46 protein-coding genes (2 of these 46 running past the window's edge) are annotated in these 57,671 nt (G+C 68.1%); 28 read left to right on the forward strand and 18 right to left on the reverse strand.

Features of this window, described 5'->3' with window-relative positions:
* The 4 genes from ACV22W_RS01915 to ilvD all read left to right on the forward strand — a co-directional run.
* A protein-coding gene (locus ACV22W_RS01915; protein WP_059525015.1) for an APC family permease crosses the window boundary here: on the forward strand, positions 1-1,291 show its 3' portion. 335 nt of this gene lie to the left of the window's left edge; the window shows 1,291 of its 1,626 coding nt (coding positions 336-1,626); its start codon lies beyond the left edge, outside the window; it ends in the stop codon at positions 1,289-1,291.
* A 70-nt stretch (positions 1,292-1,361) separates the two neighbouring features.
* Positions 1,362-2,954, forward strand: a complete 1,593-nt coding sequence (locus ACV22W_RS01920; protein ID WP_448017486.1) for an aldehyde dehydrogenase (NADP(+)) — start codon at positions 1,362-1,364, stop codon at positions 2,952-2,954.
* The gene (locus ACV22W_RS01925; RefSeq protein ID WP_448017487.1) at positions 2,947-3,969 is read left to right on the forward strand and encodes an Ldh family oxidoreductase; all 1,023 of its coding nucleotides are present in this window, start codon (positions 2,947-2,949) and stop codon (positions 3,967-3,969) included. The genes ACV22W_RS01920 and ACV22W_RS01925 overlap by 8 nt, the downstream gene beginning before the upstream one ends.
* A 252-nt stretch (positions 3,970-4,221) precedes the next feature.
* Complete coding sequence (gene ilvD / locus ACV22W_RS01930; protein WP_448017488.1) at positions 4,222-6,081, forward strand: dihydroxy-acid dehydratase; 1,860 nt, start codon at positions 4,222-4,224, stop codon at positions 6,079-6,081.
* 116 nt (positions 6,082-6,197) lie between these two features.
* On the opposite strand, the gene ACV22W_RS01935 is transcribed toward ilvD, so the two are convergent.
* Positions 6,198-7,010 carry an SH3 domain-containing protein gene (locus ACV22W_RS01935; RefSeq protein ID WP_448017489.1) on the reverse strand — a complete coding sequence of 271 codons (813 nt, stop codon included), beginning with the start codon at positions 7,008-7,010 and terminating at the stop codon, positions 6,198-6,200.
* A gap of 33 nt (positions 7,011-7,043) precedes the next feature.
* The gene (locus tag ACV22W_RS01940) at positions 7,044-7,466 is read right to left on the reverse strand and encodes a hypothetical protein (protein ID WP_448017490.1); all 423 of its coding nucleotides are present in this window, start codon (positions 7,464-7,466) and stop codon (positions 7,044-7,046) included.
* Between the two features lie 309 nt (positions 7,467-7,775).
* Between ACV22W_RS01940 and ACV22W_RS01945 the strand changes: the two genes are divergently transcribed.
* Together ACV22W_RS01945 and ACV22W_RS01950 are read left to right on the forward strand one after the other, a co-directional pair.
* Positions 7,776-9,338, forward strand: coding sequence for a sigma-70 family RNA polymerase sigma factor (locus tag ACV22W_RS01945; RefSeq protein WP_448017491.1), 1,563 nt, complete (start codon positions 7,776-7,778; stop codon positions 9,336-9,338).
* A 186-nt stretch (positions 9,339-9,524) separates the two neighbouring features.
* Positions 9,525-10,403 carry a helix-hairpin-helix domain-containing protein gene (locus ACV22W_RS01950; protein ID WP_448017492.1) on the forward strand — a complete coding sequence of 293 codons (879 nt, stop codon included), beginning with the start codon at positions 9,525-9,527 and terminating at the stop codon, positions 10,401-10,403.
* 87 nt (positions 10,404-10,490) lie between these two features.
* On the opposite strand, the gene ACV22W_RS01955 is transcribed toward ACV22W_RS01950, so the two are convergent.
* Complete coding sequence (locus ACV22W_RS01955; RefSeq protein ID WP_175914826.1) at positions 10,491-10,916, reverse strand: helix-turn-helix domain-containing protein; 426 nt, start codon at positions 10,914-10,916, stop codon at positions 10,491-10,493.
* 112 nt (positions 10,917-11,028) lie between these two features.
* Positions 11,029-11,469 carry a MarR family winged helix-turn-helix transcriptional regulator gene (locus ACV22W_RS01960; RefSeq protein WP_448017493.1) on the reverse strand — a complete coding sequence of 147 codons (441 nt, stop codon included), beginning with the start codon at positions 11,467-11,469 and terminating at the stop codon, positions 11,029-11,031.
* Positions 11,470-11,603: 134 nt separating this feature from the next.
* On the opposite strand from ACV22W_RS01960, the gene ACV22W_RS01965 reads away from it, so the two are divergent.
* On the forward strand, positions 11,604-13,139 hold the full coding sequence (locus ACV22W_RS01965) for a DHA2 family efflux MFS transporter permease subunit (RefSeq protein ID WP_448017494.1): 1,536 nt from the start codon (positions 11,604-11,606) through the stop codon (positions 13,137-13,139).
* A 37-nt stretch (positions 13,140-13,176) separates the two neighbouring features.
* Here ACV22W_RS01965 and ACV22W_RS01970 read toward each other — a convergent pair whose 3' ends face one another.
* Positions 13,177-14,691: an acetyl-CoA hydrolase/transferase family protein gene (locus ACV22W_RS01970; RefSeq protein ID WP_448017495.1), complete on the reverse strand. Its 1,515-nt coding sequence runs from the start codon at positions 14,689-14,691 to the stop codon at positions 13,177-13,179.
* A gap of 162 nt (positions 14,692-14,853) precedes the next feature.
* Between ACV22W_RS01970 and ACV22W_RS01975 the strand changes: the two genes are divergently transcribed.
* From ACV22W_RS01975 to ACV22W_RS02010, 8 genes are all read left to right on the forward strand, one after another.
* A complete protein-coding gene (locus ACV22W_RS01975; protein WP_448017496.1) occupies positions 14,854-15,162 on the forward strand; it encodes a hypothetical protein in 309 nt (102 codons plus the stop codon).
* Between the two features lie 172 nt (positions 15,163-15,334).
* Positions 15,335-16,015, forward strand: coding sequence for a CDP-alcohol phosphatidyltransferase family protein (locus ACV22W_RS01980; RefSeq protein WP_448017497.1), 681 nt, complete (start codon positions 15,335-15,337; stop codon positions 16,013-16,015).
* Entirely contained in the window at positions 16,012-16,821 is an 810-nt protein-coding gene (locus tag ACV22W_RS01985) for a HalD/BesD family halogenase (protein WP_448017498.1), read from the forward strand. Before ACV22W_RS01980 ends, ACV22W_RS01985 begins: the two co-directional genes overlap by 4 nt.
* Positions 16,818-17,819 (forward strand): HpnL family protein, encoded by a 1,002-nt coding sequence (locus ACV22W_RS01990; RefSeq protein WP_059524993.1) that lies wholly within the window; start codon positions 16,818-16,820, stop codon positions 17,817-17,819. The genes ACV22W_RS01985 and ACV22W_RS01990 overlap by 4 nt, the downstream gene beginning before the upstream one ends.
* 36 nt (positions 17,820-17,855) lie before the next feature.
* Entirely contained in the window at positions 17,856-18,623 is a 768-nt protein-coding gene (locus ACV22W_RS01995; protein WP_124628750.1) for a phosphocholine cytidylyltransferase family protein, read from the forward strand.
* Positions 18,620-20,308 carry a phosphoenolpyruvate mutase gene (gene aepX / locus ACV22W_RS02000; RefSeq protein WP_448017499.1) on the forward strand — a complete coding sequence of 563 codons (1,689 nt, stop codon included), beginning with the start codon at positions 18,620-18,622 and terminating at the stop codon, positions 20,306-20,308. The genes ACV22W_RS01995 and aepX overlap by 4 nt, the downstream gene beginning before the upstream one ends.
* A complete protein-coding gene (gene aepY / locus ACV22W_RS02005; protein ID WP_448017500.1) occupies positions 20,305-21,486 on the forward strand; it encodes a phosphonopyruvate decarboxylase in 1,182 nt (393 codons plus the stop codon). The genes aepX and aepY overlap by 4 nt, the downstream gene beginning before the upstream one ends.
* Complete coding sequence (locus tag ACV22W_RS02010) at positions 21,486-22,550, forward strand: 2-aminoethylphosphonate aminotransferase (protein WP_448017501.1); 1,065 nt, start codon at positions 21,486-21,488, stop codon at positions 22,548-22,550. Before aepY ends, ACV22W_RS02010 begins: the two co-directional genes overlap by 1 nt.
* A gap of 157 nt (positions 22,551-22,707) precedes the next feature.
* On the opposite strand, the gene ACV22W_RS02015 is transcribed toward ACV22W_RS02010, so the two are convergent.
* Both ACV22W_RS02015 and ACV22W_RS02020 read right to left on the reverse strand, forming a co-directional pair.
* The gene (locus ACV22W_RS02015) at positions 22,708-24,300 is read right to left on the reverse strand and encodes an EAL domain-containing protein (RefSeq protein ID WP_448017502.1); all 1,593 of its coding nucleotides are present in this window, start codon (positions 24,298-24,300) and stop codon (positions 22,708-22,710) included.
* Positions 24,301-24,692: 392 nt separating this feature from the next.
* Positions 24,693-25,844 carry an acyltransferase family protein gene (locus tag ACV22W_RS02020; protein WP_448017503.1) on the reverse strand — a complete coding sequence of 384 codons (1,152 nt, stop codon included), beginning with the start codon at positions 25,842-25,844 and terminating at the stop codon, positions 24,693-24,695.
* A gap of 35 nt (positions 25,845-25,879) precedes the next feature.
* Between ACV22W_RS02020 and ACV22W_RS02025 the strand changes: the two genes are divergently transcribed.
* Entirely contained in the window at positions 25,880-26,056 is a 177-nt protein-coding gene (locus tag ACV22W_RS02025; protein WP_448017504.1) for a hypothetical protein, read from the forward strand.
* 152 nt (positions 26,057-26,208) lie between these two features.
* A complete protein-coding gene (pip, locus tag ACV22W_RS02030) occupies positions 26,209-27,141 on the forward strand; it encodes a prolyl aminopeptidase (RefSeq protein WP_448017505.1) in 933 nt (310 codons plus the stop codon).
* 58 nt (positions 27,142-27,199) lie between these two features.
* On the opposite strand, the gene ACV22W_RS02035 is transcribed toward pip, so the two are convergent.
* The 7 genes from ACV22W_RS02035 to ACV22W_RS02065 form a co-directional block, all read right to left on the reverse strand.
* Positions 27,200-27,472 carry a hypothetical protein gene (locus ACV22W_RS02035; protein ID WP_059525674.1) on the reverse strand — a complete coding sequence of 91 codons (273 nt, stop codon included), beginning with the start codon at positions 27,470-27,472 and terminating at the stop codon, positions 27,200-27,202.
* A 189-nt stretch (positions 27,473-27,661) separates the two neighbouring features.
* Positions 27,662-28,711: a transglutaminase family protein gene (locus tag ACV22W_RS02040; RefSeq protein WP_448017506.1), complete on the reverse strand. Its 1,050-nt coding sequence runs from the start codon at positions 28,709-28,711 to the stop codon at positions 27,662-27,664.
* A complete protein-coding gene (locus ACV22W_RS02045; protein WP_448018105.1) occupies positions 28,705-31,311 on the reverse strand; it encodes a circularly permuted type 2 ATP-grasp protein in 2,607 nt (868 codons plus the stop codon). Before ACV22W_RS02045 ends, ACV22W_RS02040 begins: the two co-directional genes overlap by 7 nt.
* Before the next feature lie 218 nt (positions 31,312-31,529).
* Complete coding sequence (locus tag ACV22W_RS02050) at positions 31,530-34,967, reverse strand: transglutaminase family protein (RefSeq protein ID WP_448017507.1); 3,438 nt, start codon at positions 34,965-34,967, stop codon at positions 31,530-31,532.
* Between the two features lie 93 nt (positions 34,968-35,060).
* Positions 35,061-36,035: a transglutaminase family protein gene (locus ACV22W_RS02055; RefSeq protein WP_448017508.1), complete on the reverse strand. Its 975-nt coding sequence runs from the start codon at positions 36,033-36,035 to the stop codon at positions 35,061-35,063.
* 8 nt (positions 36,036-36,043) lie between these two features.
* Positions 36,044-36,985, reverse strand: coding sequence for an alpha-E domain-containing protein (locus ACV22W_RS02060; RefSeq protein WP_059524971.1), 942 nt, complete (start codon positions 36,983-36,985; stop codon positions 36,044-36,046).
* A 64-nt stretch (positions 36,986-37,049) separates the two neighbouring features.
* Positions 37,050-38,465, reverse strand: coding sequence for a circularly permuted type 2 ATP-grasp protein (locus ACV22W_RS02065; protein WP_059450610.1), 1,416 nt, complete (start codon positions 38,463-38,465; stop codon positions 37,050-37,052).
* Between the two features lie 753 nt (positions 38,466-39,218).
* On the opposite strand from ACV22W_RS02065, the gene ACV22W_RS02070 reads away from it, so the two are divergent.
* From ACV22W_RS02070 to ACV22W_RS02115, 10 genes are all read left to right on the forward strand, one after another.
* Positions 39,219-40,214 carry a LysR substrate-binding domain-containing protein gene (locus ACV22W_RS02070; RefSeq protein WP_448017509.1) on the forward strand — a complete coding sequence of 332 codons (996 nt, stop codon included), beginning with the start codon at positions 39,219-39,221 and terminating at the stop codon, positions 40,212-40,214.
* 655 nt (positions 40,215-40,869) lie between these two features.
* On the forward strand, positions 40,870-41,298 hold the full coding sequence (locus ACV22W_RS02075; RefSeq protein ID WP_448018106.1) for a hypothetical protein: 429 nt from the start codon (positions 40,870-40,872) through the stop codon (positions 41,296-41,298).
* A gap of 75 nt (positions 41,299-41,373) precedes the next feature.
* On the forward strand, positions 41,374-42,132 hold the full coding sequence (locus tag ACV22W_RS02080; RefSeq protein ID WP_448017510.1) for a hypothetical protein: 759 nt from the start codon (positions 41,374-41,376) through the stop codon (positions 42,130-42,132).
* A 104-nt stretch (positions 42,133-42,236) separates the two neighbouring features.
* Positions 42,237-44,990, forward strand: a complete 2,754-nt coding sequence (gene pgaA / locus ACV22W_RS02085; RefSeq protein ID WP_448017511.1) for a poly-beta-1,6 N-acetyl-D-glucosamine export porin PgaA — start codon at positions 42,237-42,239, stop codon at positions 44,988-44,990.
* Between the two features lie 15 nt (positions 44,991-45,005).
* Positions 45,006-47,099 carry a poly-beta-1,6-N-acetyl-D-glucosamine N-deacetylase PgaB gene (gene pgaB, locus ACV22W_RS02090; RefSeq protein ID WP_448017512.1) on the forward strand — a complete coding sequence of 698 codons (2,094 nt, stop codon included), beginning with the start codon at positions 45,006-45,008 and terminating at the stop codon, positions 47,097-47,099.
* Positions 47,096-48,367 (forward strand): poly-beta-1,6-N-acetyl-D-glucosamine synthase, encoded by a 1,272-nt coding sequence (gene pgaC / locus ACV22W_RS02095; RefSeq protein ID WP_448017513.1) that lies wholly within the window; start codon positions 47,096-47,098, stop codon positions 48,365-48,367. The genes pgaB and pgaC overlap by 4 nt, the downstream gene beginning before the upstream one ends.
* Entirely contained in the window at positions 48,345-48,833 is a 489-nt protein-coding gene (locus ACV22W_RS02100; protein WP_448017514.1) for a Biofilm PGA synthesis auxiliary protein PgaD, read from the forward strand. The genes pgaC and ACV22W_RS02100 overlap by 23 nt, the downstream gene beginning before the upstream one ends.
* A 118-nt stretch (positions 48,834-48,951) precedes the next feature.
* Positions 48,952-50,775 (forward strand): glutamine--fructose-6-phosphate transaminase (isomerizing), encoded by a 1,824-nt coding sequence (gene glmS / locus ACV22W_RS02105; RefSeq protein WP_448017515.1) that lies wholly within the window; start codon positions 48,952-48,954, stop codon positions 50,773-50,775.
* Positions 50,775-52,073 carry a hypothetical protein gene (locus ACV22W_RS02110; protein ID WP_448018107.1) on the forward strand — a complete coding sequence of 433 codons (1,299 nt, stop codon included), beginning with the start codon at positions 50,775-50,777 and terminating at the stop codon, positions 52,071-52,073. Before glmS ends, ACV22W_RS02110 begins: the two co-directional genes overlap by 1 nt.
* Before the next feature lie 166 nt (positions 52,074-52,239).
* On the forward strand, positions 52,240-53,076 hold the full coding sequence (locus ACV22W_RS02115) for a c-type cytochrome (RefSeq protein WP_448017516.1): 837 nt from the start codon (positions 52,240-52,242) through the stop codon (positions 53,074-53,076).
* A 21-nt stretch (positions 53,077-53,097) separates the two neighbouring features.
* On the opposite strand, the gene ACV22W_RS02120 is transcribed toward ACV22W_RS02115, so the two are convergent.
* The 3 genes from ACV22W_RS02120 to ACV22W_RS02130 are packed head-to-tail and all read right to left on the reverse strand — an operon-like array spanning position 53,098 to position 56,070.
* The gene (locus ACV22W_RS02120; protein WP_448017517.1) at positions 53,098-54,354 is read right to left on the reverse strand and encodes a Zn-dependent hydrolase; all 1,257 of its coding nucleotides are present in this window, start codon (positions 54,352-54,354) and stop codon (positions 53,098-53,100) included.
* Positions 54,347-54,886, reverse strand: coding sequence for an L-2-amino-thiazoline-4-carboxylic acid hydrolase (locus ACV22W_RS02125; RefSeq protein ID WP_448017518.1), 540 nt, complete (start codon positions 54,884-54,886; stop codon positions 54,347-54,349). The genes ACV22W_RS02120 and ACV22W_RS02125 overlap by 8 nt, the downstream gene beginning before the upstream one ends.
* A 17-nt stretch (positions 54,887-54,903) precedes the next feature.
* Complete coding sequence (locus ACV22W_RS02130) at positions 54,904-56,070, reverse strand: branched-chain amino acid ABC transporter substrate-binding protein (protein ID WP_448017519.1); 1,167 nt, start codon at positions 56,068-56,070, stop codon at positions 54,904-54,906.
* A 177-nt stretch (positions 56,071-56,247) separates the two neighbouring features.
* Here ACV22W_RS02130 and ACV22W_RS02135 point away from each other — a divergent pair, with 177 nt between their 5' ends.
* Positions 56,248-57,141 carry a LysR substrate-binding domain-containing protein gene (locus ACV22W_RS02135; RefSeq protein ID WP_448017520.1) on the forward strand — a complete coding sequence of 298 codons (894 nt, stop codon included), beginning with the start codon at positions 56,248-56,250 and terminating at the stop codon, positions 57,139-57,141.
* A 37-nt stretch (positions 57,142-57,178) separates the two neighbouring features.
* Here ACV22W_RS02135 and ACV22W_RS02140 read toward each other — a convergent pair whose 3' ends face one another.
* Positions 57,179-57,671, reverse strand: the 3' portion of a protein-coding gene (locus ACV22W_RS02140; RefSeq protein WP_448017521.1) for an aspartate/glutamate racemase family protein. Its footprint extends 209 nt past the window's final position; the window shows 493 of its 702 coding nt (coding positions 210-702); the start codon falls outside the window, past its right edge; its stop codon occupies positions 57,179-57,181.

Here is a 57,671-nt window from a genome sequence, read left to right on the forward strand (position 1 = left end):
CATCACGCTGATCGCGTTCTCGAGCCTGATCGCGATCGAAGTGGTCGCCGCGCGCCAGTACGCGGCCGCATGGTTCCCGGGCCTCACCAAGGCCGGATCGAGCGACCCGACGACGATCGGCTGGCTCGTGCAGGCCGCGCTGCTGTGCTTCTTCTTTTACCTGAACTATTCGAGCGTGAAGACGTTCGCGAAGGCGAACAACATCATCAGCATCTTCAAGTTCATCGTGCCGCTGTCGGTGATCGCGGTGCTGTTCACGTTCTTCAAGCCCGCCAACCTCACCGCGCACGGTTTCGCGCCGTTCGGCATGCCTGGCATCGAGATGGCCGTGTCGGCCGGCGGCATCATCTTCGCGTATCTCGGCCTCACGCCGATCGTGTCGGTCGCGAGCGAAGTGCGCAATCCGCAGCGCACGATCCCGATCGCGCTGATCCTGTCGATCCTGCTGTCCACGCTGATCTACGTGCTGCTGCAGCTCGCGTTCATCGGCAGCATCCCGACCGACATGCTGGCCGCCGGCTGGCACGACGTGAGCAAGGCCTTCTCGCTGCCGTACCGCGACATCGCGCTCGCGCTCGGCGTGGGCTGGCTCGCGGTGATGGTGGTCGCCGACGCGATGATCTCGCCGAGCGGCTGCGGCAACATCTACATGAACGCGACGCCGCGCGTCGTCTACGGCTGGGCGAAGACGGGCACGTTCTTCAAGGTGTTCACGCGCGTCGACGAGGCATCGGGCATCCCGCGTGCGGGCCTGTGGCTCACGTTCGGCCTCGCGATCTTCTGGACCATGCCGTTCCCGTCGTGGGAGGCGCTGATCAACATCGTTTCGGCCGCGCTGGTGCTGAGCTATGCGGTCGCACCCGTGTCGGTCGCCGCGCTGCGCCGCACCGCGCCCGACCTGCCGCGGCCGTTCCGCGCGGTGGCGTTCGGCATCACCGGCCCCGCGTCGTTCGTGATCGCCGCGCTGATCGTCTACTGGTCGGGCTGGGGCACGGTGTCCTGGCTGCTCGGCCTGCAGATCGTCATGTTCGTGATCTATCTCGCGTGCCGCCGCTGGGTGCCGACCGCGCACCTGAGCCTCGCCGAGCAGGTGCGTTCGTCCGCGTGGCTGATCGCGTTCTACGCGGCCATGATCGTGCTGTCCTACTTCGGCGGCTTCGGCGGCACGGGCCAGCTCGCGCATCCGTACGACACGGTCGTCGTCGCGGCCGTCGCGCTCGTCATCTACTACTGGGGCGCCAATACCGGCATCCGTTCCGACAAGCTGCAACTCGACGACGACGAAGACTGACACACCCGCTTTCCCCTTTTCACTCCGGCCGGGCGCCCACGCCCGGCCCCGCATTTTCCGAGGAAAACCCATGCAACTCACAGGTCAGCTCCTGATCGGCCAGTCGGCCATCGCCGGACAGAACGGCACCCTTCACGCGATCGCCGCCGCGACCGGCGAACCGCTCGAACCCGCATTCGGCGGCGCGAGCCTGCACGACCTGGAGACGGCCTGCGCGCTCGCCGACGAAGCCTTCGACACGTATCGCGAGACGAGCCCCGAGCAACGTGCGGCGTTTCTCGATGCGATCGGCCGCAATATCCTGGCGCTCGGCGACGACCTGATCGAGCGCTGCGTCACCGAAACGGGCCTGCCGCGCGCACGCATCGAAGGCGAACGCGGCCGCACGGTCGGCCAGCTCGCGCTGTTCGCGTCGCTCGTGCGCGACGGCGGTTACGTCGATGCGCGCATCGATCCGGCCCGCCCGGACCGCAAGCCGCTGCCGCGCGTCGACCTGCGCCTGCGCAACGTCGCGATCGGGCCGGTCGCCGTATTCGGCGCGTCGAATTTCCCGCTCGCGTTCTCGGTCGCGGGCGGCGATACCGCGTCGGCACTCGCCGCCGGCTGCCCGGTGATCGTCAAGGCGCACTCCGCGCATCCGGGCACGTCCGAGCTCGTCGGCCGCGCGATCCAGCAGGCGGTGCGCGAATGCGGGCTGCCGGCCGGCGTGTTCTCGCTGCTGTTCGACGCGTCGCGCGAAATCGGCCAGGCGCTCGTCGCCGATCCGCGCATCAAGGCCGTCGGCTTCACCGGCTCGCGCCGTGGCGGCGTGGCGCTGATGAACATCGCGGCCGCGCGCCACGAGCCGATTCCGGTCTATGCGGAAATGAGCTCGATCAACCCGGTGCTGCTGTTCCCGGCCGCGCTCGACGCGCGCCACGACGCGATCGCGCCGCAGTTCGTCGCATCGCTCGCCCTCGGCGCCGGCCAGTTCTGCACCAACCCGGGCCTCGTGCTCGCCGTCGACGGCCCCGCGCTGCGCGCGTTCGAAGCCGCGGCGGCCACCGCCGTGCAGGCGACCGCCGCGCAGACGATGTTGACGCCGCACATCCACGCGAGCTATGCGCAAGGCGTGGCCACCCTGCGCGCGCACGACGCGGTCGAACTGCTGGCGCAAGGCGTGGAAGGCGGTCGCTTCCAGGCGCGCGCGGCGCTGTTCGCGACCTCGGCGGACGCATTCATCGCCCATCCCGAACTGCGTGACGAAGTGTTCGGTCCGGCATCGCTGATCGTGCGCTGCCCGGATGCCGATACGCTGCATCGCGTGCTGAAGTCGCTCGAAGGGCAACTGACGATCGCCGCGCATCTCGCCGACGGCGACGCCGCGCTGTTCGCCGCGCTGCGCCCGACGCTCGAGCGCAAGGCCGGCCGTATTCTCGTCAACGGCTTCGGCACGGGCGTCGAGGTCGGTCATGCGATGGTGCACGGCGGTCCGTTCCCGGCCACGTCCGACACGCGCACGACGTCGGTCGGCGCACGCGCGATCGAGCGTTTCCTGCGCCCCGTGTCGTACCAGGACGTGCCGGACGCGCTGCTGCCCGACGCCATCCGCAACGGCAACCTGCTGAACGTGCCGCAACGCATCGACGGCGTGCCGGCGCCCCGGGAAGCGCGCGATGTCTGAGCCGCTCGCCGAAGTCGTCCTGTCGCTCGACGAGGTCCATGCGCTCGCGCTGCGGGTGCTGACGCACCACGGGCTGTCCGATGCGCACGCGCGGGCGATCGCGGGCGTGATCACGCAGGGCCAGCGCGACGAGTGCCACTCGCACGGCGTGTATCGGCTGCTCGTGTGCGTGCGCTCGCTGAAGAAGGGCAAGGTCGACCCGCAAGCCGTGCCGACGCTGCGCCGGCTGTCGTCGTCGATCGTCGCGGTCGACGCCCATCGCGGCTTCTCGCTGCTGAGCTTCGAAACCGGCCTGCCGGTGCTCGTCGAGATGGCGAAGCAGCACGGGATCGCCGCGATGGCGATCAACCACTGCTACCACTTTTCGGCGCTGTGGCCCGAGGTCGAGGCGATCGCCGCCGAGGGGCTGGTCGGCATCGCGATGAACCCGAGCCACAGCTGGGTCGCGCCGGAAGGCGGCCGCGAGCCGGTGTTCGGCACGAACCCGATCGCGTTCGCGTGGCCGCGCCCGGACGGCGCGCCGTTCGTGTTCGACTTCGCGACGAGCGCGATCGCGCGCGGCGACATCGAGCTGCACGCGAAACAGGGCAAGGCGATCCCGCCGCACTGGGCGATCGACGCCGACGGCCAGCCGACCTCCGATCCGAAGGCCGCGCTGCACGGCGCAATGCGCACGTTCGGCGGGCACAAGGGCTCGGCGCTCGCGGCGATGGTCGAACTGCTCGGCGGCGCGCTGATCGGCGACATGACGAGCCAGGAGTCGATGGACTTCGACGAAGGCGTCGGCGCGACGCCGTGCCACGGCGAGCTCGTGATCGCATTCGACCCGAAAGTGTTCCTCGGCGACGATCTCGACGCGGGCCTCGCGCGCGGCGAGCGGATGTTCGCGTCGATCACCGGGCAAGGCGCGCGGCTGCCGTCGCAGCGGCGCTTCGACGCCCGTGCGCGCAGCATCGCGCACGGCGTGCGGATTCCGAAGGCGCTGTACGACGAAATCCTGACGCTGCTCGACTGACGCGCGATCGCCAGGCGCGGCTTCATCGCCGGCAGGACGGGCGATGAAGTCGCCGTCCGGTTCGACCGGCGTGTCCCGCGCCCGCGTCCAGGCGCCCAGCCCGGCGCCCGCGGGCGGCCGCATGCCCGGCGGCTGTGGGATAATCGACGGGTTTGCCCAGGGCGCAGCTCAAGAGGTTGTTCGCACGGGCGCGCGAGAGGCCTCCATTCCCGTGCCTCCACCCTTTTTCGCGATAATTCTTCAGCCATCACCATGCCCACATACCGTTCCAAAACCTCCACCGCCGGCCGCAACATGGCAGGTGCGCGCTCGCTGTGGCGCGCCACCGGCATGAAAGACGACGATTTCTCGAAGCCGATCATCGCGGTCGTCAACTCGTTCACGCAGTTCGTGCCCGGGCACGTGCACCTGAAGGATCTCGGCCAGCTCGTCGCGCGCGAGATCGAGGCCGCCGGCGGCGTCGCGAAGGAATTCAACACGATCGCGGTCGACGACGGCATCGCGATGGGCCATGACGGCATGCTCTATTCGCTGCCGAGCCGCGACATCATCGCCGACTCGGTGGAGTACATGGTGAACGCGCACTGCGCGGACGCGATGGTCTGCATCTCGAACTGCGACAAGATCACGCCGGGGATGCTGATGGCCGCGATGCGCCTCAACATCCCGGTGATCTTCGTGTCGGGCGGCCCGATGGAAGCCGGCAAGACGCGCCTCGCGAACCCGGTCACCAAGACCGTCGAATTGAAGAAACTCGACCTCGTCGACGCGATGGTGATCGCGGCCGACCAGTCGTATTCGGATGCCGACGTCGCCGAAGTCGAGCGCTCGGCCTGCCCGACCTGCGGTTCGTGCTCGGGCATGTTCACCGCGAACTCGATGAACTGCCTGACCGAGGCGCTCGGCCTGTCGCTGCCCGGCAACGGCACGGTCGTCGCGACGCACGCGGATCGCGAGCAGCTGTTCAAGCGCGCCGGCCGCCGCATCGTCGAACTGACCCGCCAGCACTACGAGCAGGACGACATGCGCGTGCTGCCGCGCTCGGTCGGCTTCAAGGCGTTCGAGAACGCGATGACGCTCGACATCGCGATGGGCGGTTCGACCAACACGATCCTGCACCTGCTGGCGATCGCGCAGGAAGCCGGCATCGACTTCACGATGAAGGACATCGATCGCCTGTCGCGCATCGTGCCGCAGCTGTGCAAGGTCGCGCCGAACACGAACAAGTACCACATCGAGGACGTGCACCGCGCGGGCGGCATCATGGCGATCCTCGGCGAGCTCGACCGCGCCGGCAAGCTGCACACCGACGTGCCGACCGTGCACGCGCCGACGCTGAAGGATGCGCTCGACCAGTGGGACATCGTCCGCACGGAAGACGAATCGGTCCGCACGTTCTACCTGGCCGGCCCGGCCGGGGTCCCGACGCAGGTCGCGTTCAGCCAGGATACGCGCTGGCCGAGCCTCGACCTCGACCGCGCCGAAGGCTGCATCCGCTCGTACGAGCATGCATTCTCGAAGGAAGGCGGCCTGGCCGTGCTGACCGGCAACATCGCGCTCGACGGCTGCGTGGTGAAGACGGCCGGCGTCGATGAAAGCATCCTGGTATTCGAGGGCTCGGCGCATGTGACCGAATCGCAGGACGAAGCGGTCGAGAACATCCTGAACGACAAGGTCAAGGCCGGCGACGTGGTGATCGTGCGCTACGAAGGCCCGAAGGGCGGCCCCGGCATGCAGGAAATGCTGTACCCGACGAGCTACATCAAGTCGAAGGGCCTCGGCAAGGCATGCGCGCTGCTGACGGACGGCCGCTTCTCGGGCGGCACGTCGGGCCTGTCGATCGGTCACTGCTCGCCGGAAGCGGCAGCGGGCGGCGCGATCGGCCTCGTGCGCGACGGCGACCGGATCCGCATCGACATCCCGAATCGCACGATCGACGTGCTGGTGTCGGACGAGGAACTCGCGCGTCGCCGCGAAGAGCAGAACGCGAAGGGCTGGAAGCCGGCGCAACCGCGCCCGCGCAAGGTGTCCGCGGCGCTGAAGGCCTATGCGAAGCTGGTGATGTCGGCCGACAAGGGTGCCGTGCGCGACCTGTCGCTGCTCGACGACTGACACCGGACGACGGGCCGCGCGAACGGCCCGCCTGCGCGATTCGGAAGCCGCTCCTCGGAGCGGCTTTTTTTCGTCCGGCGCCGGCCCGAAGCCGCGGCACCGGCGCCGTCAATCGATCAATGACGGAACTCGTCGGTGCCCCATCCGCCTCCACCGCCACCGTGGCTCCCACCGCCGCGGTTCCCGCCGCTGTTTCCACCGCCTTGCGGCCGTGCGCCGTAACCGCCGCCGCCCTGATACGTCGGCGGCGCCATCATCCGGGCCGCGCCACCGTTAGGTGCGGGCGGCTGCGCCGGCTGCTGCGGCTGCGGCTGCGGCTGACGGCCGGGCATCGGCGCAGGCGCGGGTGCGGCCTGCTGTGGCGCCGGCGCGCGGTTCGGGCCGTTCCAGCCACCGCGCGTCGCCGACGGCCGTGCATCATGCCGCTCGGGCGCCCCACCGCCCGGCGCGCGCTGGTTCGGCACGCCCGGCTGCGGGTGTCCGTAAGCGGGCGGCATCCCGCCGGGGCCGATGCGCGGCTCGGCACGACGCTCCCAGCGGTCGCGATCGTGAAACCACGGCCGATGGCGATAGTAGCGGTCCCAGTACGCGCCGATCGCGAAGCCGGTCACCGGCACGCCGATGATCGCGCCGTATTCGAGCAACGGCACGTAATTGCCTTGATACGGATAGTCGAGCTGCTCCGCGTCGATCCAGCCGCGCACGCCCGGCAGCGCGACGTCGCACCACGAGTAGTCGCTCAGGCAGCCGAACACGTCCAGCGCGGTGCCGGGCGGAACCTGCGCGACGACCGGATAATCGGGCGCCGGCCCCGCATAGATTTCGGCCGGCGAGTTCGTGTAGGCGCTGCTTTGCGCGTCGGCGATGCCCGGCACCGCGGCGATGCCGAACAGGACGGCGCACAAACTTCGGATGATCGTGTTGCTCATGATGCTCTCCCGCGCGGTGCCACCGCGCGTCGGTCAGTGTCGATGGCCCCCGCCCCCATGCCCGCCTCCCCAGTGACCGCCGCCCCATGGACGGTGCCAGTATCCGCCTCGGTAGCCACCGCCCCAGTGCCCCCAGAAACCGAGGCCGATCGTGACGGGCGGCCCATACCAGCCCGGGTAGTACGCGGGATAGTAGGCCGGGTAAGGTACGTAGGTCGGCGCGACATATACGGGGGCAGGTACGTAGACATATTCGTCTGCCGGGGGCGGCACCGCGGGCGTCGACGGCGCGGCCGGTCCGGCGGTTGCCGGCGCCACCGGGATCTCACGCTGCGACACCGTGGCAGGCACGGGTGCGTAATACGGCGCATAGCCGTAGGGGCCGGTGTAATAACCGTTCAGCGCTAGCATGGCCAGCGCCATGACGGCAGGCCGCGCGGCGGGAATCGGGTTCATTCGAGGCTCCGCAGGGAATCGGCGCGTCACCGCCTGGCGCGCCTGACTCTAGCTTACGTCCCCCGAATATTTCTGCGGGTTTGATCGGTTACTTTTTGTTTCGCGGCAACGAAGAACGGGGCGTGACCGCGCGGGCATGCCGCATGCGCGTGCGTCAGCCGCGCCGGCGTTGAAGTTGGCGCAAATGCCCTCAAGTTGAATATCGAGTCAGGCTGGCCGGCGCGAACGGGCGTTCGCGGCCCCCGGCAGCCTGAAACCCCGCGGACTTCGGCCCGCCCAGACAGGAACGCGGCTCGCGCCGCCATCGACATGACTACGCCACGCCCCACGCTTCGGGCGGACACGCCCCTCGATCCGATCATCCAGCTGCTGGCGCTTGCCGGCGAACAGGGTTATCTGACGCACGCCGACCTCGTCGACGCGCTGCCGCCGGAAAGCGACAGCCCCGACGCGCTGGACGTCGTGCGCGCCGCGCTCGCGGACATCGGCATCGCCGTGCTCGACGAGCCCGTCGCGCCGGCGCCGTTCACGGGCGCGGCACCGGTCGACGTCGATCGCGACGCCCTCGACGAGGGCCGCGCGCTGCTCGGCGATCTCGCCCGCGGCACCGCTGCATCGACCGACCCGCTCGCGCTCTACATGCGGCGCATCCATGCGGTGCCGCTGCTCAAGCGCGAGGACGAAATCGTGCTTGCCCGCGAGATCGAGACGGGCCGCCATCAGATCCTGCACGCGCTGGCCGGCTGTCCCACGGCCGTCGAGGCGCTGCTCGCGCGCCATGCCGCAACGCGTGCAGCCGGCTCGGCCGCCAACGAAGGCGACGTCGACGACGGCGGCGGCGGCGATGCGCCGGCACCTGCGCGCTACGACACGCTGCAGGACGCGGTTGCGACCGTGCGTGACGCATTGCACGCGCAGGGCTGCCGCTCGGCCGAGTATCGCGACGCGCGTAACCGCCTGGTCGCGCTGCTCGGTTCGCTCGCATGGGTTGCACCGGCCGTCGATGAAGCGAGCCGCGTCGTGCGCGCGCTCGCCGTCGCCCCGGTCGAAGCCGGAGCTGACACCACCGCGGGCGCCGACGCCGCGAGCTTCGACCCGGTCGCGCGGCGCGCGCTCGGCGCCGCGCTGAGCGACGGCCAGCAAAAAGTGCGCGACGGCACGCGCGCGATGCTCGAGGCGAACCTGCGCCTCGTGCTGTCGATCGCGCGCAAGTACATGAACCGCGGCGTCGACCTGCCCGATCTCGTGCAGGACGGCTGCCTCGGCCTGATGCGCGCGATCGAGAAGTTCGAATACCGCCGCGGCTTCAAGTTCTCGACCTACGCGACCTGGTGGATCCGGCAGGCGGTCGCGCGCGCGGTGGCCGACCGCTCGCGCACGATCCGCGTGCCCGTGCACGTCGGCGACCAGTACCAGCGCGTGCAACGCCATGCGCTGCGCTTTCGCCAGCGCACGGGCCGCCGCGCAACGCCGGCCGAACTCGCGGCCGAGACCGGGCTCGCAGAGGACAAGCTGCGCGCAGTGCTCGCGCTGCCGGCCGAGCCGCTGTCGCTCGACACGCCGCTGCCCGATGCGGATACCGGGCTCGTCGACCTGCTCGAGGACCAGGCATCGGCGAGCCCGTTCGAGCGTCTGGTGGACACGCGCATGCGCGAATGCGTGACGTCGCTGCTGCGCTCGGTCACGCCGGCCGAAGCCGACGTGCTGCGCCGGCGGTTCGGCCTCGGTGGCGCCGAGCCCGACACCTACGATGCGATCGCGCAGGACGCGGGGATGTCGCGCGAACGCGTGCGGCAGATCGAGAAGCGCGCGCTCGCCACGCTGCGCATGGCCGCGGAGGCGGAGGGCGCGCAGTCGTTCCTCGACGCGTAACGGTCCGCGCGTTCGTGCCGCACGCCGGCACGAGCGCGCGCGGACCGGTTCCGACCGTGCAACGCTTACCATTGATGCATATCAAGTTTTGCTCGTCGCTTGCCGTGACAATGTGCTGAAATAAGAGTTGGACACGGGGCGTTGTGCACCGTGTCCATTCCGTTTGCACACACCCGGGCTCCGCACATGCAAACGACCATCGGCCAAACACACGAGGAAAACCGGCAGATCGCGGCCTGCCTGCGCGAGGCCGCGCAGTTGCTTGCCGACCAGGGCGCGAATCCTTATCGGGTTGCCGCCTACCGCGCATCGGCCGATACGATCGAGTCGCTCCAAGACAGCATTCGCACGCGGTTCGACGCGGGCGGTGTCGACGCACTCGACGCACTGCCGGAAGTCGGCACGGGCGTCGCGGAGGCGATCGCCGAACTGCTGGTGACCGGACGCTGGCGGCTGCTCGACCGGCTGCGCGGCGACGCGGAGCGCGCGTCCGCATTCGAAGCCGTGCCGGGCATCGGCCACGCGCTCGCGCTGCGGATTCACGACCAATTGCACATCGATACGCTCGAGGATCTCGAACGCGCGGCACGCAGCGGCCAGCTCGAAGCGATTCCGGGCGTCGGCCCGCGGCGCGCGGCCGGCATCCGCGCGGCGCTCGACGACGTGCTGAGCCGGCGCCGGCGCTGGCAAGGCCATGCGCGCGACGCCAGCCTCGGCACCGAGCCGCCGGTCGAACTGCTGCTTTACATCGACCGCCTGTACCGCAACAAGGCCGCCGCCGGCATCCTGCCCACGCTCGTGTCGCGTCGGCTGAACGCGGACGTGAGCATTCAACCGCCCGTGATGCACATGACGAAAGGCGGCTGGCATTTCACCGCGCTGTGCCCGTATCCCGTGCGCCCGCAGGCGTCCGGTCGCACCGCGGACTGGGTCGCGCTCTACTTCTATGACGCGTTGCAATGCGAGAACCAGCGGACCGTCGTCACGGAAACGCTCGGCTCGCTCGTCGGCAAGCGCATCGTGCGCGGACGCGAGATGGAATGCCGCGTGTATTACGCGGGATGAGGCGCCCGGGACGCCAGCCGCGGCGATACGGCCGCCCCGTGGCGTGCTCGAGCGTCCACGCTTCGGCAAACCGGACCGCCTGACCGCTTACGCGCCTTCCGTCTTCGTGCGGCGCGCCGGATGACGATGCGCCACGATGCGCAATAGTTTGCGGAACGACGGACACTCGAGATGGCTCGGCGCAGGGCAGACGGCCGCGTGCCGCAATGCGTCGCGCACCGCGCCGAGACGGCGGATCGTACGGTCGAGCTCGTCGGCCTTGTCGTCGAGCTTCGCGCGATCGATCGCGGGCCGGCCGTCCGCGCCGAACATCGCGAGGATGTCGTCCAGCGAAAAGCCGGCCTCGCGGCCGAGCGCGATCAGCGCAAGACGCTCCAGCACCGACTCGTCGTACTGGCGCCGCAGCCCGTGACGGCCGTTCGGCACGATCAATCCCTTTTCCTCGTAGTAGCGCAGCGTCGACGCGGGCAAGCCCGAGCGGCGCGCGACTTCGGCGATGTCCAGACGACTCATGCTCGATCTCAAGTGAACTTGAAGTTGCAAGATAGCCGCTCGACTCCTTCGATACAAGCCTGGTCCGCCATGAACCGCCGGCGCCGAGTCGGCGAGCGCCGCGCACCGCGTTTCATTCGCCGCCGCTGTCGATCAGGTTGTGGCGCACGCGCCCGAGCAGTCGCACGAGCGTGTCGCGCTCGTCGCGCGTGAAGCCGCGCAACCCGTCGTCGGTGACGGTGTCGCCCACCTCCAGCATCTGCGGAAAGATGTCGCGTGACTTGTCGGTCAGCCGGATCACGAACGCGCGGCGATCGTCGTCGTTCGTGATGCGTTCGATCCATCCGCAAACTTCCATCCGGTCGAGCAGCCGCGTCAGCGAGATCGGCGTGATCTCGAGCCATTCCGCGAGCCGCGCCTGATTCATCTCGCCCTTCCACGTCAGGTACGCGAGCACGCGGCTTTGCGCACGCGTCAATCCGAGGCGCTTCGCGCGCCGGTCGAACAGGCGTCCTTGCAGGCGGGCCACGTCGGAAATCAGGTAGCCGATCCGGTTCTCGTAAGTCTTGTCCATGCGGGGATTATAGGGGCAGGCCGCGAATCATCCGGGGCTCGGGCCAGGCGATGAGCACGAACATAATAAGCATGCTTATAATTCGAGCCATACCGGATCGCCGCCCACGGCGACCGTCCCACGGAGACACTCGCTTGAACCCCGCCGCCACCGACGCCCCCACCCCACCGCCCGCCCTCAACCGCCCGATGCTGACCCTGTCGATCATGCTCGCGACGCTGATCCAGACGCTCGACAGCACGATCGCGAACGTCGCGCTGCCGCACATGCAGGGCACGCTGTCCGCGTCGCAGGACGAAATCACCTGGGTGCTGACCTCCTACATCGTCGCCGCGGCGATCGCGACGCCGCTGACCGGCTGGCTGTCCGACCGCCTCAGCATGAAGCGGCTGCTGACGCTCTCGATCGCGGGCTTCACGATCGCGTCCGCGCTGTGCGGACTGTCCGAGTCGCTCGTGCAGATCGTCGGCGCGCGGCTGCTGCAGGGCGTGTTCGGCGCCGCGCTGGTGCCGCTGTCGCAGTCGATCCTGCTCGACATCAATCCACGCGAGAAACAGGGCCAGGCGATGGCGATCTGGGGGATGGGCGTGATGGTCGGCCCGATCCTCGGCCCGACGCTCGGCGGCTGGCTCACCGACAGCTACAACTGGCGCTGGGTATTCTTCATCAACGTGCCGATCGGCGCGTTCGCGCTGGCCGGCGTGCTGACCTTCCTGCCCGCGCGCGCGCCGCGTCCCCACGTCAAATTCGACGCATTCGGCTTCGCGACGCTCGCGCTCGCGATCGGCGCGTTTCAGGCGATGCTCGACCGCGGAGAACAGCTCGACTGGTTCGGCTCGTACGAGATCCGCATCGAGGCGCTCGTCGCCGCACTGAGCTTCGCGTTCTTCCTCGTGCATACGGCGACCGTCGGCAAGGCTTCGTTCTTCAAGTCGGAATTGCTGCGCGACCCGAACTTCGCGACCGGCACGCTGTTCATCTTCGTCGTCGGCGCGGTGTTGTACGCGACGCGCGCGCTGTTGCCGCCGATGCTGCAGAACCTGATGGGCTATCCGGTCGCGACGACGGGCCTCGTCACCGCGCCGAGCGGTGCCGGCACGATGATCGCGATGCTGTTCGTCGGGCGCTTGTTGAAATACGTGGATGCGCGGGCGCTGCTGTTCGCCGGGCTGGCGATTTCCGCGCTCGCGCTGTGGCAGATGATGCAGTACACGATCGTGCTGTCCGAGGTGGACATCGTGTGGCCCGGGGTGGTCCAGGGCTTCGGGCTGGGGCTGGTGTTCGTGCCGCTGAGCGCACTGTCGTTCTCGACGCTGCAGCCGGAGCTGCGCGCGGACGGCACGGCCACCTACAGCCTGATGCGCAACATCGGCAGCAGTATCGGCATCTCGATCGTGCAGACGCTGATGACGCGTAACACGCAGGTCGCGCATGCCGACCTCGCGACCCACATCACGCCGTTCGACCCGGCCGTGCAGGCGATGGCCGGCAGCCACCTCGACATCGCGCTGCTCGACCGCACGATCAACCAGCAGGCCGCGATGATCGCCTACCTGAACGACTTCAAGCTGATGTTCGTCGCGACGCTGCTGATGATCCCGCTGTTGCTGCTCATCCGCCCGCCGCAGAAAACGGCGAGCGTCGACGTCGCGCACGCGGCGATGGATTGACGATGCGACGGGCGCATGCCCGCCGCGGGCCGCAATGTCAGGCCTTCATCGTCCCGGTGCGCACGTAGCGTTCGTGCCACGACAGCGCCTCGGCGAGCAGGTGCGGCGTGTGCTTGCCGAAGCTCTCGCGCGACGCGCGCTCGAAGTAGTCGTCGAGCATCGGCCGGTAGTCGGGATGCGCGCAGGTCGCGATGATCTTGCGCGCGCGCTGCTTCGGCGACAGGCCGCGCAGATCGGCGAGCCCCTGCTCCGTGACGACCACCGCGACGTCATGCTCGGTATGGTCGACGTGGCTCGCCATCGGCACGATCCGCGAGATCGCGCCGCCCTTCGCGGTGCTGGCCGACATGAAGCACGACAGGTAGCCGTTGCGCGCGAAGTCGCCCGAGCCGCCGATGCCGTTCTGGATCTTCGTGCCCATCACGTGCGTCGAGTTCACGTTGCCGTAGATGTCGGCCTCGATCATCCCGTTCATCGCAATGCAGCCGAGGCGGCGCACGAGTTCCGGATGGTTGCTGATCTCCTGCGGGCGCAGCAGGATCTTTTCGCGGAACGTCGCGATCTCGTCGGCGAAACGCTGCACGGCGGCCGGGCTCAGCGACAGCGCCGTGGCCGACGCGAAGCTCAGCGTGCCGTCGTCGAGCAGGTCGAGCATGCCGTCCTGGATCACTTCGGTATAAGCAGTCAGGTTCGAGAAGCCGGCCGAACTCAGTTCCGCGAGCACCGCGTTCGTGATGTTGCCGACGCCCGACTGCAGCGGCAGCAGGTTTTCCGGCAGGCGGCCGCGCTTCACTTCGTGGCGCAGGAAGTCGATCAGTTGCAGTGCGATCTGCTTCGACGTGGCGTCCGGCGCGGAGAACGCGTTGCTGCGATCCGGCGCGTCGGTCTCGACGATCGCGACGATCTTCTCTGCCGGGCAGCGCAGGTACGGCTCGCCGATCCGGTCGTCGCTTTTCGTCAGCGGAATCGGCTTGCGATGCGGCGGCAGCGCGGTGCCGTAATAGATGTCGTGCATCCCGTCGAGACCGAGCGGCTGGCGCGCGTTGACTTCGAGGATCACGTGCTTCGCCTGCTCGAGCCACGTCTTGTTGTTGCCGATCGACGCGGACGGAATCAGCAGCCCGTCCTCGCGGATGCCCGCGACTTCGACGATCGCGACGTCGAGCTCGCCGTACAGCCCGAACCATGCGTATTGCGCGACGTGGCTCAGGTGGACGTCCTGGTAGTCGACTTCACCGGCGTTGATCTTGTCGCGCAGCGTCGGGTCGGACTGGTACGGCAGGCGCATCGAGATGCCGTTGGTGCGGGCGAGCGCGCCGTCGAGTTCCGGTGCGGTCGATGCGCCCGTCAGCACGTTGATCCGGAAGTCCTCTCCGCGCGCGTGGGCCGCGTCGATGTGGGCGGCGAGCGCGGCGGGCACGGCCTTCGGATAGCCGGATCCGGTGAAGCCGCTCATGGCGACGGTCATGCCGGGACGGATCAGCGCGGCGGCTTCGTCGGCGGTGCGGACGAGCGAACGCAGGGCGGGAGCGAGGATGCGTGAAGAAGACATGGCTGTATATCTGACGCTTTTGGTCTGTCGTTGACGTCGCGGGGGGTGTCTCCTGAGCGACGCGAAGCCCTTGGGGCCGCGGGGGGCGGCCCGGCACCACGGGCACGGTCGGAGTATCGCAGAGGCCATCGCCGTGAAATGTCCGCTGGATGCAAAAGATACTTGCTGAATGCATCGGGTATCGAACGACAGCTCTGTGACAGCCGCGGCAGCCGCCAGCGCATGCACCCGAAAGGTTGGCGAAAGCTGCTCGCCAGTTTTCCGCGCGAAAATTACGAACGGCTGAACGTCAATCGACCGATTTCGTTGCGGATTGACCGCATCAACGCGAACAATCCGCACGCGATGGCCGATCGGCGATCGCCGCGGCCGATTGTCGCCCGACGCGGCCGTTGCGGGCCTGACGCACATCAACGCGTCGACGTGCGCGAATCGCCGCCAAGCCCGCGTGCAAGGCCCGTCCGCCCTTGACAGCCGCGTGATGCGAACCACACTGGATCAGACAGGGTCCGCCTGCGCGAACGCCGTTTCGCGCGTCCGGTTTGCAACCGGCCAATGCCCGGAATGCGCGGTAACACTCCCGCATGTCAGGACATTGGTCGAATAAAAAGCAACAAATTACAATTCCGTATATATTTCGCCGATGGACCAAAGAAAAACCGCTACACGTTCCGAACCGCCCCTGCCGCGCACCTGGGATGCGCGGCTCGCGCGCTCGCTCGTCCGACCGCTGATCGACACGCCCGTTACCCCGAATCACCTCACCACCCTTCGTCTGCTGATCGGCCTCGCCGGCGCCTGGTGCCTTGCGCACGGCGGCTTCGGCTGGAGCAACGCAGGCGCATTCCTGATCGTGCTGTCGAACTTCGTCGACCACACCGACGGCGAACTCGCGCGCATCAGCGGCAAGACCAGCAAGATCGGTCACTTTTACGACCTCGCGGCCGACGCGCTCGTGACGGTCGCGCTGTTCGTCAGCATGGGCGTCGGCATCGTCGCCCAGGGCGGCCAGATGGCCGCGTCGCCGGTGCTGCTCGGCGCGGTGGCCGGCGCGGCCGTTGCACTGATCTTCTTCCTGCGCATGCGGATCGAATCGATCGCCGGCAAGGCCGGCACCAAGCAGGCATTCGCCGGCGGCTTCGAGACGGAAGACGTGCTCTACCTGCTGCCGATCGTGACGCTCGTCGACGGCGTCCAGCCGTTCCTGCTCGCCGCATCGATCGGCGCACCGCTGTTCGCCGCGTGGGTCGTGATCGACTGGTGGCGCATCGTTCGGCGGAGCGGCGTCCCACAGAATTCAACCGAAATCCAGGCTTCCAAATGACTCCTAGCACGCGCGACGACACCGTGCTGAGCCCGGCACGCCCCGCGCCTGCGCGCGCGGCAGCGGCCGATCCCGATCGCACCGTGGCCGACTGCGTCGGCCGTCTCGACCTCGACCGCCTGCGCGGCGACTACACGCGCCAGGGGTCGTTCCTGTACCTCGACACCTTCCTGCCGGCCGACGCGCACGCGAAGCTCGCCGCCGCCGCCCGCGCGATGCAGGCCGGCCTGAACCGCAATTACCTGCCCGGCCACAAGCAGGGCGGCAGCGTGAGCCGGCACACGATCGACGAGCAGGCGCCGTACATCGCCGAACTGTACCGGTCGAAGGCGCTGATCGGCTTCCTCGAGAAGATCACCGGCGACAAGCTGATGCTGTCGCCGGACGACGATCCGCATGCGTACGCGCTGTACTACTACACGAAGCCGGGCGACCACATCGGCTGGCACTACGACACGTCGTACTACGACGGCCGCCGCTACACGCTGCTGATCGGCGTGATCGACGAGTCGTCATGCCGGCTCGACTACGAGCTGCATACGCGCAATCCGGACGTGCCCGACGCGCCGGGCTCCGTGCAGATCGCCGACGGCGGCATCGTGCTGTTCGACGGCGACAAGCTGCGCCATCGCGTCACGCCGCTCGGCCAGAACGAGACGCGCGTGTCGCTCACTTTCGAATACGTGACCAACCCCGGCATGCGGCCGTGGAAGCGCTTCATCTCGAACATGAAGGACGCGATCGCGTATTTCGGTTTCCGCCAGGTGTTCAAGCAGCTGGCCACGCGACGGTCGACCGGGTCATGACACGCGCCGGCCTGATCCTGCTGTCTCTCGGAACGGCACTGTTCGTCGCCCTGCTCGCGTGGCAGGGCGTCGGCGCGGTCGCGTCGACGTTTCTCGCGGCCGGCTGGGGCCTCGCGCTCGTCGCCGCATTCCACGTCGTACCGCTCGTGATCGACGCGCTGGCGATCTCGGCGATGTTCCGCCGCGGCCAGCCGGGCGCCGAGCTCGGCAACGCGCTGCGCGCGCGCTGGGTCGGCGAATCGGTGAACAGCCTGCTGCCCGCCGGGCAGATAGGCGGCCCGGTGCTGATGGTGCGCCACCTCGCGCAGCGCGGCACGCGGATGGCCGATGCAGCCGCCGCGGTCACCGTCAGCACGACGATGCAGGCGCTCGCGCAGATGGCCTTCGCGCTGATCGGCATCGCCACGTTCAGCCTGTATGCGACGCACGAATCCGTCGCTCACCTGCGCACGCCGGCGCTGATCGCCACCGGCGTGCTCGGCGCCCTCGCCGTCGCGTTCTACGTGGCGCAGCGGCGCGGGCTGTTCGGCCGCGGGCTGCGTCTCGCGTCGAAGCTGCTCGGCCCGCGCGACTGGTCGTCGCTGGCGACGCGCGCGGACGCGATCGACGACGCCGTCGGCGCGCTGTACCGCGATCGCGCGAAGGTCGCGAAGACTTTCGCGTTGAGCCTCGCCGGCTGGATCGTCGGCACGGCCGAAGTGTGGCTCGCGCTGCACTTCCTCGGGCACCCGGTCAGCTGGCTCGACGCGCTGCTGCTCGAGAGCGTCGGCCAGGCGATTCGCGGTGCGGCATTCGCGATCCCGGGTTCGCTCGGCGCACAGGAAGGCGGTTACCTGCTGCTCGCCCCGCTGGTCGGCCTGCCGCCCGACGCGGCGCTCGCGCTGTCGCTCGCGAAGCGTGCGCGCGAACTCGCGCTCGGCCTGCCCGGCCTGCTCTATCTGCATTTCAGTGAAAGAAACTGGCAGCGGCGCCGCGCGCCGCAGCCCATCGCCGACTGATCGTTCAGATCCGCCGGCTTTTTGGTTGGAGAACCCATGCGAGCCATCATTCTTGCGGCAGGCCTCGGCTTGCGCCTGCAACAACCGCCCGAGGCGCAATTCCCGAAGTGCCTGCTGCGCTTCGACGACGTGTCGCTGCTCGAGCGCCATCTGCGCGTGCTCGATGCCGCCGGCGTCGATGAAATCGTGCTCGGGCTCGGCTTCCAGTCCGGCAAGGTCGAGCAGGAACTCGAGCGCCTCGGCCGCAGCGCCGAGATCGTGCTGAACGAGCGCTACGACCTCGGCAGCGTGCTGACCGTGCACACCGTCGCCGATGCGATGACGCGCGGCGGTGACGTGCTGCTGATGGACGCGGACGTGCTGTACGACGAGAACATCCTGCACGCGCTGGTCGCCGATCCGGACAAGTCGGTGGACCGCCTGCTGATCGATCGCGACTTCGAGGCCGGCGACGAACCCGTCAAGCTGTGCCTGAAGAACGGCGTGCCGGTCGAGCTGCGCAAGCAGCTCGCGGTCGACCTCGAATACGACACGATCGGCGAGTCGGTCGGCTTCTTCCGCTTCACCGAAGGCACCGCGCGCCGCCTCGCGACGATCGTCGCGGGCTACGTCGACAGCGGCCGCGCGAACATGCCGCACGAGGAAGCCGTGCGCGACCTGCTGCTCGAAGGCGGCCATTCGTTCGACGTCGCCGACGTCACGGGCTCGCCGTGGATCGAGATCGACTTCCCGAACGACGTCGCACGCGCCACGCAAGAAATTCTTCCCCTGATTCAACGCACGACCGCAGGAGCCGCACGATGAACGCACGCGAACCCAACTTCTCCGAATCGCGCAGCGCACGCCTGCGCCGCATGCTCGTCAGCAGCGACCTCGAATTCCTGATGGAAGCGCACAACGGCCTGTCGGCACGGATCGTGCGCGAAGCCGGCTTCAAGGGCATCTGGGCATCGGGCCTCGCGATCTCCGCGCAGTTCGGCGTGCGCGACAACAACGAAGCGAGCTGGACGCAGGTCGTCGACGTGCTCGAATTCATGGCCGATGCGAGCGACCTGCCGATCCTGCTCGACGGCGACACCGGCTACGGCAACTTCAACAACGTGCGCCGCCTCGTGAAGAAGCTCGAGCAGCGAGGCATCGCCGGCGTGTGCATCGAGGACAAGCAGTTCCCGAAGACGAACAGCTTCATCGACGGCGAGCGTCAGCCGCTCGCCGAGATCGACGAGTTCTGCGGCAAGATCAAGGCCGGCAAGGATTCGCAGAGCGATCCCGACTTCTCGATCGTCGCGCGCGTCGAGGCGCTGATCGCGGGCTGGGGGATGGACGAGGCGCTGCGCCGCGCGAACGCGTATGCGGAAGCCGGCGCCGACGCGATCCTGATTCACAGCAAGCTGTCGCGCCCGGACGAGATCCTGCAGTTCGCGCGCGAATGGAGCGGTCGCGCGCCGCTCGTGATCGTGCCGACCAAGTACTACAGCACGCCGACCGACGTGTTCCGCCAGGCCGGCATCAGCACCGTGATCTGGGCGAACCACCTGATCCGTGCGTCGGCATCGGCGATGCAGTCCGTCGCACGCGAGATCCACGAAAACCAGACGCTGATCAACGTCGAGGACCGCGTCGCGTCGGTCAACGAAATCTTCCGCCTGCAGGACGCCGACGAATACTCGGCGGCCGAGCGCATCTACCTGTCGTCGTCGTCGCGCGCGTCGAACGCCGCGATCGTGCTCGCCGCGAGCCGCGGCAAGGGGCTCGAGGCCGTCACCGAAGACAAGCCCAAGGTCATGCTGCCTGTCGCCGGCAAGCCGCTCCTGCGCTGGCTCGTCGACGGCTTCAAGAAGCATGGCGTGAACGACATCACCGTGGTCGGCGGCTATCGCGCCGACGCGATCGACACGTCGGGCATCAAGCTCGTCGTCAACGAGCGCCATGCGCAGACGGGCGAACTCACGTCGCTCGCATGCGCGGCCGAACGCCTGACCGGCGACACCGTGATCTCGTACGGCGACCTGCTGTTCCGCAGCTACATCCTGCGCGACCTGGCGGAGAGCGAGGCCGAGTTCAGCGTCGTCGTCGATTCGTCGCTCACTGAGACCAACCAGAGCGTGCGCGACTTCGCGCTCTGCTCGGCGGCGGACGATCGCGGCCTGTTCGGCCAGAAGACGTATCTGCAACGTGTATCGAGCGACGTCGCCGCCGCCGGCACGCCGCACGGCCGCTGGATCGGCCTGCTGAACGTGCGCGGCGCAGGCGTCGATCGTCTGAAGGCGATGCTCGCGACGCTGCAGGCGCGCCCCGATTTCGACACGCTCGACATCCCGTCCCTGCTCAACGAACTGATCGCCGCCGGCGAGAAGATCGAGGTGCAGTACGTGCACGGCCACTGGCGCGGCGTCAACGATCTCGAAGACTTCCGCCGCGCGGGCGACTTCGCGCACGGCCAGACGCCGCTGTCGGAGCCGGGTGCCGGCAACGGGAGCGCGCAATGATCGAAGCGGCCCAGTTCGTCGAGGCCGCGCGGGAACGCGGCTTCGACTGGTACGCGGGCGTACCCTGCTCGTACCTGACGCCGTTCATCAACTACGTGCTGCAGGACCCGACGCTGCATTACCTGTCGGCCGCGAACGAAGGCGACGCGGTCGCGCTGATCGCCGGCGCCACGCTCGGCGGCAAGCGCGGGATCGCGATGATGCAGAACTCGGGGCTCGGCAACGCGGTGAGCCCGCTCACGTCGCTGACCTGGACGTTCCGGCTGCCGCAGTTGCTGATCGTCACGTGGCGCGGCCAGCCGGGCGTGGCCGACGAGCCGCAGCATGCGCTGATGGGGCCGATCACGCCGGCGATGCTCGACACGATGGAGATCCCGTGGGAGACGTTCCCGACCGACCCCGAACAGGTCGGCCCGGCACTCGACCGCGCGATCGCGCACATGGACGCGACGGGCCGCCCGTACGCGCTCGTGATGCAGAAAGGCAGCGTCGCGCCGTATGACCTGAAGGCGAACCCGGCGGCGGCGCCGCGCGCGCACGTCGCCGCGCAGTCGGCGGCACGCGCCGAAGCGCCCGCCGCGTGGCCGACCCGCCACGACGCGCTGCAGCGCGTGATCGCGCACACGCCGGTCGATTCGACCGTCGTGCTCGCGTCGACCGGCTTCTGCGGCCGCGAGCTCTATGCCATCGACGACCGCCCGAACCAGTTGTACATGGTCGGCTCGATGGGCTGCGTGACGCCGCTCGCGCTGGGTCTCGCGCTCGCGCGCCCCGACCTGCGCGTGGTGGCCGTCGACGGCGACGGCGCCGCGCTGATGCGCATGGGCGTGTTCGCGACACTCGGCACCTACGGTCCGTCCAACCTCACGCACGTGCTGCTCGACAACGGCGCGCACGAATCGACCGGCGGTCAGGCAACCGTGTCGCGGCATGTGTCGTTCGCGGGCATCGCGGCCGCGTGCGGCTACGCATCGGCCGTCGAAGGCGACACGCTCGACGTGCTCGATGCGACGCTCGCGACGCAAGCCGACGGTGCGCAGTTCGTGCGCGTGGCGATCCGCACGGGCGTGCCCGACGGCCTGCCCCGCCCGACCGTCACGCCGGTCGAGGTGAAGACCCGCCTGATGCGGCATATCGGCGCCGCGCAGGCTGAAGCCCATGCCGAAGGAGCTCATTGATGCTGCTGCTGAATCCCGGCCCGGTAACGCTGACCGAACGCGTGCGCCGCAGCCTGCTGCAACCCGATCTGTGCCATCGCGAAAGCGAATTCTTCGATTTGCAGGATGAAGCGCGTGCGCGCCTCGTCGCCGCGTACGAACTCGATCCGGCCGAATGGGCCGCCGTGCTGATGACAGGCTCGGGCACCGCCGCCGTCGAAAGCATGATCGCGGCGCTCGTGCCGCAGGACGGCAAGCTGCTCGTGATCGAAAACGGCGTGTACGGCGAGCGCATCACGCAGATCGCAACGCAGTACGGCATCGCGCACGACGTGCTGAAGCACGAATGGATGCAGGCGCCCGATCTCGCGCAGATCGCCGCGCGACTCGACGCGGGCGGTTATTCGCACGTCGCGGTGATTCATCACGAAACGACGACCGGCCGGCTGAACGACCTCGGCGCGATCGCCGACGTGTGCCGCGCGCGCGGCGTGAAAATGCTCGTCGACGGTGTCAGCAGCTTCGGCGCGGAAGCGATCGACTTCGCCGGCGGCGCGATCGACGCGGTCGCCGCGACCGCGAACAAGTGCCTGCACGGCGTGCCGGGTGCCGCGTTCGTGATCGTGCGCCGCAGCGCGCTCGCCAAGGCCGCGAGCCGCACGTATTACCTCGATCTCGGCCGTCTCGCGAAGCTTCAGGACCAGCGTAATACACCGTTCACGCCGTCCGTGCACGCGTATTACGCACTCGTCGAGGCGCTGCGCGAGTTCGACGAAGCCGGTGGCTGGCGTGCGCGCCATGCGCACTACAAGGCGCTCGCGGATCAGGCGCAAGCCGGGCTCGCCGCGCGCGGGATGCCGCTCGTGCTGCCCGAAGGCGCATCGTCGGTCGTGCTGCGCGCGTACCGGCTGCCGCAGGGCGTCACGTACGAGACGCTGCACGACGGCCTGAAGGCGCGCGGCTTCGTGATCTATGCGGGGCAAGGCGGGTTGTCGAAGGAACTGTTCCGCATCTCGACGATGGGCGCGATTGGTGCGGCCGACGTCGATCGACTGCTGGAGGAGTTCACGGCGCTGACGCGTTAAGCGTCGGCCTCGCTCTCCAACCCAAGGCCCGCGAGGGCCTTTTTTGTTCCTCGCGGATTTTCACGCGTATCGCTTATCGACGTCCGCGCGTGGCCGTTCCGCAGCCACCGGACGCGCCGCCGCGCGCAGCGAAACAAACGACGGATGCCATCGAATGCTACGCCGCCGTCAACCTGGCGGTCTCCTGCGACGTTTCGCGCGCCAGCAACCATGCCATCAGCTCTACGACAGGCATGGCCTTCGCGAAGTACCAGCCTTGTCCGTACTGCACGCCCTTGCCTCGAAGATATTCGACCTGTGTGTCCGATTCGACACCCTCGGCGACGACTTCCAGACCCAGCTCGTGAGCCATCGAGATGATGTGCGGTGCGACAATGCTCGATGCAGTGTCCCTTGCGACCGTGTCGATGAACGACTTGTCGATCTTGAGAATATCGACCTGGAAAGTCTGCAGGTAGGAAAGGCTCGAATAGCCCGTGCCGAAATCGTCGATATAGACGGGGTGTCCGGCCGCCCTGAATGCCGCGATGACGTCGCGGGTTTCATCCGCATTCATGAAGCTGCGCTCGGTGGCTTCGATCCGTATCTGGGACGGGTCAATGCCGGTGCCGTCGAGCATGCGCGCGAGAACCTTGAGGAACCGATCGCTTCGTAAATCGTCGCTGCTCACGTTGATCGACACATAAAATGCCGGGTGTGTGCGCAGCAGAGGCGCCATGTCGGCAATGATCTTGTCGAGCACGAGATCGGTCAACGGCTGGATCAGATGATTTTCCTCGGCAACCGCCACGAAGATCTCCGGCGACACGGGTCGCCCGTTCAATTCCCATCTGACGAGCGCCTCGACCCCGGCGCAACGGCCGTCTACAAGTTTGACGATCGGCTGGTAGACGACTTGTATCTTCTTGCGACTGATCGCCCATTCGAGGGTTGCCGGAAAGGAGAGCTGGCGCGACACGCGTTTGAACGCCAGCCATCCGATCGCAGCGCCCAGCGCAACGCCGATGGAAAGCCACGTCGCAAGCAGTTTCGGCCAGTCGCCGACAAGACTGCTCTTCGGCGATTTGACGACCATCGCGAGCGGGCCGGTCGCGGACTTCGCGACCGCGTAATACCATCGGTCGTTCTCGAGCTTGCCGCCGAGCTTCCATGCGTTGAGCATTTCATCCTTGTCGGCGCCATAGGAGAGCGCGAACAGCGTGCCGGTGTCGGTATTGACCGCCGCGATCGGGCGCCTCGCCGGATCGATCAGATCGACGTATGACTTTGGATCGATCAGGACGTAATGGCCGTTGCGAGCCAACTGGATGTCCTCGCGCACGTCGCTCAGCGGGCTCTTGCGCCTGAACCATACCGAATATCCGTCCGCACTGCGCCAATCGGCCGGCGGCAGCGTCAAATGCAGCGCGCGCACATCGCCCATCAAGGGCGAGCAGAGATATTGTCCGTCAGCGTGGGTGCCCGCATCCTGCACATAGCCGTAATTGAAAATCACGCGCGCCGCGTGCGACAGGTTGGCGGCGGAACAGGATGCCCCCGGAACACGCTCCAGGTCCGCAAGGGCAGTAACGGCCTGATACGTGACCAACTCAGCGCGCAAGAGCGCCTTGGCTGCGAAGTCGCGCAGATCGTTCTGATCCCGTCGCTCGACGTCCTCGTCGGCAACGTAAATGCTCGTCAGCACGGGGGCGATGGTCGCAACGCAGCCCAATACGATCGAGGCAGATACAAGCGTAAGCCGTTTGATCATCCATCAGCTCCGATCGATTGTCACCACGGTCGCAAAGCCGGTCAGGCAGAGGCTATATCGTCAGAGCGTTACCGCATATCAACCGAACAATAGAATCTTGTCCGATTTTATTCAAATGGATAAATGAGTCGCTAGCGTTCAGGCGACGCCGGAGTCCGGCAGATGCTTGCAAGCGGATGCCGGAACACGTCGAATGACCGCGGCGGACGTGAGGTCGAATGGCGGTTCGTAGCCGAACAGCGACGGTCTGCCTCGCGTTTCCGTGAAATTCGCAACGTCCCCATTTCGCGTCGCGACGGCAAGTCCGACGGAATCGGCCCGGCCCGTCCTGCATTTTCCCGAGACGCTGAAGCGTTTCAGCTTGGTAGGCAGGCGGGGCCCGTCACGCCCGCCTACTCCACCACCTTCGGCCCGATCGCATCGGTCGGCACCGGCATCCGCAGCGCATCGTCGCGCATGCGTCGCGCCTCGCGCGCGGCATAGCGATCCTTCAACCGCAGGAACGGCTTCTCGACGAGGAAATAGCTCGCCGTCGCGGCCAGCAGCGCCCAAACAATCCCGAGCGGGAACGCGTGCGGAACCGCCAGCTCAGGATTCGCGAACGGCTGCTGCCATAGATACAGGCTGAACGAGATCGTGCCGACGAACACGACCGGCGCGGCGCGCAGCCACCGAGCGCACCAGAACTCGCTGCGGAAATTCAGCACGACGATCACGATCGCGATCAGCGCGGCCTCGAGCGTCACGCCGTAGGTTGCATTCCAGAAGCCGCCGAGCCGATGCTCGGCAACGGGCATCCCGAACAGCACGATGACGACGAGCGCCGTCACGATGCGCGTCTCGCCGCGCCACGAGCGGATCCATGCTTCGAGCCGTTCGCGGTTGAGCGCCGCGTAACAGCCGATGAGGATCGGATCGACACCCGTATGCAGCATCATCCCGAGTTGCCCGCGCAGCGCGGGCGCGACGAAATACGTGAGCGCGCGCACCAGCGGCACGACCAGGATCAGCGCGGCCAGCCAGCGCGTGCCGCGACGGCGGGCACCGTACGCGAACAGCAGCGGCCAGAACCAATAGAACTGCTCCTCGAGCGCGAGCGACCAGAAATGGCCGAGATACCACGCGCCGGCCGGATGCAGCGTGTTGTCGCCGGTCAGCCCGAACCACGCCGAGTAATTCCACAGGTGCAGCGCCGCATACAGCCACTGACGGCGATCGACGTCGAGCCAGCCGACGAAGGCGAGCACGCCGACGGTCGCGAGATACACGTAGCAGGCCGGCCAGATCCGCAACGCGCGGCGTACGTAGAACGACGTCAGCGCGATTCCGCCCGTGCGCGCGAATTCCGCGCGCAGCACGTTGGTGATGAGGAAGCCGCTGAGGACGAAGAAGATCAGCACGCCGAGTCGGCCGTCGGCGATCAGCCGCAGCGGCGCGAACCAGCCCGTGTAGCCGCCCGGCAGCACGTGCTCCGCATGGCCGACGACGACCATCGTGACCGCGACGGCGCGCAACCCGGTCAGCTGCTTGACGCGATGGTTCATCGGCTCGTTTCCCGTTGGCACGGTGGAGGAACGGTATGAAGGCCGGCGCCCGCGACCGGCTCGCCGATATGTCGCCGGGATTTTGTCTGAAAAATATCGGAACGAAATTGCTTCAAAAAATTTCGGTGCGCCTGTCGGCCGGAATGCCGGGCCGCGCGCCCGGTGCCGCCCGGTGTCGGCCGGCGCACGGCGGGCGGAATGAATGGGCATAATGATGAGCCTCGTCCGGCGGCGGCCGGTCCGATGCCGACACAACGAATTTTGCGGCGCCGCAATATCCGCGATACCGGCGCCGCGGTATTCCGATCGCACACCGGCCGGTGCCTCGTCCGCCCTCCTGCCGACCCTCACCCGGAGCCTGCCTGTGTACCCACCGATCGAACCCTACGCCCACGGCCACCTCGACACCGGCGACGGCCACCGCATTTACTGGGAGCGCTGCGGCAATCCGTCCGGCAAGCCAGCGGTATTCCTGCACGGCGGCCCGGGCGCAGGCTGCAGCCCCGACCACCGCCGCCTGTTCGATCCCGAGCGCTACGACATCCTGCTGTTCGACCAGCGCGGCTGCGGGCGCTCGACGCCGCACGCGAGCCTCGACAACAACACGACCGGGGATTTGGTGGCCGACATCGAGCGGCTGCGCGAGATGGTGGGCGCGGAACAATGGCTGGTGTTCGGCGGCTCGTGGGGCAGCGCGCTCGGCCTCGCCTACGCGGAAACGCACCCGCGGCGCGTGAGCGCGCTCGTCGTGCGCGGCATCTTCACGATGCGCCGCGCGGAGTTGCTGTGGTACTACCAGGAAGGCGCGTCGTGGCTGTTCCCGGACCTGTGGGAGGAATTCCTCGCGCCGATCCCGGAAGCCGAGCGCGGCGACCTGATGGCCGCGTACCATCGCCGGCTGACGGGCGACGACGAAGCCGCGAAGCTCGAAGCCGCGCGCGCATGGAGCATCTGGGAAGGCCGCACGATCACGCTGCTGCCGGATCCGGCGCTGGCCGCGCACTTCGCGGACGGTCACTACGCGCTCGCGTTCGCGCGAATCGAAAACCACTACTTCGTGAACCGCGGTTTCGTCGACGAAGGCCAGTTGCTGCGCGACGCGCATCGCCTCGCCGGCATTCCGGGCGTGATCGTGCAAGGCCGCTACGACATCGCGACGCCCGCGCGCACCGCGTGGGACCTCGCGAAGGCATGGCCCGACGCGACGTTCGAGATCGTGCCGGATGCCGGACATGCGTACAACGAACCGGGCATCCTGAAGGCACTGCTCGCCGCGACGGACCGGTTCGCCGCGTAAGCTGCAACACCCGGCGGCGCGTTGCAGCCGACAATGCCGGCCTGCACGCGCCGCCCGCTCAAAGCGCGGCTTCGACGATCGTCCGGCCGCTGATGGCGCGCTCGACGAGCTGTTCGTCGCCGACCTTGCGGATCGCATCGTCCAGCAATCCTTCCGGCTGCTCGGTCGCGACCTTCAGCAGGCCCGACAGGCCGCGCGCATCGAGCACCACGAGCGTCTCCATCGAATCCGCGCGGCTTACGAGCACGCGACGGAATGCGGGGCCCGCGCCGAAGCTCGCGCAGAGCGCGATCGTCTCGTTGCCGAGCGGGTAGTCGAAGTTCTTGATCATGTCTGCCGCCGTTGCAATGAAATGGCCACGCGCGACGGCGCGGCGCCGTGACGTCGACGCACCCGTGCGTGCCGCCGGCGCCGGACCCGGGTCCGGTCCGTTCGTCGGCATCACCATGCTAGGCGGGCAGAATTAACGAAGACTTAAACGGCCGACGCGCGCAGCGCCGGCGCGATCACGCCGCGTGACTTACGGCGTATCGAGCGGCTCGACCGTCACGCCGACCTTCAGCTCCTGATCCGCGCCGCCGCCGCGGATCACGCCGCGCAGCGGCGTCACGTCCGCGTAGTCGCGGCCGATCGACAGCATCACGTAGTCGTCGCCCGGTGCGCGGTCGTTGGTCGGATCGAGCTGCAGCCAGCCGCCGTCTTCGGGCCACGCCGGGTCATAGACGTCGACCCATGCATGCGACGCGTCCGCGCCGATCAGCCGCGGCTGCCCGGGCGGCGGCTGCGTCAGCAGATAACCGCTCACGTAGCGCGCGGCGAGCCCGAGCGAGCGCAGCGCGCCGATCATCACGTGCGCGAAATCCTGGCAGACGCCCTTGCGCAATTGCAACGCATCGAGCGCCGTCGTCGTAATGTCGGTGCTGTTCGGCGTATACGCGAAGTCGGCGTGAATCCGCCGCATCAGATCCCACGCGGCCTGCACGAGCGGCCGCCGCGGCGTGAAGCTGGCGGCCGCATACGCGGCCAGTTCGGGATCGCACGCCACGTGCGGCGACGCGAACACGAACTCGCTCGCCGCGTCGTACGGCTGTCCGGCACGAAACCGCAAGCGGTCGCGCACGGCTTCCCATGCCGTCGCATGTTCGGCGTCGGGATGCGCGATCGCGGGCGGCGGCGCGCCGCGTGCACCCTGCGACCACACGGGCGGGCTCACGCGCACCATGCTGCGGCTGCGCACGAGCAGCGCATCGTGAGGCTGGTTCAGCGCGAACGATGCGCGCGCGTTGCCGAACGCGTCGATCTCGGTGCCGACCGCTTCCGGCGCGGGCTCGATGTCGAGCGCGAACGACAGCACCTGCTGGCGCGGCGTCGCGAGCGGTCGGAGCCGCGCCTGGTGCTGGGCGGATTCGACGCGGGCGGCGTAGCGATATTCGGTGTCGTGCGTGACGCGCAGCACGCGGCCGGCCGCGACGGCCGCCGGCGTTGCGGGTGCGGCTGGCGTGGCCGCCTCCTTCGCGCTGCCGGCACCGGCCGCGGGCGGCGTCTTCGCCGCGTGTTTCGTCGTCACCATAGCGTCCTGCCCGCCTCGCGCACGTGACTGAAATAGCGCTCGCCGATCCGGTTCGACAGCTCCCACACGGCCTTCACGGTCGTGTCGAGCGCATCGAGCAGCTTGTCGTGCCGGCCGTCGTCGCCCGTTTCGCACAGCTCGTGCAGCGACCACGCGGGCACGTCCGGAATCGTCTCGGCCAGTTCGGACAGCGCATAGCCCTCGCTGCGCTCGACCTTCGTCAGCCGGCCGCGCAACGCCTGCACGACCCAGCCGAGCGAGCGCGGGTTGTCGGTGTCGAGCACGACGAGCGACAGCAGCGGCGCGACGTCGAAACCGCGCTGGAACCGCGAGCGGAACGTGATCGTGCTGTCGAACAGTTCCAGCACGAGTTCGAAGCCGTCCTGCCGGTGCACGGCGCCATCGTCGAACGCGAACTTCAGCACGCTGCACAGGAAGTCCAGCCGGTCGATCTGCCGGCCGATCGACAGCAGTCGCCAGCCGTCGTCGCGCGTCATGTTGTCGGTCTGCGCGCCGGTGATCGCGCCGAGCAGCAGCCCCAGCCGCTCGAGCAGTTGCAGCGCCTCGTTGCCGATCTGCTCCTCGGCCTCCGGATGATCGGCGCTGTCGGCGAACAGCTGTGTCGCGTCGTCGATCAGCCGCCACTGATCGCTCGACAGCCGCTCGCGGATCGCGGCGGCGGCCGCGCGCATCCCGAACAGGCACGATGCGATGCCCGACGTACGGTCCGCGCCACGCGTCAGCGATGTCGCGAGCGCATGCTGGAACGCGCGCGGCGCGTCGACGGCGTTCGGCGCATCGGACGCGATCAGCCCGGTGTCGCGGCACAGCGTGTCGATCAATTCCAGATGCGCGGGACTGTCGACGTCGTCCTCGCCGCGCAGCCGCTCCAGCGCGGCGCGCGCGAGACGCATCAGGTTGGTCGCGCGCTCGGTGTAGCGGCCGAGCCAGAACAGGTTCTCGGCCGCGCGGCTCGCGATCGCGCGCGGGCGCTCGACCAGATCGTCGGGGCCGAGACGGGTCTGCAGCAGCGTCGTCGAATCGACGATGCCTTCGGTCATCACCCACGTATCGACGGTGCTGCCGCCGCGCGGCATCGGCGCGTTGAACAGCGTGTCGCGCGTGCCGACCCGCGACAGCCCGCCCGGCAGGAGCCGCCAGCGTTGCGCGCCATCGGCGAGCGCGAACACACGCAGCAGCAGCGGCTTCGGCACGATGCGCGCGCCGCCGGAGCCGTCGGGCGCGTCGGGCCCCGGCCAGGTCGGCGCCTGCGACAGCGGCAGGTCGGCCTGCACCGTGTAATGCTCGGGCCGGGCCAGGATTCGCGCACGCCATTCGGCCAGCTGCGCCGGCGTGAGCCGCGCGCCGACCACCGGATCGAACGCGCCGCCGGCCTGCGCGTCGGGCGGATACGCCGGCTTCACGATGCAGCGCGCGAGCTGCGGCAGCGCGTCGTCGCATGCCGCTGCCTCGCCGCACCACCACGAATGCACCGCCGGCAGCGTCAGCGTTTCGCCGAGCAGCGCTTCCGCGAGGCGCGGCATGAAACCGAGCACGCCCGGCGATTCGAGAAAACCGGAGCCCGGCGCATTCGCGAGCAGCACGTTGCCGGCGCGCACGGCTTGCAGCAGCCCCGGCACGCCGAGCAGCGAATCGGGCCGCAGTTCGAGCGGATCGAGCCACGCGTCGTCGACGCGCCGCAGGATGCCGTGCACGGGCTCGAGCCCGCGCAGCGTCTTCAGGAATACGTGGTTGTCGCGCGCGGTCAGGTCGCCGCCCTCGACGAGCGTGAGGCCGAGGTAGCGTGCGAGATACGCATGCTCGAAGTACGTCGCGCTGTGCGGCCCCGGCGTCAACAGCACGATCCGCGAATTCCTGGCGGCCGGGCTGAGCGCCTGCATGCTCTGCAGCAGCGACCGGTACGCGGACGCGAGCCGCTGCACGCGCAGCCCGCGGAAGCCGCGCGGAAAGAGCCGCGACACGATCAGCCGGTTCTCGAGCAGATAGCCGAGCCCGGACGGGCCCTGCGTGTGCTGCGCGACGATCCGCCATTGCCCGTCGGGGCCGCGCGCGAGGTCGAACGCGACGACGTGCAGCCACGTATCGCCCGGCACGCGTGCGCCGCGCATCGCGCGCAGGTAGCCCGGATGCCCGGTCACGAGCGCGGGCGGCAGCAACCCGCGCTGCAGGATCGTCTGCGGCCCGTACAGGTCGGCCATCGTCGCGTTGAGCAGCCGCACGCGTTGCAGCACGCCGCGCTCGATCGCGACCCAGTCCTCGGGCGTGACGATCAGCGGCAGCAGGTCGAGCGACCACGGGCCGGCCGCGCCGTCGCCCGCGCGTTGTTCGTGGAGCTGGTAGAACAGGCCGTTCTCGCGCATGCGGCGCTGCAGCGCGTCGGCGCGGCGGTCGAGGTCGGCCACGCCGTCGCTGCCGATCGACGTGAAGAAGCTGCGCCATGCGGGCGCGAGCAGCGGCGCGGTGAGGCCGGCGGCGCTGCCGCGCAGTTCGTCGTAGCGGCCGGCCGCGGCCGGCGCCGCGAGCGCGGCGGCCAGTTCCGCGGCATCCGGCTGCGCGCCGGTATCGAAGAGCGTGGGCATCGCGTCGGCGTCGGCGAGATCGTCGGGGTGAATGGGCGGCACGGTCGATATCGTTCCGTCGTCAGGGGGCGGACGCACCCGCGCGCCGCCGCACCGGCGGCCGGGCACGGCGGGCGGCCGCGTTCTGCCCGCATCCTAGCACTCCGGCGGGGCCGCCATCGGCCGGCGCGCCGGGAGGTCGCGAACCGCGCATCGTCGTCCGTGCTTTCATCCGGGAATCAGGGCCGTCGCAAATCGAGCGTGAACGGGAATTCGCGGCTCGGCGCGGCGGCCGACACGTCCATCCGCCCCGGCGTGTGCCCCATCGCGACGAAGCGCGCGAGCCGCCGGCTCTCGGCCTCGTACGCATTGACCGGGAACGTCGCGTAGTTGCGCCCGCCCGGATGCGCGACGTGATACCGGCAGCCGCCGAGCGAGCGTTGCAGCCACGTATCGACGATGTCGAACGTGAGCGGCGCATGCACGCCGATGGTCGGATGCAGCGCCGACGGCGGCGCCCATGCCTTGTAGCGCACGCCCGCGACGTATTCGCCGACGGTGCCGGTCGGCTGCAGCGGCAACGCGCGGCCGTTGACGGTCACGACGTGCCGGTTGTCGTTCAGCCCGGTCACGCGCACTTCGAGCCGTTCGACCGACGAATCGACGTAGCGCACCGTGCCGCCGGTCGCCCCCTCCTCGCCCATCACATGCCACGGCTCCAGCGCGCCGCGCAGCGACAGCTGCATCCCGTTCACCGCGATCTGGCCGAACAGCGGGAAGCGGAATTCGAAGTGCGGCGCGAACCACGCCGCGTCGAACGCGAAACCGGCGTCGCGCAGCTCGGCCAGCACGTCGTCGAAATCCATCTTCAGGAACGCCGGCAGCATGAAGCGATCGTGCAGCGCGGTGCCCCAGCGCGTGAGCGGCGTCGTGTACGGCGCGGCCCAGAAACGCGCGACCAGCGCGCGCAGCAGCAGTTGCTGCACGATGCTCATCCGCGCATGCGGCGGCATCTCGAACGCGCGCAGTTCGAGCAGGCCGAGCCGCCCGGTCGGCGAATCGGGCGAATACAGCTTGTCGATGCAGAATTCGCTGCGGTGCGTGTTGCCGGTCACGTCGATCAGCAGGTTGCGCAGCACGCGGTCGACGAGCCACGGCGGCATGTCCTGCCCGTACAGCAGCTTGTTGCGCTGGATTTCCGCGAATGCGATGTCGAGCTCGTAGACCTGGTCGTTGCGCGCCTCGTCGACGCGTGGCGCCTGGCTCGTCGGACCGATGAACAGCCCCGAGAACAGGTACGACAGCGACGGATGGTTGTGCCAGTAAGCGATCAGGCTCGCGAGCAGGTCCGGGCGGCGCAGGAACGGGCTGTCGGCCGGCGTCGCGCCGCCGAGCACGAAGTGGTTGCCGCCGCCCGTGCCGACGTGCCGGCCGTCGACCATGAACTTCTCGCTGGACAGGCGCGACTGCCAGGCAGCGTCGTACAGGAATTCGGTCTGGCCGACGAGTTCGTCGAAGCTCTTAGCCGGATGGACGTTCACCTCGATCACACCGGGATCGGGCGTGACCTGCAGCAGCTTGAGCCGTGCGTCGCGCGGCGGCGGATAGCCTTCGAGCACGAGCTTCACGTCGAGCGCGTGCGCGGTCAGCTCGATCGCGGCGAGCAGGTCGAGATAATCTTCGAGCGCGGCGAGCGGCGGCATGAACAGATACAGGATGCCGTTGCGCACTTCGGCGCACAGCGCGGTACGCGTGATCCACGCGGCCGATTCGAAGCGCTCGGGGCGGCGCTGCGCGTCCTGCGCGTCCCGCGTGCCATGCGCATGCCGCCCGCCGGCGGCCGTGCCGTCGCCGCGCCATTGCATGACCGTTTGCACGGGTGCTTCGCGATGCGCGCCGGCCAGGTAGCGCGGCGCGTCGGCCGTGCCGGCGTGACGCGCACGGAACGCGGCCGCGTCCGGCAGCGCGTCGCGCGGCGCGAACGGATCGCGTTCGACGAGGTACGGATAGTCGGCGCCGGCGACCCACGGCAGCGAATCGAGCGGCAGCCGATAGCCCATCGGCGAATCGCCGGGCACGAGGTACATCCGCTCGTCGCGGAAGAACCACGGGCCCGTCTGCCAGCGCGGGCCGTCGAGGCCGGGCCGGCCCGGCTCGTCGTCCGCGCGCTTGATCGGCAGCACGTAGCCGACCACGCTGTCGAGCTGCCGATCGAACACCTTGCGCAGCCGCGCGCGTTCGAGCTCGTCGTCGAGGCGCGAATCGAACGGATCGACGTTGACGGGCAGCCTGCGCTCGCGCCACAGGTAGTACCAGACGTCCTCGTAGCCGGGCCGCACGAATTCGTCGGTCAGGCCGAGGCGCGCGGCCAGCGCATCGATGAAGCGCTTCGCGTCGTCGGTCGTGCACGCGGACGGCTCGCGCTCGTCGGCGAACAGCGACGGATCGTGCCACACGGGCTGGCCGTCGGCGCGCCAGAAGATCGACAGCGCCCAGCGCGGCAACTGCTCACCCGGATACCACTTGCCCTGCCCGAAATGCAGGAAACCGCCTTCGCCGTATTCGGCGCGCAGCCGCCGCACGAGTTCGGTCGCATAGCCGCGCTTGGTCGGGCCGAGCGCATCGGTGTTCCACTCGGCACCGTCGCGATCGTCGATCGACACGAAGGTCGGCTCGCCGCCCTGGGTGAGCCGCACGTCGCCGGCCGTCAGCGCGCCGTCCACCTGCGCGCCGAGCGTGCGCACGGCGTCCCACTGCGACTCGGTATACGGCTTCGTCACGCGCGGCGATTCGTACACGCGCGTCACCGCCATCTCGTGCTCGAACGAGACTTCGCATTCGTCGATCAGCCCTTCGACCGGCGCGGCGCTGGTCGGCTGCGGCGTGCACGCGAGCGGAATGTGCCCTTCGCCCGCGAGCAGGCCCGAGGTCGGATCGAAGCCGATCCAGCCCGCGCCCGGCAGATAGACTTCGCACCACGCGTGCAGGTCGGTGAAATCGACCGACGTGCCGCTCGGGCCGTCGAGCGCCTTCATGTCCGGCGTGAGCTGGATCAGGTAGCCGGACACGAAGCGCGCGGCGATGCCGAGGTGCCGGCACAGCTGCACGAGCAGCCATGCGCTGTCGCGGCACGACCCGGACGCGAGCTCGAGCGTCTGCTCGGGCGTCTGCACGCCCGGCTCCATCCGCACGAGATACCCGATGTCGTGCTGCAGCTGCTGGTTCAGCGCGACGAGGAAGTTCACGGTGCCGGCCGGCGTGCGGTCGACGCCGTCGAGATACGCGCGGAACAGCGGCGCCGCGCTCGTCTGCGGATCGCACGCGAGGTACGGCGCGAGTTCGGTCTTCAGCGCATCGTCATAGTCGAACGGATATTGCTCCGCGCTCGCTTCCAGAAAGAAGTCGAACGGGTTGTACACCGACATCTCGGCAACCAGGTCGATCGTGATCTCGAAGTGTTCGGTGCGTTCCGGAAACACGAGCCGCGCGAGATAGTTCGAGAACGGGTCCTGCTGCCAGTTGATGAAGTGCTGCGCGGGCTCGACCGTCATCGAATACGCGACGATCGGCGTCCGGCAGTGCGGCGCGGGCCGCAGCCGCACGATCTGCGGGCCGAGGTTGACGGGCCGGTCGTAGCGGTAGCGGGTGGTGTGATGCAGCGCGACGTGGATGGGCATGGGAGAGCCGCTCGGTTCGGGTTGGGCCGGCCGCGCGCGCCGCGTCGCCGTCGCTGCGGCGGCACGGCACGGCGGATTCGGCGAAGGGGTGCGTCAGACCAGTTCCGGCGACTGCACGACGCTGATCTCGATGCCGACGATGCTCGCGCCGAGCCCCGTCACCGGCTGCGCGTCGCGAGCGTCGAGGCCGACGGCGATGCGCACGTAGCGCTCGTCCGGGCAGCGGTTCATGAACGGATCGAAGCCGACCCAGCCGAGCCCTTCGACGTAGGCCTCCGCCCACGCATGACCGGCCGGCTGCTGCATCAGCGCGGCGGCCTGCGGCTGCGCGCCGAGCGCCGCCTGCGGCAAGCCCTGCGACTGCGCCGCGTGCGATGCGCCGAGCGCCTGCTGCATGCCGTCGCCGCTCTGCAGCGCGAGCGCCTCCTCTTCCTCGTCGTCCGCCGCGCTCTGCTTCGCGTCGGCGATGCGCTGCATCGCGCTGTCGGCGAGCACGTAGCCGGAGATATAGCGCGCGGGCACCTTCAGCGCACGCGCGGCCGCGATGAATGCATGCGCATGGTCGCGGCTCGTGCCCTCGCCGCTTTGCAGCGCGGTTTCGGCATCGACCGGCGCGTCGGCCAGGTTCGGCGCGTACGCGATGCGGCCATGCACTTCCGTCATCAGCCAGTGCAGCGCGTCGAGGCTATGCGGCTCGATCGGCAGCGCCTGCGTGAGTTCGCGCACGGTGTCGCCGGCCTTCGTGAGCGCGGTCTCGCGCTCGAAGATCCACGGCGGCGCATAGCCCTCGGGGTTGCCGAGAATGCCGGCGCGGTCCTGCGTCTCGACGACGCCGGCCGCGACCACGACGATCTCGTTCTTCGCGCCGCGGTCGTGGCGCACGAGGTCGATCCGGTTGCCGAGCCCGTCCGTGTAGGACAGCGCCGGCTCGACGCCTTCGATCGTGACCTGCCACGCGCGCACCGTCTGCCCGGGCCCCGATTGCGGGCGCAGCCGCAGCCGTTGCAGCGCATGGGTGGCTTGATCGTCGAACTGATAACGCGAGATGTGTCGGATGGCGAGTCGCATGGCAAGTCTCAGTCGAAGTTGTAGGCCTGGGCGATATCGATCCCGAGGCTGTTGTTGCGGCCGATGAAGTCGGTCAGGAACTCGTGCAGGCCGCTCTTGAAGATCCGCTCGACCGAGGTGTCGGACAGCATCTGCAGAATCTTCGTGGCCGTGTCGTGACACGGGTGTGTCACGCCGTAATCCTTCGCGAGCATGTTCAGGCTCGACACCACGCGCCCGTAGCAATAGCGCAGCGAACGCGGCATGCGGCCGTTCAGGATCAGGTAATCGGCGATGTTCATCGGCTTGTACTGCACGTCGTACACCCAGCGATACGAGCGGTGCGCGGCCACGCAGCGCAGGATCGTCTCCCACTGGTAGTTGTCGAGAATCGTGCCGACGTGCGACACCGACGGCAGCAGCAGGTGGTATTTCACGTCGATAATCCGCGCGGTGTTGTCGGCGCGCTCGACGAACGCGCCGATCTGCGCGAAATCGAAGATCTCGTTGCGCAGCATCGTGCTGTAGAAGCTGCCGAGGATCAGCGCGGTTTCACGCTTCACTTCGTCGAGCACCGCCGGCAGCCCGCTCTCCGGCACCGGCTGCGCGAGCGCGTGGCGCAGCGCGAGCCATGCGCCGTTCACGCTCTCCCACGCCTCGCGGGTGAGCGCCGTGCGCACCATCCGCGCGTTCGAGCGCGCGTTCTCGATGCACGACAGCACGCTCGACGGGTTGTCGCGGTCGCGCAGCAGGTAGTCGGTCACGGTATCGGCGGCATATGCGTCGTACTTCTGACGATAGCCGTCGTCCGCGCCCGAGCTGACCAGCACCGACGACCATTCGGCCGGCGCGTCGGACGTGCGCGTGAGCGCCATCCGCAGCCCGGCATCCACGATGCGCGCGATGTTCTCCGCGCGCTCGATATAGCGGTACATCCAGTAGAGACCGCTCGCAGTTCGTCCCAGAAGCATCTCGTGTCCACTCCGTCTTCGTTCGGTTCGCGCGCCGGCTGCGGCGCGCGCGGTCGTGCCCGGCTCAGTCGGCCAGCACCCAGGTGTCCTTGGTGCCGCCGCCCTGGCTCGAGTTGACGACGAGCGATCCCTCCTGCAGCGCGACGCGCGTGAGCCCGCCCGGCGTGATGCGGATCCGGTCCGACACCAGCACGAACGGCCGCAGGTCGACGTGGCGCGGCGCGAGGCCGGCTTCGGTCAGGATCGGCGTCGTGGACAACGCCAGCGTGGGTTGCGCAATGTAGTTCGCGGGACGCGCGCGCAGCTTCGCGGCGAACGCTTCGAGTTCGGCCTTCGATGCGCACGGACCGACCAGCATCCCGTAGCCGCCGGAGCCGTGCACTTCCTTCACGACCAGTTCGTCGAGATGGTCGAGCACGTATTTCAGGCTGTCGGCCTCGCCGCAGCGCCAGGTCGGCACGTTCTCCAGCAGCGCCTTGCGGCCCGTGTAGAACTCGACGATCTCCGGCATGTACGAGTAGATCGCCTTGTCGTCGGCGATGCCGGTGCCCGGCGCGTTCGCGATCGTGATGTTGCCGGCGCGGTAGACGTCCATGATCCCGGCCACGCCGAGCACCGAATCGGGGCGGAACGTGAGCGGATCGAGGAACGCGTCGTCTACCCGCCGGTACAGCACGTCGATCGGCCGGAAGCCTTCGGTGGTGCGCATCGCGACGCGGCCGTCGACCACCTGCAGGTCGCTGCCCTCGACGAGGTGCACGCCCATCTGGTCGGCGAGGAACGAATGTTCGTAGTACGCGGAATTGTGGATGCCGGGCGTGAGCACGGCGATGGTCGGATTGTCGGCGTTGCCGCCCGGCGGGCACACGGCCGCGAGCGACTGCCGCAGCATCTGCGGATAGGTCTCGACCGGGCGCACCTTGACCTGCTGGAACAGCTCGGGGAAGAGCTGCATCATCGTCTCGCGGTTTTCCAGCATGTACGACACGCCCGACGGCGTGCGCGCGTTGTCCTCCAGCACGTAGAACTCGTTCTCGCCGGTGCGCACGATGTCGACGCCGATGATGTGCGTGTAAACGTTCCCGGGCGGCCGAAAATCGATCATCTCCGGGATGAACGCCTCGTTGTGCGCGATCAGGTGCTTCGGCACGATGCCGGCGCGCACGATCTCCTGGCGGTGGTAGATGTCGTCGAGGAACGCGTTGAGCGCCATCACGCGCTGCTCGATGCCGAGCGACAGCCGGCTCCATTCCGCGCCCGAGATGATCCGCGGCACGATATCGAACGGAATCAGCCGCTCGGCGGCCTGCGCGTCGCCGTACACGGCGAATGTGATGCCCGTCCTGCGGAACACGCCTTCCGCGTCGTGGGCCTTCTGGGCGAGGCTCGCGGGGTTCTGCGTGTCGAGCCACTGCTTGAGGCGCGCGTAAGGCGCCCTCACCATGTCGCCGGATTGCAGCATTTCATCGAATGGCTTCATCGATCTTTTCTCCATCGATCGTTTTCCCCGGCATTGCGCATGCCGGACCGGCGTACTGACTGCCTTGCAAGGAACGTGCCTTGCGATATCCCCTCAGGTTCCCCCATTTTGTCGCGCGGCCGGCACGCCCCCGCGGCACGCCGCACCATGATGGTGCGATGCGCACGACGCAGGACGCTTCAGAGGCGTGCCGTGCCCGCACACGGCCTCTGCTGCACCGCGCCTGTCGAACATAGTTCCCCTGCGTGTCACGACTGTGCAATCTGCACTGCACCAATCCTTCCCCGTGCCGGCGCGCCTCCACGATGACCGCGCTGCCGGCCGGCAGCGGTGCCGCGCCTGTGCCGGCGCGGCTTCCCCCGCCGCCGTGCGATCGCCCGCGCCTCGCCACCTTCCCGCCCGGTCTTGCCGCGTCGCAGCGAACCGCGACGGGGATTGCGCCACATCCTTCGGTTGCCCGGGCGGAATAGCGGAAAGGCGAGCCGGCGCGCGCGGATGCGCGGCCGGCCCTGGGGGGAAGTACCGTCTGCGGCGAGTCGGGTAGTTCGACGCGGTGAACTAACCGGTTAGCCGGGTCCGGCACCTCAACCGTATGTAGCCGTAATACCGCCGACAACGCCCATGCATATTTCGACTGACACCGATCGAAAAAAAACATCGGCTCCGATGCGCGAGGCGCGGTACGCTACCAAACCGGTTCAGTGAAACGGCGCCGCCGCGTTCCGGCGCCGACTATAAAAAGCGAAGATCAACATGGAAGCAAAGTGGCTGGAAGATTTCCTGAGCCTTGCGGATACCAAGAGTTTTTCCCGGGCCGCGCGTCATCGGCACCTCACGCAGTCGGCATTCAGCAGACGAATCGCCGCACTCGAAACATGGATGGACGCGAAACTGGTCGACCGCAGCATCAACCCGATCGCGCTGACGCCGGCCGGGCAGATGTTCCGAGGGCTGGCCGCGGACATCCTGCGCAGCATGTATGCGGCGCGCAACCTCGTGAACGGCTATGACCAGTTCGCGGCAAGCGACCAGGTCGTGCGCTTCGCGGTCGCCCATACGCTCGTGTTCACGCTGTTCCCCGAATGGCTCAAGCAGTTGAACGGCGAAGTCGGCCACGTGACCGCACGCGTGAACGCGGTGAACGTGCCCGAGGGCGTGCAGCAACTCGTCGAAGGTGAATGCGACCTGCTGCTCGGCTATCACCATCCGCAACTGCCGATCGTGCTGGATCCGAACCATTTCCCGTTCGTCACGCTTGGCGTCGAGCGGATCCTGCCGGTATCGACGCCCGACGCGCGCGGCAAGCCGGTATTCGAACTGCCGGGCACGCCGGACGCGCCGCTGCCGCTCCTCGCGTATTCGTCGGGCGCGTTCCTCGGGAACGTCGTCGAGATGCTGCTGCTGAATGCGTCCGAATCATATGCGCTGCATCGATGCTTCGAGACGCACATGTCCGAGGCGTTGAAAGGAATGGTCGTGGCCGGGCACGGCATCGGCTGGCTGCCCGAAAGCTGCGTGGCTAAGGAACTCGCGGATGGCTCGCTCGTTCGTGCGGGCTCGGCGGACTGGATCACCGAACTCGAGATTCGCCTGTACCGATCGGCCCGCAAGCGCGGGCTGGCGGCCGAACAGTTGTGGACCTACATCATGAATCGCCCGCGCGTCGCGGCCGACGACACGCGCGCGGCCGAGCAGTCGATCGAGCCGGCCATGCGCATCGCGCGCCGCAGCGCCGGCGGCAGCCGGTAACGCCCTTCACCGTCCCTCATCGCCCGACTCACCGGGGCGCCGCGCGGAATGCACTCCGTGCGGCGCCCCAACAGGTATTCCAAATTCGCCAACGCGAAGCATTTTTCAAACCCGCCTCATTTTCAATATGCGTTCCGCACGCTCGGTCAATTCCACAATGCCGGCAAACGTTTGCGAATCGGAATGAATTATCGACTCCAAAAACGGAAATACCCTGTTACACAACAAATCAAAAGTTTCGATTTTCATGTAACGACATTTCTATCAAAAACGTCATACCAGCGCCTTCGATTTATCTGATCTTCGCTCCGAAATTCAACGTAGCACATCGATCCGGGAAGCAAATCTTCCTTTTATCTGTCGTTATTTTTCGGTATGAACTTCGGTACCACTTACGTCGGAAATTTGCTAAATGGTCATCGCTACCGGCGAGCAAATTTCATGTCCGGAAATATCGCCATTGTTCAGCGCTGATCTGTTTCGTCGAATGAGTACCAATCCTGTTTAAATAAGACATTTAAAGCATATTCCATTCTGGACACACGCGATTGTTTGTTCAAAACCCATCGTGTATCAATAGCATGTCGCAAAAAGAACGTCGCTAGTTTTCAAATCGGAACAAATGCGTTGCCAGCGATTTCGGATGGAGGTTGCAATGTCTTCCTCGTTTGAACAGCATGCTCGCCCGCTCCTCGGCATCGTCGTATCCGCACTCTGCATCAATGCCCTGGCGCAAACCCCGGCCCCGGCGCCTGCTTCGGACGCCGACGCCCGCGCCGGCCGATACATGATTTCGTACATCTGCGGCGACGCGCGCATCGACGGTACGGCGCCGCTTCCCCCCGACGGCCGTCCTTACAACCTCGGCGTGTCGTTCGTATCAGGCGCGAGCGGGCAACCGCTGTCGAACGTGCAGGTGCGGCTGCGACGGCATGGCCGCGTGCTCGTCGAATTCAAGGCAACGGGGCCGCGCTGTCTGTTCAGCGTGCCCGATGCAAGTTACCGGGTCGAAGGCACCTATCAGGGCTCCACCCAGTTCGCGGTCGTCGAAACAGGCGCACTCACCACGCAGTTGCGGTGGTGAACGTCGGGCGAATCTGCGTGGCGACGGCATGTGCTCGCGTCGTGCACTGCAGTCCGTCGAATCGAGGAGGATTGAATGACTCGTGCAGAACGACCGGACGGCTCGCCCGTCCGTCAGCCAAAGCCCGCCTGGGGCCCCGGAAAGAATGCGGCACTGAGCGTCATTGCGTTTGCCGCGATCTTCGGTGGCTTCGCGTACGTCGAGCGGGATGCGGGAATCGGCCATGCAACCGTGACGCACGACATCGCCGGCATGATTGGCAGCGCCGTCGGAAAGTATCGCAAGGCCATCGCGGCCGCGACGGCAGACGCCTCCGGCGCGGCGTCGACCGTCGCGCAGGCCGAGCCGGCTATGCCTTCCGTATCGGGAACGCAGTATGCGTCGGCAACGTCTGCCGTGTCGGCCACGGCGGCGCCGGCCGTGCCGCCACGCCCGACTGCCCGCGCCGCCGCGAAACACCCGCACCCCGCGCATGTGCCGCCCACGGCGCTCGCGGCCAACGCACACGCCGCATCGGCCGGCGGTCGCGCGGCACGTCCCGGTGACACGCACCGAACGTCGCGTTCGCAGACGCTGGCGCGCACGAAAAAACCCACCGACCCCGCGCCGCGACGGCAGCCGCAATCGTATATCGCCAACTCGGCGCACATGGAGGCCACCAGCGTCACGCGCGACGAACTGGAAGGCGCGCGCGCGCTGGCCCGGGCGCGCTGGTGTGCACGGATCGACGAATGGAACTGCGTGGAGCAGAACGCGAGCCGCGCGCTCGCCATCGACCCGAAAAACAGCGAATCGCGCGCGCTGCTTGGACAAGCGATCCGCAACCGCCTGTGAAGCGGCCGGATGCTGCCGGGCTTCACTGCCCGGCAGCACGACGACCGGCGACGCGCGTCGTCGGGCGTGCAACCGATGTGATCGTTTCAGAGTGAGGAGACATCGTGGCCAAGAATCGTCGACAACAATGCACCACCGCCGCTCCGCCCAACCGGCGGATCCTCCTGCATGCGCCATTGCTGTTGCTGCTCGTCGCGTCCGGCTCCTGTCTTGCCGCCGAAGGCGACGCGGACCCGGGCGGCGCGAGCGAAATCGCCGGGGCCCGCGGCGCACCGGATGCGCTGCCGCCCGACATGCAACCGACGGCGGCGTCGCTGGAGATCGCCCGGGGTCGCAACGCCGTGCCCCCGCAAGCGCCGACGCCGATCGCGCAGGCATCGGATGAGTCGATGCAGATTGCGCAGGCGTCGGACCCGCAACCGCAGGCGACGCCGACCACGGTCGTGGTGGAGCCGGACGTCGCGCCGCCGAGCGAACCGGCGACGGGCGCGCAAGCGTCGAGTGCACCGATCCGGATCGCCCAGGCGACCGATACCGCGCCGCCGAGTACGCCGCCACCGGTCGAGCCGACGTCGAGTGCCCCGATGCAGCCAGCCCAGGCATCCGACGCCGCGCCGCCGACCCCGCAGGCACCCATCGCGCATGCATCGGGCGCGCCGATCGGAATCGCGCAGGCCGCGAACCCGCAGCCGCCCGAAACACCGGCGCAAACCACCGCGACAACGTCCGGCACACCTGCGACCAGTTCACTCGCGCCCTTGAATGCGCCGACGCAAACCGCGCAGGCCTCCGGCACCCCGATGCCGGGCTCGCCGGCACCCGTCACCCAGACACCGGGCTCGCCCTCTCCGTCGTCCCAGGCTCCGAATTCGCAGACGCCCGGCGCCCAGCTGCCCGGCGAGCAAACGCAACGATCGCAAGGCCCCGACGTCGAAGCGCCGAATGCACAGGCGCCGAATCTGCGTACCGCCGACGTCGCGACGGTGCGCAACGACGTGTTCGGCCTCGCGGCAAGCGGTGGCGCGATCCAGGCGCTCGAAGAAGCGAAGGCACGGCCCGATGCGTTCTCCGCCGTCGACGTCGCGCAGCTGGAAGAACTGGCGATTCGCCAGCAGGTGCGCGGCGGACGTGACAAGTCGCGCTCGATGACGAGTTCCGACCGCTTCGACGGCCTCGACAGCGCACTGCGCGCGGCGGACGACCTCGACAAGCGGATGCCGGCCACGCCCGAATATTCACCGGTCAGGACGGCGCTCGCGGGCGACCGCACGGTCGCCTATGCGGCGCGCGGCGACATGAAGACGGCCGTCGCGACGTTCGAGACGATTCCGTCCAACGCGGAGATCTCGATCGACGCGCTGGCGGCCGTCGGCGACGCCTACCTCTACCTGAGCGAACCGGCCAAGGCGAACGGCGTGTACCAGCGTGCGCTGAAGCAGGCGACCGCGGCGCCGACGGACCGTGCGACTCGCGGCTTCCAGTACGGTGCACGCACGCGTCCGATCGAACTGCGCGAAGGGCTGTTCTGGTCGTACGTCGACCAGGGACGCGCGGCGGACGCGAAGCAGGTGCTCGACGACATCGGCAAGTCGCTGCCGCCGGCCAAGGAGGTGCGCAACTACGGTCCGGAAGAAAGCGACTTTCTGCGTTACTACCGGCTGCGCGCGCAATACCTGATTTATACGGGCCGCGTCGACGAAGGGATCGCCGCGCTCGAGCAGCTCGAGCAACAGGTGCCGTTCAATGCGGAGGTCCGTGCCGCGCATGCCGACGCGGTGTCGGGCCAGGCGCATCCGCGCCAGGCGATCGCGATGTATCGCGCTTCGCTGACCGACCACCCGGACAGCGTCGAAATGCTCGCGGGTCTCGGCCGCGCAGCGCTCACGGCGGACGACTACGCGACCGCGAAGTACGTCGACCAGACCGTGGGCAACGTATTTCCGGACAGCGGCGCAGTGCGCGGTTTCAAGCGCGACTACAAGGCATACCGCAGCCCCGTGTTCACGACCGACCTGAGTTACGAACACGGCAACAGCGCGCTGGCCGACAACAGCTTCACGTCGGACAGCTATGTGTACTCGCAACCGTTCGGCGACAACTGGCGCGTCTTCTCGCACACGTTCTTCGGCTATGCGCAGACCGACTCGGGCAACGTCAGCCGCACGCGCACCGGCGTCGGCGGCGACTACCGGCACGGGCCGCTCACCGTGCAGGGCGAAGTCACGCGCTCGTTCGGCTCGGACGGCCGAACCGGCGGCCGCGGGTCGATCGCGTACGCGCTGAACGACTACTGGACGGTCAGCGCCGGGCTCGACACCAACGACAACTCGCTGCCATGGAAGGCGTATGCCGCGCACATCTGGGGCCGCTCCGCGAACGTCTCGGTCGTGTATCGGCAGAACGACCGTCGAGAGGTCAAGCTGAGCTACGGCGTGAGCCGCTACAGCGATTCGAACCTGCATCAGGAGATCTCGGCAACCGCCACGCAGCGCGTGTACACGTCCGCCAACCAGCTCGTCAACGTATCGCTGGACCTCGGCACCGACAGCAACACGCGCCGCGACGCGCCCTACTTCAGCCCGGGCCGCGACTACGCGGCCGCTGCAACCGTCATGCACCAGCTGACGCTGTGGAAGAAGGGCGACATGGCGCTGCATCAGCGCGTATCGGTGTCGGGCGGCGCGTACAACGAGCGCGGCTTCGGCACCAGCCCGCTGTGGAGCGCACGCCTCGAGCACGCATGGACGTTCAAGCACGACATCACGCTGAGCTATGGCGTCGAGGTCAGCAGTCACGCGTACGACGGCCAGCGCGAGCGCTCCGAAACCGGCTTCCTGTCGGTCAACCTGCCGTTCTAGCAAGGAGATCGCGCAATGCAAACCAGACGGACCTTCATGTGCGGATGTCTCGGCACGTTCGCCGCCTGTTCGCTGTTCCCGGGCGTGTCGAACGCGCGGATGATCGATCTGCTGCCGCCGTCCGATCCGGCGGATGGCAAGACGTTCCGCGTGATCTGCATGCACGACGTGCGCGACAACCTGATGGCGTCGTTCTCCTCCGCGTCGGCGATGGTCGACCCGTTCGCGGTCGACACCGGCACGCTGACCGCGATCTTCTCGTGGCTGCAGACCAACAACTACCACACCATCACGGTCAAGCAGATCGAGGAATCGCGGCACGGCGGCAAGCCACTGCCGCCGCGCGCGGTGCTCCTCACGTTCGACGACGGGTACCGCAGCCACTACACGAAAGTGCTGCCGCTGCTCGAGCGCTTCAAGTATCCGGCCGTGATGGGCATCGTCACGGCGTGGATCGATGCGCCGCTGGATGCGCCGATCCGCATCAGCGACAAGATCCAGGTGCCGCGCGACTACTTCATGTCGTGGGACGAGGTGCAGAAGGTCGGCCAGTCGCACCTCGTCGAGCTCGGTTGCCACACCCACAACCTCCATCACGGCGCGGTCGCGAATCCGCAAGGCAACGAATTGCCGGCGACCACGTCGCACCTCTACCTGCAGGACGAGAAGCGCTATGAAACCGACGCCGAATTCGAAGCACGCGTGCACGACGACCTGCAGACATGCGTGCGGCAGATCCGCGAACGCACCGGCATCGTCGCACGCTCGATGGTGTGGCCATACGGCGCGGAAAACCAGCCCGTGCGCAAGATATCGACGTCGCTCGGCATGGACATCCAGTTCAGCCTCGACGCCGGCCCGAATACGCCGGACGTGCCGCTGGACCGGCTCAGGCGGATCCTGATGATGTACGACGTCGACATCGGCGGGTTCGAGCGCTCGATGCGTGAGCCGGCGTCGAACCGTGGCGACGTCGACGTGCCCGAGCGCATCGTGCAGGTCGACCTCGATCAGGTCTACGATCCGGATCCCGCGCGGCAGGAAGCGAATCTCGGCAAGCTGATCGAGCGCATCTACCGGATGCAGCCGAAATCGGTGTACCTGCAGGCCTATGCCGACCCGAAAGGCACGGGCGTGGCCGAAGCTGTGTATTTCCCGAACCGGCACCTGCCGATGCGCGCCGACCTGTTCTCGCGCGCCGCGTGGCAGCTCAACACGCGGTCCAACGTGCAGGTGTATGCGTGGATGCCGGTGCTCGCTTTCCGGCCGCCGCCGGACAAGCATCAGGGGCTCGAGACCGTCAGCGCATATGGCGGCGCACCGGCCCGAGAGAACGGCACGCGCATGTTCCGGCTGAGCCCGTTCGACCCTGAGGCGCGGCTGATGATCCAGCAGATCTACGAGGATCTCAGCAAGCACGCATCGTTCAGCGGCATCCTGTTCAGCGACGACGCCGTGCTCGACGACTACGAGGATGCAGGCCGGCATGCGCTGCGTACCTACTCGCAGTGGGGGCTGCCGGCCGACGTCGGCAAGATCCGCGAGAACCCCGACCTGATGAAGCGCTGGACGCGCCAGAAGTCGCGCTACCTGATCGACCTGACCCGCCAGCTCGAACAGATCGTGCTGGCCCACCAGAACGTGGGCGACGTACTGAGCGCGCGCAACATCTTCGCGATGCCGGTGCTCAAGCCCGAGTCGGAAGCGTGGTACGCGCAGAACTACGACGATTTCCTTGCCAACTACGACTACGTCGCGCTGATGGCGATGCCTTACATGGAGCAGGCGAAGGACCCCGAGGGCTGGCTGGATCAGCTCGTGCGAGCCGTCCGCACGAAGCAGCGCGGCCTGCAGCGCACCGTGTTCGAACTGCAGTCGTACGACTGGCACGCGCACAAGGACGTACCGGCCCGCACGCTGCTCGCACAGATGCGGCGGCTGCGCAGCGAGGGCGCGGTGAATTTCGGCTACTACCCGGACAACTTCCTGAACGGCCAGCCGGAGCTCGACGCGATGCGCGACGTGATGTCGCTGAAGTCGCGGCTCGATCCGACCTCGATCAACGCACTGATGCAGATGCAACATGCACCCGGAACCAAGACGCCATGACCAGCCACAGCATCATCCAGCGCCTGCAGGACTTCGTCTTCTACTACCCGTTCTTCATGTCGTATCTGTGGATGATCGGTGGCGTCGTCCATTACTTCCTGCTCGAGGAAGGCCGCGAGCTGTCGACGCGCACGATCGCGGCGAGCGGAATCCCGAAGATCTCGATCGTCGTGCCGTGCTTCAACGAGGCGGCGAACGCGCGCAGCGTGATCCGTCACCTGAACGCGATGGACTACCCGAACTACGACATCATCGCGGTCAACGACGGCAGCAAGGACCGCACGGGCGAGATCCTCAACGAGCTGGCCGTCGAGATCCCGCGGCTGCTCGTGATCCATCACGCGCGCAACGAAGGCAAGGCGGTCGGGCTCACCACCGCGGCCGCGGTATCCAATGCGGAATACTTGCTCTGCATCGACGGCGACGCGCTGCTCGCGCACGACGCGATCGGCTGGATGCTCGAGCATTTCCTGACCGATCCGGGCGTCGGCGCGGTCACGGGCAACCCGCGCATCCGCACGCGCACGTCGCTGCTGGGGCGCATGCAGGTCGGCGAATTCTCGTCGATCGTCGGGCTGATCAAGCGCACGCAGCAGGTGTACGGCCGCATCTTCACGGTATCGGGCGTGATCACGATGTTCCGCAAGACCGCACTCGCCGATGTCGGCTACTGGAGCTCGGACATGCTCACCGAGGACATCGACATCAGCTGGAAGCTGCAGTGCCGCGACTGGCGTGTCGTGTACGAGCCGCACGCGCTCAGCTGGATCCTGATGCCCGAGACGCTGAAAGGGCTCTACCGGCAGCGGCTGCGCTGGGCGAAGGGCGGCATCCAGGTGCTGCTCAAGTACGCGGGCACGCTCGCACGGCCGACGCAGATGATGATGTGGCCGCTGTTCGTCGAGTACCTGATCGGCATCGCGTGGGCCTATTCGATGTCGTTCATCCTGCTGCTCGCGCTGATCGACGTCGTCTATCCGCTTCCGCAGAACTGGCATGTGTCCGTGGTGCCGCACTGGCACGGGATGCTGCTGGTCGCGACCTGCATCCTGCAGCTGATCATCGGCAGCATGATCGATCGTCGTTACGACGAAAAACTCCTGATGTATTTCCTTGACACCGTCTGGTACCCCGTCGCGTTCTGGCTGATCAGCATGGTCACCACCGTCGCCGCCCTGCCCGCCGTCGTATTGCGGGGCCGCGGCAAGCGCGCCGTTTGGGTCAGTCCCGACCGAGGCATTCAACATGAAGAACGCGCCGATTATTGATCTTTCCCTGCGCGCCCCGCGCGAACTGATCGCCGAACGCGGCGGCATCGTCGGGCCCGTGCTCGTCGCATGGTTCCGCCTCGTGCGGCCCGCGCTGGTCGGAGGTGTGTGGGCATCGATCTGCATCTATACGTACCGCTACCTGCTGCCGTTCAACCAGGCCGAGATGCCGATCGAGCAGATCGTGTTCTACGTGACGAGCATCGCGCTGATCGCCGGCACGATCGTCACGTGGCTGATCGCGGGACGTGTCGTGCATCCGCTCGCGTACCGGCTGCGCGTCTCGAAGATGCTGCGGCGCTCGGCCAGCGTGAAGATGCGCTCGGTGCCGCCGACCGCGCTCGCGGGCGCCCGCCGGCGCGGCGCGCGGCGCGCGACGCGCATTCTCGTCGCGTCGCACGATGCGAACGGCTCGATCTCGGGCATCGAATGGATCGCGCACGCGGGACCGCAGCCCCGCGAATAGGTCACCGGAGACGTGCCGCGCCGGATGCGACGCATGCCGCGCGACGCGACACCGCTCCCGAATTCGCGCCGTCGCGTGTCGTGCGCCGGCCGGCAACTTCCTGTAGACGAGGTGAATCATGTGCGGAATCGTCGGAGCAAGCGGCCTGAACAATCAGGTGCCGCAACTGGTCAATGCACTGAGCCGGCTCGAGTATCGCGGTTACGACTCGTGCGGCATCGCCGTGCTGCGTGACGGCCGCCTGCGCAGCGAACGCACGCTGCGGCGCGTGGCGGACCTGCAGGACCGAGTGCTGACGCTCGGCCTCGAAGCGCAGACGTGCATCGCGCACACGCGCTGGGCGACGCACGGCGCGCCGTCGGAAATGAACGCGCACCCGATCATGTCGGGCGACACGATCGCGGTCGTGCACAACGGGATCATCGAAAACCACGATGCGTTGCGCGCCGAACTGCGGGAGCGCGGCTACACGTTTCGCGGCGAGACCGACACCGAGGTGATCGCGCATCTGATCCACAGCATGTATCGCGACGACCTGTTCGATGCCGTCACCCGCGCGGTGAAGCGGCTGCACGGCGCGTACGCGATCGCCGTGCTGAGCGCGCGCGAGCCGCAGCGGCTCGTCGCAGCGCGCGCGGGCTCGCCGCTCGTGATCGGCATCGGCGCGGACCAGAACTACCTCGCGTCCGACTGCGCGGCGCTCGGCGACCTGACCGACCGCTTCGTCTACCTGGAAGACGGTGACGTCGCGCTGATCACGCCGGAACGGATCGACGTGGTGGACGCGATCGGGAGCGAGGCACAGCGTCCGCTGTGCCTCGTCAAGGCACGCGACGACGACGCCGCGCTCGGCCCGTATCAGCACTTCATGCAGAAGGAAATCTTCGAACAGCCGAAGGCGATCGCCGCCACGATCGACGGTGTCGACACGATTTCGCCCGCGCTGTTCGGCGGCAGCGACAGCACGCGCGCGCTGCTGTCGAAGACCCGGAGCGTGCTGCTGCTCGGCTGCGGCACCAGCTACTACGCGGGCCTGACCGCGAAATACTGGCTCGAGGGCATCGCGGGCATTCCGGCGCAGGTCGAGATCGCGAGCGAATACCGCTACCGCGACACCGTGCCCGATCCGCGCACGCTGGTCGTCGGTATTTCGCAGTCCGGCGAAACCGCCGATACGATCGGCGCGATCGAGCGCGCGCGCGAGATGGGCCAGGATATGTCGATGGCGATCTGCAACGTGGCGACCAGCTCGATCGCGCGCGGCGCGCCACTCAGCTTCCTGACGCGAGCCGGCATCGAGCTCGGCGTCGCATCGACCAAGGCGTTCACGACGCAGCTCGTCGCGCTGTTCGTGCTGACGCTGACGCTCGCGCAGCAACGCGGCCGGCTCGATGCGGCGCATGTCGCGATGCACCTGAAGAAACTGCACGAACTGCCGGATCGCATCGCTCACGCACTCGCGCTGGAAACGCAGATCATGGGCTGGGCCGCGAAGTTCGCGCGCACCGAGAACGCGCTGTTCCTCGGGCGCGGCATTCACTATCCGATCGCGCTGGAAGGCGCGCTGAAGCTCAAGGAGGTGTCGTACATCCATGCGGAAGGCTATCCGGCCGGCGAACTGAAGCATGGCCCGCTCGCGCTCGTCACGAGCGCGATGCCGGTCGTCACGATCGCGCCGGACGACCGCCTGTTCCAGAAGCTGAAGTCCAACATGGCCGAGGTGCGCGCACGCGGCGGACGGCTGTACGTGCTCGCGGGCCATCATCTCGCGATCGACGCCGACCGCGATACGCACCTGATCCGCGTACGTGAATCGGGGGACGCGCTGTCGCCGATCGTCAACGTGATCCCATTGCAGCTGCTCGCATATCACGTCGGGTGCGCGCGCGGCGCCGACGTCGACAAGCCGCGCAACCTCGCGAAATCCGTCACCGTCGAATGATGCGACGGCCGGTCGCGACCCCGATCGCCACCGTGCGCGCCCATGCGGGCGCGCGCGCCGCCGCGTGGCGTGTCGCGACCGTGCTCTGCGGCGCGTGTTGCGCCATCGCGGCACCGTCGCACACATTCGCCGGCGCGCCGGTCGTGCACACCGTCACCGTGCAGGCGCCCGCGTCACCGCAGGACAGCGGCGACCCGCGGCGCTTCATGCACGGAATCGGCGTGGCCGACGCCGGCGACGGCCGGCGCTGGGTGTTCTTCAGCAGCTCGGGCATCGCGCCGCGCGGCGCGCTGCGCAACGGCAACTGGCCGCACGACGTGTACGTCGGCGAATGGCTGCCGGGCAAGCCGCGCCTGCTGCGCGTCCGTACGTTCATCAGCCGTCCGGAAGCGCAGGAGCCCGTATCGATCGCTCAGAATCCGCGCGGCGACATCTTCGTCACGTTCGAGGACGGCTGGAACACGCCGCAGGAGGTCAGCCAGCGCTACGGCGTCTATCGGCGCGACCTGAAGCCGATCAAGCCGTACCCGAACGACGTCGAGGCGGGCGGTCACTCCGGGCATGTCGCCGCGGTGGGCGAACGCTTCATCGTGTTCTATTCCGCCGACTGGATCGACGGCGGCGGCGTCGACAACCTCGGCACCGGCAACGGCGTCTACGTGAAAACCTACGATGCCGACGGACGCGTGCTGAATCACATGCCGGTCGCGCCGCACCGCCGCGAATGGTGGCCCGTGGTCGCCGGCTCGCCGCACCGCGCGCTGCTCGTCTGGCAGAAATACATCGAAGGCAGCACGGACGCGACGCTCGAATACGCGATGTTCGATCCGGTCACGGCGAAGCTCGTCAAGCTCGGGCCGCTGAGCGACGCGATCCAGTACTACGTGTATTCGTCCGCGTACGTGCCGGCGATCGACCGCTTCGTCGTCGTCACGACGACGGCGGACAATCGCGGCGTCGCGATGCTGATCGACCCGGACGGCCGCCGCCTCGCGACACTCGACTGCTTGCCGGCGTCGGTGCGGGAATCCGGGATCGGCGTCGACGGCACGCATGCGTATGTGCCGACCCGCGACGGGCGGCTGCTGACGCTGGCGCTTTCGGCAACCGGCATGTCGGTGAGCGGCGCGCAACGCTCGCCGATTCCGTGGGGCTCGACCGGCATCGCCGGGTTCACGGCACGCGGCGGGACGATGCATTTCGTGTCGCTGACGCCGTCCGGGACGCGCGAAGCCGATTTCGACACGGCACGGGACACGCCTTTACCGAAAACCGACGCGCAGTGTCCGACACATTGACGGCGACGCGAACGGGACCGGGCCGACACCGTCGCCCCGTGAAATTGCGCCGATCCCCCATCGAATTCGCCAGCGACGCCCGTACCGGATAGACTGTCGCCCGATTCCATCCATCGGCCGCGCGCTCGCCTCCCTGCCGCCGCCGGAACGTCCCCACGGAGAACGAATGCTGAAGCGCCAGTGGTTTTCGCTGTTGCTGGTGACGGTGTGCCTGATCGCGACGCGCGCGTCCGCGCAGGGCTCGCTCGAACTCGAGACCGACGGCACGCCTCGCGTGCTGACGCGCCAGACGCTGCTCGCGCGCGCCGACGCGACGGACATCGACGTGCCGCGCGACATCGCGTACGGCCGGCCGATGACGTTCCGCGCGGTGCCGTTCGCTGCCCTGCTCGGCGACACGCCGCTGCCGGCGGACGGCGTGCTCGAAACGCGCGCGGCCGACGGTTTCGCCGCGCAACTGCCGCTGGATCTCGCGCGCCGCCGTGCGCCGGCCGGCGCCGTCGCGTGGCTCGCGATCGAGGACCCCGCGCATCCGTGGCCGAAGCTGCCGGGCAAGCAAGTCAGCGCCGGGCCGTTCTATCTCGTGTGGCTCGGGCCGGATGCATCGTCGGTGCGCGGCGAGCAATGGCCGTATCAGATCGTGCGCATTACGATCGAATCGTCGCCGCTCGCGCGCTGGCCATCGCTCGCCGTCGATCCCGCGCTGCCGGCGAACGATCCGGCCCGCGCGGGCCAGCGCCTGTTCGTCACGCAATGCCTCGCGTGCCATCGCCTCGACGGCGCGGGCAGCAGCCAGGCCGGCCCCGACCTGAACGCACCGATGAATCCGGTCGACTACTTCCAGCCCGCCGCGCTGCGCCGCTACATCCGCAATCCGGCATCGGTGCGCGACTGGCCGGGCCGCGCGATGCCGGCATTCCCGCCCGATCAACTGAGCGACCGGGAGCTCGACCAGATCGTCGCCTACCTCGCGTTCATGGCGCGGCGCAAGGCGGGCAAGTAAGCCGCGCCCGTCACGCGCGCATCACGCGCCCGGTTCCTGCGCGCTTTGCAGCACCGCGCGCAGCAGCACGTCGGCGCCCGCCGCCGACCATTCCGGCGTGATCGCCTCGGCCTCGTTGTGGCTCAGCCCGTCGACGCACGGCACGAAGATCATGCCCGTCGGCGCGACGCGCGCGACGTAGCACGCGTCGTGACCCGCACCGGACACGATGTCCATGTGCGGCAGCCCGAGCGCCTGCGCCGCATCGCGCACCGCGTCGATGCAGCGCGGCGCGAACGGCACCGGCGGGTACGTGAAGATCTGTTCGATCCGCGCACCGAGGCCGGCGTCGGCCGCGACGCGGGCCAGTTCCGCACGCAGCGCCGCGTCGAGCTCGTCGAGCACCGCATCGTCAGGATGGCGAAACTCGACCGTGAAGAAGCAGCCGCCCGGCACCGTGTTGCGCGAATTCGGTCGCGCCTCGATCATCCCGACCGTCGCGCGCGCGTGCGGCGCATGGCGACGGCCGAGCGCATCGACGAATTCGATCATCCGCGCGGCACCCACCAGTGTGTCGCGCCGGAATTCCATCGGCGTGGTGCCCGCGTGCGCGTCGACGCCCGTCAGCGTTACCTCGTACCAGCGCTGCCCCTGCCCGGCCGTCACGACACCGATCGTCTTGCCCGCGCGTTCGAGAATCGCACCCTGTTCGATATGCAATTCGTAGGCGGCATGCACCGGATAGCCGCCGACAGGCTCGGCGCCCGCGTAGCCGATCCGCGCGAGTTCCTCGCCGATCGTCCTGCCCGCGCCATCCGTTCGCGACAGACCGTATTCCAGCGGATAGACGCCCGCGAACACGCCGGCCGAGATCATCGCTGGCGCAAAGCGCGAACCTTCCTCGTTGGTCCAGATCACGACGTCGATCGGACGCTCGGTCTCGATGCCCGCATCGTTCAGCGCCCGCACGACCTCGAGGCCGCCGAGCACGCCGTAGATACCGTCGTAGCGGCCGCCGGTCGGCTGCGAATCGGCGTGCGAGCCCGTCATCACCGGCGCGGCATCGGGATGGCGGCCCGCGCGGCGCGCGAACACGTTGCCCATCCGGTCCACCCGCACCGTGCAGCGGGCATCGCGCGCCCACTGCACGAACAGGTCGCGCGACTCGCGGTCGAGGTCGGTCAGCGCGAGACGGCAGACGCCGCCCTTCGGCGTCGCGCCGATCTGCGCCATCCGTTCGAGCGACGCCCAGAGCCGCGCGCCGTCGACGCGCGGCGCGCCCGCGAGATCGTCACGCATTGCCGGCCTCCGGGGTGTCAACCTGAGGCGCCGCCTGCAGCGCGTAGCGGAAATCGCAGCGCTTGCCGCCCTGCATGATCGTGCTCGTGCGCGTCAGCGCGATGCGCGGGTCGTAACCCTCGATGAAATAGCTGTCGCGCGCACAGCTCAGCAGGTGGCCGATCTCGCCGAGCTCCATCGCGTGATACATCTCCGCGTAGCTGCAGCGATGCACGTCGTAGTCGTAGTGCGCGTCGTCCGCGCGATGCACCTCGACGTCGAGCGCATCGTCCTTCTCCCACAGCACCTGCAGCGCGATGAACGATTGCACGCTCGTGCCGTCGGGCTCCTGCGCCGCGAACGTGCGGCCCGCGTCGACGGCCGCGCCGCGCACGGCTTCCGCGATCACGGCCTGCGCGCGCTCGGTGCCGAATTCGCGCCTCATGATCTCGTAGATCGGCTTGATGATTTCCGCTTCGATGCGGCGCCGCGCGAGGATGCCGAGGCGCGTGTCCTCCGGTGCCGCCGTCGATGCGTGTGTCGTGTCGGTCATGGGATTCGTCTCCGTCGTCATTTCGTTGCCGGGTGCGCGCCGCCGAGCACGTCGACGACGGTCCACTTGCCGCCGCGCACCTGGTAGATCGTGAATGCCGGGTCCTTCAGATTGCCTTCGGCGTCGAACGCGACCCGGCCGGTCACGCCGGGCCGGTCGATCGCGCGCACGGCCGCGACCAGCTTCGCCGGCTGCGTCGTGCCGGCCTTCTGCGCGGCCGCGATCAGCGTGGCCGCCGCGTCGTACGCAAACGGCGCGTGCAGTTCGATCGGCGCGTGAAAGCGTGCGCGGTACTGCGTGTCGAACGCCTTGCCGCCCGGCATCCGGTCGAGAGGCAGGCCCGGTTCGAGCGCCGTCACGCCGTCGCCGTCCTTGCCCGCGAGCGACAGGAAGGTCTGGCTCACGAAGCCGCCGGCGCCGAGCAGCGGCGCGTTCACGCCGAGCTGGCGCATCCGGCGCGCGATCGGCGCGGCCTGCGCGTCGAGCCCGCCGAAGAACACGAGATCCGCCCGCTTGCCCTTGATCGCGGTCAGCACGCCACTGAAGTCGGTCGTCTTGTCGTTCACGTACTGGCGATCGACGATCGTGCCGCCGTTCGCCTGCACGCCCTTGATGAACTGGTCGGCCAGCCCCGCGCCGAACGACGTGCGATCGTCGATCACCGCGATGCGCGTGGCCTTCAGCGTCTTCACCGCATAGACGCCGGTGAAGTTGCCGCCCGCATCGTCGTGACCCATGATGCGGAACGCCGTCGCATAGCCCTGCTGCGTGTACGGGTGGCCGGTGGAGGCCGGCGCGATCTGCGGAATGCCCGCATCTCGATAGACGCGCGACGCCGGCACGCTGCAGCCCGTGTTCCAGTGACCGACGACGCCGATCACGTGCTGGTCGACGAGTTGCTGCGCGACCGCGACGGCCGTGCGCGGATCGGATTGATCGTCGGCGGCGACGAGCTTGTAGACGACCGGCTTGCCGCCGATGCTCGGATGCGTCGCGTTCGCGTCGTCGATCGCGAGCTGCGCGCCGTTCTGCAGGTCCTTGCCGATCCGCGCGGACGGGCCGGTGAGCGGCGCGGCGAGACCGATCAGGATCGTCTGCGGCGCGGACTGTGCGAAGGCGGGAACGGCGGCGATCAGCGCGGCCGCGGAGAATGCGAGGCTGGCGGGAAGAATAGCGATTTTCATGTGCGGGGATCGGGGACTCGAATCAAAACATGAAAAATATTAAATATTCGGCTCCGACACCCCAAATACTCAATTGTTGGATGCTTATGCCATTCCCGACACAATAGCGTAATTACCTGTAAACACTGGATATTTTAATGTTGTCGCTTACCCTGATTTTTCGATAAAATTCGACACATGAAAAATATCGAACAATTGCCACATGATCCGCCGCTGCGCGCCGTCCGCGCGTTCGAGGCATTCGCGCGTCTCGGCTCGGTCACCGCGGCGGCGCACGAGCTCGACATCACGCCGTCTGCGGTCAGCCACCAGCTGCAGCTGCTCGAAGCGTTCATCCAGACGCCGCTGACCGTGCGCGAAGGCCGGCTGCTTGTGCTTACCGACGAGGGGCGCGACTACTACCGCTCGATCAGCGCCGCGTTCTCGGTGCTGCGCAGCGCGACGCGCTTCGTGCGCGACCGGTCGTCGCTGCGGCAGATCACGATCAGCCTGATTCCGCTGCTCGGCATCGGCTGGTTCATTCCGCGGCTGCACGCGTTCCTCGCCGACAACACCGATGTCGACGTGACCGTGGTGTATGCGCATCACCGCAACTATCGAAGCGACGCGTCCGACCTGTCGATCCGCTTCGGCACCGGAGACTGGCCCGGCTACCGCTGCGAGCGGCTGCTGCCGGGCGCGATGGTGCCGATGTGCAGCCCGTCGTTCCTGAAGCGCCACGGGCCGTTCCGCACGCCGGCCGATCTCGCGCGGGCGCCGCTCGTGCACGACGAGGATCGCAGCACCTGGGTCAACTGGCTGCAAGGCGCCGGCGTGCGGCACGTGTCGCACGCGGTGGGGCCGATGTTCGAGGACGGGCAACTGACGCTGAGCGCGGCGCGCGCGGATCTCGGCGCGGCGCTGCTGCGCGCGCCGCTGGTCGAGCGCGAACTGGCGAGCGGCGAACTCGTGAAGCTGTTCGACCATGCGCTCGACGACGGACGCGACTACTACCTGTGCACGCGCGACGATACGGACATGCCGGACGGCGCGAGACGGCTGGCGGAATGGCTCAGGCGGATGGCTGCATAAGCGCGCGGGCCCTCACGCGCACCGTCCCGCCGTTGCGTCACACCGCCCGCCCCCATCCGCGCGCGACCGCATGGGCGACCGTCGCGCGCGCCAGCTCCTGCGTGCTGTCGATCAACGCGAACGGTGCATCGCGCAACGCGCGCGCCGCGATCGGAATTTCCGTGCAGCCCATCACCGCCACGCCCACGTCCCGTCGTGCCAGCGTCGCGAGCGCGCGCGACAGGCACCTCACCGACGCATCGATCTTCCCCGCCTTGACCGCCGCGATGCACGCGGCGATATCGCGCTGCGCGGCCACGCCCGGCATCACCGGCTCGAAACCGCGTGCACGCAGCGCCGCCTGGTAAAAGCCCGACACCAGCGTCCCACCTGTGGCGAGCACCGCGACGCGCCGCACGCCGGCCGGCAACGCGGCCACCGACGCATCGACGATATGCAGGATCGGCGCCGCGCTGCGTTCGCGCAGCGGCGCATACCAGTGATGCGCCGAATTGCACGGAATCGCAATCACGTCCACGCCGCAGCCGTTC

The sequence above is a fragment of the Burkholderia sp. AW49-1 genome (assembly GCF_053427845.1).

Bases quoted from the DNA above. Each gene is read 5' to 3' on its own strand.
- ACV22W_RS02080 (WP_448017510.1), top strand. From the start codon at position 41,374: ATGACTCGTGCAGAACGACCGGACGGCTCGCCCGTCCGTCAGCCAAAG.
- ACV22W_RS02130 (WP_448017519.1), bottom strand. From the start codon at position 56,070: ATGAAAATCGCTATTCTTCCCGCCAGCCTCGCATTCTCCGCGGCCGCG.
- ACV22W_RS02050 (WP_448017507.1), bottom strand. From the start codon at position 34,967: ATGCCCATCCACGTCGCGCTGCATCACACCACCCGCTACCGCTACGAC.
- ACV22W_RS01935 (WP_448017489.1), bottom strand. From the start codon at position 7,010: ATGAGCAACACGATCATCCGAAGTTTGTGCGCCGTCCTGTTCGGCATC.
- ACV22W_RS01920 (WP_448017486.1), top strand. From the start codon at position 1,362: ATGCAACTCACAGGTCAGCTCCTGATCGGCCAGTCGGCCATCGCCGGA.
- ACV22W_RS01950 (WP_448017492.1), top strand. From the start codon at position 9,525: ATGCAAACGACCATCGGCCAAACACACGAGGAAAACCGGCAGATCGCG.
- glmS (WP_448017515.1), top strand. From the start codon at position 48,952: ATGTGCGGAATCGTCGGAGCAAGCGGCCTGAACAATCAGGTGCCGCAA.
- ACV22W_RS01985 (WP_448017498.1), top strand. From the start codon at position 16,012: ATGACTCCTAGCACGCGCGACGACACCGTGCTGAGCCCGGCACGCCCC.
- ACV22W_RS02055 (WP_448017508.1), bottom strand. From the start codon at position 36,035: ATGCGACTCGCCATCCGACACATCTCGCGTTATCAGTTCGACGATCAA.
- pgaB (WP_448017512.1), top strand. From the start codon at position 45,006: ATGCAAACCAGACGGACCTTCATGTGCGGATGTCTCGGCACGTTCGCC.
- ACV22W_RS01945 (WP_448017491.1), top strand. From the start codon at position 7,776: ATGACTACGCCACGCCCCACGCTTCGGGCGGACACGCCCCTCGATCCG.
- aepY (WP_448017500.1), top strand. From the start codon at position 20,305: ATGATCGAAGCGGCCCAGTTCGTCGAGGCCGCGCGGGAACGCGGCTTC.
- ACV22W_RS02035 (WP_059525674.1), bottom strand. From the start codon at position 27,472: ATGATCAAGAACTTCGACTACCCGCTCGGCAACGAGACGATCGCGCTC.
- ACV22W_RS02135 (WP_448017520.1), top strand. From the start codon at position 56,248: ATGAAAAATATCGAACAATTGCCACATGATCCGCCGCTGCGCGCCGTC.
- ACV22W_RS02045 (WP_448018105.1), bottom strand. From the start codon at position 31,311: ATGCCCACGCTCTTCGATACCGGCGCGCAGCCGGATGCCGCGGAACTG.
- ACV22W_RS02125 (WP_448017518.1), bottom strand. From the start codon at position 54,886: ATGACCGACACGACACACGCATCGACGGCGGCACCGGAGGACACGCGC.
- ACV22W_RS01955 (WP_175914826.1), bottom strand. From the start codon at position 10,916: ATGAGTCGTCTGGACATCGCCGAAGTCGCGCGCCGCTCGGGCTTGCCC.
- ACV22W_RS01990 (WP_059524993.1), top strand. From the start codon at position 16,818: ATGACACGCGCCGGCCTGATCCTGCTGTCTCTCGGAACGGCACTGTTC.
- ACV22W_RS01995 (WP_124628750.1), top strand. From the start codon at position 17,856: ATGCGAGCCATCATTCTTGCGGCAGGCCTCGGCTTGCGCCTGCAACAA.
- ACV22W_RS02025 (WP_448017504.1), top strand. From the start codon at position 25,880: ATGAAGGCCGGCGCCCGCGACCGGCTCGCCGATATGTCGCCGGGATTT.
- ACV22W_RS02015 (WP_448017502.1), bottom strand. From the start codon at position 24,300: ATGATCAAACGGCTTACGCTTGTATCTGCCTCGATCGTATTGGGCTGC.
- ACV22W_RS02120 (WP_448017517.1), bottom strand. From the start codon at position 54,354: ATGCGTGACGATCTCGCGGGCGCGCCGCGCGTCGACGGCGCGCGGCTC.
- ACV22W_RS02070 (WP_448017509.1), top strand. From the start codon at position 39,219: ATGGAAGCAAAGTGGCTGGAAGATTTCCTGAGCCTTGCGGATACCAAG.
- ilvD (WP_448017488.1), top strand. From the start codon at position 4,222: ATGCCCACATACCGTTCCAAAACCTCCACCGCCGGCCGCAACATGGCA.
- ACV22W_RS01970 (WP_448017495.1), bottom strand. From the start codon at position 14,691: ATGTCTTCTTCACGCATCCTCGCTCCCGCCCTGCGTTCGCTCGTCCGC.
- ACV22W_RS01960 (WP_448017493.1), bottom strand. From the start codon at position 11,469: ATGGACAAGACTTACGAGAACCGGATCGGCTACCTGATTTCCGACGTG.
- ACV22W_RS02115 (WP_448017516.1), top strand. From the start codon at position 52,240: ATGCTGAAGCGCCAGTGGTTTTCGCTGTTGCTGGTGACGGTGTGCCTG.
- ACV22W_RS01925 (WP_448017487.1), top strand. From the start codon at position 2,947: ATGTCTGAGCCGCTCGCCGAAGTCGTCCTGTCGCTCGACGAGGTCCAT.
- ACV22W_RS02010 (WP_448017501.1), top strand. From the start codon at position 21,486: ATGCTGCTGCTGAATCCCGGCCCGGTAACGCTGACCGAACGCGTGCGC.
- ACV22W_RS02110 (WP_448018107.1), top strand. From the start codon at position 50,775: ATGCGACGGCCGGTCGCGACCCCGATCGCCACCGTGCGCGCCCATGCG.
- ACV22W_RS02060 (WP_059524971.1), bottom strand. From the start codon at position 36,985: ATGCTTCTGGGACGAACTGCGAGCGGTCTCTACTGGATGTACCGCTAT.
- aepX (WP_448017499.1), top strand. From the start codon at position 18,620: ATGAACGCACGCGAACCCAACTTCTCCGAATCGCGCAGCGCACGCCTG.
- ACV22W_RS02065 (WP_059450610.1), bottom strand. From the start codon at position 38,465: ATGAAGCCATTCGATGAAATGCTGCAATCCGGCGACATGGTGAGGGCG.
- ACV22W_RS02040 (WP_448017506.1), bottom strand. From the start codon at position 28,711: ATGGTGACGACGAAACACGCGGCGAAGACGCCGCCCGCGGCCGGTGCC.
- pgaC (WP_448017513.1), top strand. From the start codon at position 47,096: ATGACCAGCCACAGCATCATCCAGCGCCTGCAGGACTTCGTCTTCTAC.
- ACV22W_RS01980 (WP_448017497.1), top strand. From the start codon at position 15,335: ATGGACCAAAGAAAAACCGCTACACGTTCCGAACCGCCCCTGCCGCGC.
- ACV22W_RS02100 (WP_448017514.1), top strand. From the start codon at position 48,345: ATGAAGAACGCGCCGATTATTGATCTTTCCCTGCGCGCCCCGCGCGAA.
- ACV22W_RS02075 (WP_448018106.1), top strand. From the start codon at position 40,870: ATGTCTTCCTCGTTTGAACAGCATGCTCGCCCGCTCCTCGGCATCGTC.
- ACV22W_RS02020 (WP_448017503.1), bottom strand. From the start codon at position 25,844: ATGAACCATCGCGTCAAGCAGCTGACCGGGTTGCGCGCCGTCGCGGTC.
- ACV22W_RS01940 (WP_448017490.1), bottom strand. From the start codon at position 7,466: ATGAACCCGATTCCCGCCGCGCGGCCTGCCGTCATGGCGCTGGCCATG.